A 57671-nucleotide genomic window follows, 5' to 3' on the forward strand; every position below is an offset into this window, starting at 1 on the left:
AGTTGACCAAGTCGGTCCCCAATCTATCGACTCATCGTCACCGGCTATCGTAGTGCGTATGGATGCCATAAGCCTGGAAATTCATAACACCGCATCGATAGAATTAATCGAGAATACTCTGAGGGCACTCCATCATGCTCGGTGATCTCTCTAAGGCCGATAAAATCTACATCGCCTGCGGGTATACCGACATGCGTAAGTCTATCGACGGACTGACAGCCTTGGTTCAGCAAAACTTCCAGCTCAACCCGTTCCAGAACAGTTTGTTTCTCTTTTGCGGCCGTCGGCATGATCGACTGAAGGTACTCTATTGGGAAGGGGATGGCTTTGTTCTTCTGTATAAGCGACTGGAAAAGAGTAAATTCCAATGGCCGAAGAGTGCTGAAGCGGTCCGCGGAATTACCCGCCAGGAATTCCGCTGGCTTATGGAAGGGCTGTCAATCGATCAACCCAAGGCCGTAAAAAAGTGGGATTCTACAGGCTGTTTTTCGGTGTGAAAAACGAGCGAAACCCGCATGGTTACTGGACTTTACAGCGTTTCTATGCTATACTGAATGTAGTAAAAAACGCAAAGGATTTAGGGCTGATGAGTGAAGTGCAATCGATAAAAACACTTGAACATCGCATCACCGAACTGGAGAAGGAAAACAACCTTCTTCATGAAACCATTCATCATCTGACCCGTAAACTCTTTGGTCGAAGCTCTGAGAAGACATCCGTCCTTTCCTTGGGACAGATGTCTCTTTTTGATGAAGTAGAAACACAAGCAAACTCCAAGGCTGTAGAACCGGACCTCAAGCAAGTCGAGGGCTACCAGCGAAAGAAATTCAACGGTCAACGTAAGGAACTTTTGAAAGACCTTCCCCATGAGAAACGGCTCTGTACTCTATTAGAAGATGACCGGTTCTGCGAAGAATGTCAGACGACGCTGGTCTCAGTGGGAGAAGAGTTCGTGCGCACCGAAATTGAGTTCATCCCTGCAAAAGTCAGGGTAATCGATCTTTACCGCGAAACCTTCGAGTGCCGCAGCTGTCGTAAGAATGACTTGCCCTATATGGAGAAAGCGCCCGTACCTTCGCCGGTCATTCAGCACTCTATGGCATCTCCCTCCACAGTAGCCTGGGTGATGCATCAGAAGTTTGTCAACGCCCTCCCTCTTTACCGTCAGGAAAAGGAGTGGAAGATGCTGGGCGTTGAATTAAGTCGTGCCACAATGGCCAATTGGATTATGGCCGCAGCCCGGGATTGGTTGACCCCGCTTTTGCAGCGGATGCATCAGAAGCTCTTGTCGGAGAACTATCTGCACGCTGACGAGACGCCAGTACAAGTCCTCAACGAAGAGGGACGAAAGAATACTACAGATTCCTATATGTGGGTCTACAGTACGGGCAAACACGGTGAGCATCCCATCAGGATCTTTGAATACCAACCGGGCCGGGGTGGTAAATACCCTCAGAAATTCCTGAAAGGGTTTAAGGGGTACCTCCACACGGATGCCTACCTAGGTTACCAAAAGGTAGAGGGAATCACGCGATGCCTGTGTTGGGCCCATGTTCGAAGGAACTTCGTCGATGCCCTGCCGAAGGATATCCACAGCCCGGAAGCCACCTTGGCAAGCGATGGGATTCGATTCTGCAATGAACTCTTTGAGAAGGAGAAAGCTCTCGAAGGGTGTTCTAAAGAAACCCGGCAAACCGAGCGTCTGAAGCAGGAGCAACCTGTTTTGGAGGCCTTTTGGGCATGGGTGGATTTCCACAAAAACAAGGTTCTCCCTAAATCTAAACTGGGGGAAGCTCTGAAATACGCGGTAAACCATAGGCAGGAATTGACGAATTATCTGAAGGATGGAAACTGCTCCCTCTCCAATAACTTGGCGGAAAACAGTATCCGCCCCTTCACGATCGGACGCAATTATGTGCCGAGTTTGGTTATGTGCTGAATCAGGTTTAAGGAGTCTTTTCTGGTAGGTTTTGTTCAGATATTCGGCACATAACATCTATCATCCTTTTTTGCTACTATATAAAGCAAAAAGGAGTAGATATTATGTGCCGCAAAAAGTATGACACATCAAGTTTGTCAGACTTTGAGAATCACCTGATGACAAACAATTATACCAAACGGGTTGTTGAAGTCTATACAAGTCGGGTATCCTGCTTTCTTAACTCCTTCAACTTAACACACCTTCTTTCCGATGAAGAGCAACTCAGAAAGTTAATTGTAGGATATACGGCGGGCTTACCTCTAACTTCAACTTTTGGGACAATACAAGCTGCACTTCATGCATACTATCACTTTACAACTGGAAAGCACTTCAACAAACGCATAATACCCAGGATTTATGAAGCCAATGAACTTATTGAGGCCGAACTCACGAGATTCCATACATATCTTAAAGAAGTGGCCTCTTTAAGCGAAACAACCCTAATTAGTCACTACAATACGGTCCGCCAATTTTTATGTTTTTGCTCAATAGAGAATGCAATTGCGAATGGGAATAAAATCTCACCGGATCAAGTCAGAAATTTTCTTATGAAAGAGCTAAGGCACTTAAGTCCGGCAAGTCGTAAGACAATATTGGTAAGGATCAGAAACTACCTCCGGTTTCTCGAATTCGAGGACGGATTCAATGCTGATGAAATATTGAAATTACCCATGACGCCGCCAGTGTGGAAAAGAATGCAAGTTCCAAAGTATTTGTCCGCGGAAGATAAGGAAACATTTCTATCGACATACAACCTAAATTCAGAGATTGGCCTACGCGATTACGCAATTGCACGATGTTTTTCCGATCTCGGTTTAAGATGTGTGGAGGTTGCCAACCTTAGCCTAGATGATTTCGACTGGCAGAATGGTACAGTATGTGTGCACAAAACAAAAAATCACTCAGAAAGAAAGCTCCCACTAAGTCTGAAAGCTGGCCAGTCAATAGTAAACTATCTGCTTAAAGCAAGACCAAATACTAAAGAACGTACTCTATTTGTGAGATTTAAGAAATCAGCTGGATTCCCAATGGGTACTTCACAGGTTCGGGATACGATGCGGCGCGCGGCTGTTCGGGCTGGATTACGGCATTTTACCGGGACTCATATGTTTCGGCATACTGTTGCCAAAGACATGATTTCATCGGGTACCGATATCAAGACAATTGCAGATATCCTTGGACATGAAACAATTGAAACAACCATGATTTATACGAAGATAAATTTTCCCGAGCTTTCTTTTGTGGCAGGAAAATGGCCGGAGGTGATTGTATGAGCAACCTCATCTCCGCGCAAGTCGAAGACTATATCAACTACAAGCAAGCTCTTGGCTATAAAATCAAGATTGAATCCGAAGAACTGCGGCGATTTGCAGCATATACGGTAGCAATAGGGCACAACGGATCTTTAACAGCAGACGTTGCCTTCAAATGGGTTACGCTAAAACCGAATTACACCCTGTGGTATATGTCAAGGCGCTTGGAAACCGTGCGCACCTTTGCCAAGTACATCAGCATATTTGATCCTAATGCACAAGTCCCACCGAAAGGGCTTTTGAAAAAGTGTCACGGACGAATTAATCCTTATATATTCACTGAAGAAGAAATCTCGATCATTATGGATGAGTCTGCACGCCTCCATTCCCCTGACGGGTTGAGACGCCTTACAATCCCGACCGCAATCGGTCTGATGTGGGCTACGGGAATAAGACCCTCAGAAGCCTGTAATCTTTTAGATTCAGATGTTGATCTTGATCTTGGCTTAATTCATGTTCGGGAAACCAAGTTTTACAAGCACCGATGTCTTCCGATTCACGATACGGTGATAGCTAAATTGCGCGATTACCAGAATAAGCGCGATGCTTTGCGAAACAACTATACCAATAGCCACTTTTTTATTATGACAAGTGGCAAACCCCTTGTCCTTAGGAACTTTGAATACTCATTACAGCTAACAAGGAATAGTCTCTTGCCTGAACATGGGCATTGGAACCGCAGACCACCCAGATTATACGATATTCGCCATTCGTTTGTTTGTCAGACGCTGCATCGATGGTACAAGGAAGGCGTTAATGTTAATAATCGGTTAGCGTACCTATCCACTTATATGGGTCATGTCAAAATCGCAGATACCTACTGGTATCTGACCGGCACGCCAGAACTGCTGCAATATGCCTCTAATGCTTTTGAAGAATTCTTTAATGAGCTAGGAGGCGCTGCAGATGAAACACTGTGAAGACTTTCAGGTGTTGCTACAGAAGTATTTTCTTGTTCGATTAATGGGGCAGCAAAAGGTATCCCCCAATACCGTTCAGGCCTATAAAGACACGTTCAGACTGTATCTACGTTATTTGAACGATGACATTAGCATCTCCCCCAATTCTGTGAACATGTCGCATTTTACAACCGATACTATAATAGGATTTATGAAGTACCTTGAAACCAAAAGAAATAACACTGCAAAAACCATTAACAATCGGCTGGCTGCCATAAAGTCTTTCCTTGAATTCGTTTCTTATGAGAGTCCTGAATATCTTGGCAACATAAGAAAAATCAAGGCAATACCGTTCCGGAAAACCGATAAAAAAGAAGTTGCCTACTTGACTAAAAATGAAATAGATGCGCTTCTTGGTGCCTGCGATCAATCGGATGTAGAGGGGCGGAGAGATCACATGATGCTTCTTCTGTTGTATAATACTGGCATGCGTGTCTCGGAATTGGTATCCCTAAAAGGGAAAGATATCTTTAGTTTGGATAACCTCAAAGGGTACATAAGGATTTATGGAAAAGGACGAAAAGAACGTTCTGTGCCGCTTTGGAAATCAACAGCCGAGTATTTAAGAAACTACATGAAAGCTCATGGAATTTCCTGTGACGACTATTTATTGTCTGGCAGGAATGTCCCACATCTGACACGGTCAGGAATCAGATACCGTATTGAATGTATCGTGTTAAGAGCATCCGACAATTGTTCTTCGCTGAGAACTAAAAAAGTTACCGCCCATGTATTCCGGCATTCAACTGCCATGAGTATGCTTCAATCCGGGGTAGATATTTCAACAATCGCTATCTGGCTTGGGCACGAGAGCATAGAAACGACGCACAAATATATGATTGCTGATTTAAAACTTAAAGAACACGCTCTGAGCAAAGTACAAGAACCCAATATGGATCGAGAATCGCATAGGTATTTGATAGATAATGATATCTTGCAGTTTTTGGCGTCGCTGTAAATCTCTTTGTTATGTGCTGAAGCCAGGAAGCTCCGCCATAAAAGTAGTTAATTAAACCTGATTCAGCACATAACCAAACTCGGCACATAATTGCGTTTATGCTCTTAAACACATAAACGCAAGAACTGGTTATTCAGCGGAAGCCCGAAAGGAGCAACCGCCAGTGCCGCCGTTTACAGCATGATTGAAAGTGCTAAGGCCAATGGCCTGAATCCCTATAAATATCTTTGTTTCATCTTCAAAGAGTTGCCCGGTGTGCAGTTCGGTCAGCATCCAGAATTTCTTGAAGATTATCTGCCGTGGAGTCCAGAAGTCCAGGCTGTCTGCAAATAGGGCAAGAACTTAGTTTACACTGGTTCTTGCTCTTTTTCTATACACCGACTTATTTGACGCTTACGGTCAACATGCTCGTAAGTGCTTAATCTTCAGGTGCATAGTCAACCCAATTCATTCATGAGACAATATCCCCATAAAAACCTTACATGGAGGTATTGTTGTAGTGGATAAGAGTGAAAAAAAGCACTGGTTGCCGAATGCCGTGCTAGTGGTATTACGGCAAAGGAATGGTGTGAAGCCAAGGGAATTAAGTATCGTAGCTACATTGACTGGGCATCCAAAATTAATAAGAAAAAACGCCAAAGTCCAGCAGGGGTTTTGCAGTGGGCTGATGTAACGATGGCAAAAGAGGAACGCTTCATAAGCGAAATCATGTCGGGCTCGGCTCTCTTCCAGTCTAAAGACAGGCTACCGAACGTTGTGCACCTCATTTTCGTGTTACTAGCCGCAAGTGCTCGGGTCGGAAAAGGCCTCCGAAGTCAGAAGGTTTTTTCGAGCCGCTATTATCCACCGTTTAAGTAGTTTAGCAGCATTAGTCGTAGTATAATATTTAAAAGGGATAGGTAATACTCATTGGAGGCAGGGATCAGCGGGTATAATACGATATTATCATGAAGGCCACTGCGGAGATGTTTAGGAACAAGATCCTTGGGGCATTCGAGCTTAGGACGGCTAAAATTGTGGACATCATGCCCACGGTCTTGCCTGTAGTCGAAGCCAAAGAGAAGAGAGTCGATTTTGTCTTCCTCCTAGAAGACGATACCCTACTCCACTTGGAATTCCAGACCACAGTTGCTAAAGACTTCGAGTGCTCGGGTCGAAAAAGTACTCCGAAGTTAGTTTTCGGGTACTTCCCGGATATTGTCAATCTATAGGCTTCAAAAAGACAATAAAAGGTCTTCCTTTCTCACGTGATAAAGTAAACCCAATAGCAAAAGTATAAGCTAAAAAAGGATTGATTTCTGGAGAGAAATAATATATAAATAGAAGGTGACCGAACGGTCAGTTTTTGCTTACCAAAGCCTCCTAATAGACTATAGATTGTTATTGTCCGTGGGTTATTATGAATTATTAAAAATCTAGGGGGAGAAATTATGAAAAAACTTTGGTCCTCGGTTCTCGTAAGCCTCATGATTATTTCTTCAGTTCCAGTTAACGCAATGGCTGATACAAGTGATGTTAATATAAACAGACTTAGTTACATAAATATTGAAGAGAAAATTGAGGCTTTTAACCCGACCGTAAGAGCTAATAATAAGAAACTGTCAGATGCACGGGATATTAACGACAGCTTAAAACTAATCGAGGGAACAGAATCGAAATTAAAGGCAACAATAGGGGAGTTAAGTGGCTATTTCACAGATGAAGAATTGTTAAAAGGTGTTTCCAAACCGATTAATCCAGTTCTATCAAATCCACAGGATCTGTCAGATACGCTTAAGTATGTTAACTACAATCTATATATGCTTTATCAAGCTCAACTTGGTAATCTTACGGCCCAAAAGGCTTCTTTGAGCGCCCGGAAGGACGATATGTGGAAATCTTATCTCCAAATTAGTATGGGTAATAAACAGGTCGTATGGGGAACCCAGCAAATGTTCTTGAGTTATCAGGAGCTGGGGCTTCAAACGGAAGCGCTGAGAGCTAATAGGGCTAACGTTGAAAACCAAGTCAAAATCATGAAGCTTCAGGAAGAATTAGGGATAATAACTCCGACAGATTACAAGGACGTTGAACTCCAATTACGTGAACTTGATGTAACGATAAAATCGTTAAAAGATACACAGGATACCTTGAAGGGATCCCTCAACTTGTTTTTTGGCCAAGAGTTTGACACGAATTTAATTATCGAGGAAGTTCCGGCGCCCGATTTTGAACTAATTAATAAAATGGACTACGATGAAGACATAGAGACTGCGATAGCTAATAGCTATATGGTACGGGTACAAGAAGAAGCGGAAGATAGAGATTCGCAAACCCGCCAGGTGAAAATGGACTTTGATTTAGCGTTTAAAGATGTTAAGACAAAGCAAGAATCCCTTGAAAGAGAGAAAATAAAGTTCAAAACAGAAAGAGTAAAATGGGACCATCAGCAACTGAGGTATAACCTAGGGATGATACCGCTTGTAGCGTTCAATGTTAGTAAAACTAACTATGATGCCCTAGTAAGGAAGGTAATAACCGCAGAAACTGATCTAGTGAAATCTTTGACCGCCTATGACTGGTTACTGGAGGGAATCTCCGTTATAACGAACACTTCCAAAAAGAATAGTTAATACCGCTTATACAAATTTGGGCGGAACATTGATTTGCACAATCAGGACCTCCGGAAGCGGGGGTCCTTTATTATTTAAGGAGAGTTCAGGAGAATCCCTTAAAGCACCCATCCCTAAAGCAGAACTTTACAAGTTAATGAATTTGAATAGGAGTTACCTAGAATTGTCGCCAAGAATTTTTTAATTTCTGGCAAGGCTTCGGGGGTAAAAGCTATAAGTGTTAGTAAAAGTGATTTAGTATCTGCACCCACCAGTATACCGATCAATCGGAATAAATTACCCGAAACAGGTTATATGCAGTTTCTCAAGATGGTATTATGAAGTATGTACGAAACTTTGCCAAAGATAATAACGAACGGGGGATTTATACAGGGTACTAATCTTACCTAATCTACGGGTTTAACTGGAAGTATCTAAGTTCTAAAAGGAGATTTAACAAGAATTCTCGTACATAATCGAATGTTCTTGTAAAGGGTGCTCTTTGCGTAGGAAATCGATTCGGCTTGACATTAAGAAAGTTTAGTGCTAATTTTATTTTGTAAGTCATAAGGTCCTTGAACCATTGACTTGCGCAATTGGGATCTCCGGACGCGGAGGTCCTTTTATATATGTCTCAAATTAGAAGTGACAAGGTAAAGTAAGTATAAGATAAGTAGAAGATAAGCAAGAGATAAGCAAGAGATAAACCGAAAAATTGCATACAACGACTATCCATGCATGGATAAGTATGGTACAATATATAATTGGTGCCGTAAGCGTCTTTCCTTCGTTGGCGAAACTCACGCGCTATCGCGGATGTTCTGTTTCGGCGGTTATTTATAAATTAAGATTTTTTTAGCGCAGTTATAGATAGGGACGCATTTGGAAAACTTAAAGAGTATAACAAATAAAAAGGAGAATGAAAGCATTGGCGACATTTACAGACCTAGGATTAAGCGAACCAATTATTCGATCGATTATTAACATGGGGTTTGAAGAAACAACCCCTATCCAAGAGAAAACGATCCCTGTAGCTTTACTGGGCAAGGATCTGATCGGGCAGGCCCAAACTGGAACCGGAAAAACGGCTGCCTATGGAATTCCTTTAATTGAGAGGATTATGGAGCAGAGCGAACTTATTCAAGGTATAATATTGGCTCCAACACGGGAGTTAGCAGTTCAGGTTGCAGAGGAATTGAATAAGATCGGACAGTATAAACGCATACATTCCTTGCCTATTTACGGTGGACAAGGGATCGACTGGCAGATCAGGGCTCTAAAGAAGAAACCTCACATCATTGTGGCAACTCCCGGACGCTTAATGGATCATATGAGAAGGAGGACCATCCGCCTTAGTGATATTAAAATTGTTATTCTGGACGAAGCTGATGAGATGTTGAATATGGGCTTTTTAGAAGACATTGAGACAATCTTGAAGGAGGTTCCAGAGGAGCGTCAGACCCTACTCTTTTCAGCTACCATGCCTCGTCAGATACAAAATATTGCCCAGCGCTTTATGAAAGAACCTGAGCTGATTAGTATTAAGGCGACAGGGGTAACAGTTGCTGATGTAGAGCAACATTATGTAGAAGTAACCGAACGACTTAAATTCGATGTCTTATCAAGGATTTTAGATATTCAATCTCCAGATTTGTCGATTGTCTTCGCCCGAACTAAGCGACGAGTCGATGAACTTTCGGAGGCTTTAGGGAAGCGGGGATACTCTGCGGAGGGAATTCACGGTGACTTGACTCAGAGCAAGAGAGATAGTGTCTTGAGGCAGTTTAAAGACGGAACCATCGAAGTATTGGTCGCGACAGATGTTGCAGCTCGGGGGCTTGATATTAGCGGAGTGACTCACGTCTTTAACTTTGATATTCCACAAGATCCGGAAAGTTATGTTCATCGAGTTGGGCGTACTGGAAGAGCAGGGAAATCAGGGTTAGCGATTTCGTTAGTCACTCCTCGAGAGATCGGAATGCTGAGACTGATTGAGCAGGTTATTAAACGCAGGATTGTTCGTAAACCGATACCGACCATTGTTGAGGCGGTACAAGGTCAGCAGCGCTTAACGATGACCGAGATCCTCAGAGTGATTGCTGAAGAAGATATCGAGAAATATAAAGGGGTAGCTGAAGAGCTGCTTGCCGAGAACGACTCAGTGACTCTTTTATGCGCAGCATTGAAAATCATTACTAAGGAACCTGAAGCTGTCGAAGTTCGTCTGACGGAAGCAGCCCCTATGAGGGGAAGAAGCATGGGAAATGCCAGACCTCAGGGGAATTTCAACCGTGATGGCTACGGACAAAAGACGGATACTTGGTCAAGGAGAAAAGGTAACGATGTTCGTGGTGGCGCTGCCGGAGCTCAAAGGGGTAGGGATAATAAGAGAAACGGATAAACTCTTTGTATTTAGGAAAAGGTCGTTGGTGGCCTTTTCCTTTTTTATCGACGTCCCACTTCTATAAGTGGGTGTTCCTTAGTATACTTTGGTGGAGGTAGAGTCCTCCTTCGCCGCGAAGTATTCCTTTTGGGATATGCGGCTCGGCGAAACCATCCACTGGAAGCTTTCGTCACCGAAGTCTCGATGTTCAGCATTAGCTAAACGAGTTCACTGTTTATTTATCTTGCTGGGGCTGCTCTGGGATGGTATAATTTTGCAAGAAAGGTGTTGAGACGATGGAGAAAGAGATCAAAGAGATGCTCGGGCACATACTCAATAAACTCGATGGGTTAGAGTCAAAGATGGAATCAAGAATGGATAGCTTAGAGTCGAGACAAGATGAGATATATTTGGTTGTTAAGGCTATAGAACATAACAACCAAGTGCATAGGGCAGAGATCGATAATCTAAAGTATACGGTAAGCTATGTGGAAGGTACGATAAATGCTATAGGAGACGTAATCACAACACAGAAGGCGATATAAATGAAGCATTCTTTGAATATAACGATTCATTATATAAAAATGCCCTCTTTAGTCGAGATAACTATAGAGGGTATTTTTATTGGCTTAGAAAGAACTTTAAACATGGCCGAAGGTAAATCCAGTAATGCGTCGAATCTATAATTCGTAGGGTTTGAAATCCTGGAGGGGAGATTATACAAAAGATGCTTGCAAGATTTTTACGGACAAAAGTAGTCGGCCACATTTTTTTAAACGTTATGCTCGTCCTGATCCTAATACTAAATAATTCAGCGCTGGTTTTGGCCTCTGACGTTGGAGTTTTGAAAGAAATCCGCTTGCTACTTAAAGATCAATATGTGGATCCGGTGTCAGCCTACGTCTTGAATGCTCCGACCATAGATGAGACGCTGAAACGACTAGGAGATCCACACACGATGTATTTAACGCCGGAGGAGTACCAGAGTTTTATAGAAAGCATCGATATGCGCTTTTCTGGAATTGGAGTTCAAGTTGAAATGGTTTCTGAAGGAGTCAAGGTATTATCTGTTATTCCTGGTTCACCGGCAGAAGAGGCTGGATTAAAGTCGGGAAGTATCATGATACGTGCAGATGGACAATCCTTGGTGGGGCTATCTTTCGAAAAGGCTGTGAGCCTACTTCGTGGACTAGAAGGAACTACCGTTATTATTCAGGTGATTCAGGGAGAGGAAACTAGGGAGTTAACCGTTATACGCCGAGTTATTATTAGCCCTACCGTGACAGGAGAAGTCTTAAGTGGGCATATAGGCTATCTAGATCTAAATTCCTTCGGTAGTGATACGACTAAAGAATTTGAAAGGATCGTCAATCAGTTAAGAAGTGAAAAGGTCAACGGATGGATTGTGGATTTAAGAGATAATGGGGGAGGATACTTAAGTTCAGCCCTTGACCTTGCGGGCTATTTTATAGGCTCAGAAGTCTCAGTGCAAATTAAAGACCGAACAGGGGAATTTTCTCAGTTTAAGGTATCAGATCCTGGTTTGCGGTTTACTCAACCCGTCATTTTCCTGACAAATGAGAACAGTGCCAGCGCCTCCGAAATCCTCGCTGCTGCGGTCAAAGACCATCAAAAGGCGTCACTCGTAGGGACAACGACCTATGGGAAAGGGACGGTTCAGAGCATGTTCCATCTTGAGAGTGGTGGAGTGCTTAAAATGACCGTCGATCGCTTTTTCTCGCCTCTGGGACATGATATCAACATCGTAGGAGTTAGCCCCGATGTAGAGATCCAGCAGGCAGATTCACTTAAGGTAGCAGAATTAATGTTAAACGATACGGCTGTTGCTCTTGAATTGGGTAGAACGGACGATTATTGGGAAGCTTGGCAAGAACTAATGGGAGTTGCTTCACCGAGTGCCTTACCATCGGGTTTTAATTATCCATATTATTATCCAAGTTACCGCATGGTCAGCGAATTATGGGAGATTCCGCTCGACAAGAAGTTTACAGTACACTTTTCTGGGTTGGTCGATTGGCAGAGCGTGGACAATACAAGCATAGAACTGATTAACAGCAAGACAGGTGAGAGGACACTTTCAACGTTGGAACCCTTGGGTCCTTCCGATGTGAAAGTCGTTCCAAAAGGTGCATTAAACCCGGATACGACCTATTGGCTAATCATTCATCCCACTATTTTGGGTGTGACAGGCCAAGCACTGCAAGCGGGAGCCTTGGCAGTTGCGCATACAATTCAAGAGGAACCTGCAAAGGGTGCAGCGAAGATTCAGTCGCTTAGGACTAAAAACCGGGTAAGTGAAGGGTACTTGACGAGTCCTCGTGATCCGGACTATGGTATAGCAATAAAGGATTTAGGGAAAAGGCGATAGGCATCAGAGTGGGGGATTTGATTTGTGATTTATGAAGTGTGTGCCCTTGTTGCTACCATCATTTTAGGGGTAATCGGTATCGAAGTGATGCTTTGGGTTCGCTCTGCCCGGAAACTCACGGATGAGGCAAAGCAAACTGTGAAGGATATAAATACTCATTTGCCGTATTTGCTTGCTGATGTGCAAGCCGTTACCAGCCTTGTCAGACAAACAAGTGAGCAAGTAGGTGGAACGGTGAATGAGGTTGCCGTCAGTCTAGAAGAACTGAGGAAGAATCCACTGCGTTTTGTTACGGTCTTATTGTTGGCAGCAAAACAAGTGATCGAGCTATGGAATGACATTCGTAGTCGAAAAAAGGAAGCCCCGGACAGCTAAATATGCAGTCCGGGGTTTCCGTTTTCTTAGCAACAAATTCGTTAGGGTTTGGGGGCTTATAGAGCAACTAAAGTTGACTTTCTCCATTGAGTCGGGCTCTTTATTTTTTTGTATAATGTATAAGCAAAAGGATTGATTTCCAGTAAAATATCATATATAACTAATAGGTGACCGAACGGTCGGTTTTGGGCTGTCTAGAAGTAAGAGATAAAGTGGAGGAGAATACGTTGGAAATGAAAATTGGGAAAACAGGAAAAAGAATTCTAATTTTATCCGGGGTACTCTTAGTGCTGGTTTTTGTGGGCAGTAGGTTCATGAGTAAGCCTACTGCAGAGGTTGTGGTAGAAGAAAAATACATACCGGTCCAAGTAGAAGTTGTAGGAAAGAAAACCCTTACTAATACTGCAATATTGAGTGGAAAAGTCACGTCTGATACAGAAGTTTCTGTAATTCCGAAGGTGCCGGGTAAAGTGGAGTCTGTCTTAGTGAAAGTGGGGGACCCCGTCAAGAAGGGAGACGTTCTATTCACCTTGGATGCTACGGATTTGAGGCATGCATTTCAGCTAGCGGATGCCAGATATCAAAATAGCAAAGAACTCTGGAGTGCTGCTAGAGCATCTCTTGAACGTACGAAGACGCTTGCTTCGGCCAAGATCGCCGATGCTCATCAGAACTTAGTGAAAACGAAGGCCCTTTTTGAGGCTGGAGCAGTCTCGAAGGTGCAATTAGATCAGACCGAGCTAGGGGTCAAGGAATTAGAAGCCCTCTATGCCAGTCAGATCGAACAGCTGCAAGTGCAAGCTTCGGACAGCAGCCTCCAATTAGCTATAGTTCAACTCGCCCAAGCACGCGAGGCTTTGGACAATGCCACCGTGACTGCACCCGTGGATGGAACCGTTTCCCAGGTTAGTGTTCAGGTGGGAAATATAGCTACGAGTGCCCAAGCGGCGGTAGGTCTCACGAATACGAGTAGTGTCTACAGCACTTTCAGTGTTGCGGAGAATATAGTGAACCGTCTCATAAAGGAGAAAGCGGTCAAGGTCATGGTTCCTTCAGTGTCTGAAAATAGTCTCGTCGGAAAAATCGAGTATATTAGCCCTTCGTCCGATCTCAGAACTCAACTCTATCCTGTTAAAATTACCTTTGAGAATCCCGATGGATTATCAATAATACCCGGCATGTTTGTTAAAGTCGAACTGACGACCGACGAGAAGGCAGATGTTATGGCGGTTAAAAGTGAGGGCGTCGTCCTGAAGAATGAAAAGACAATCGTATATGTCGTTGAAGAGGGTAAAGCCGTTGCTAAAGAGGTGGTCGCGGGCCTGGATACAGGGATAGATATAGAAATCCTTAAAGGCGTAGACGAGGGCGATCAGGTGATCATTAAAGGACAAACGTTAGTTGATGTAGGCCACAAGGTGAAGATTGTGGGAGGGGAAAAGTCTTGAAGCTAGCGGAAGTTTCGGTTAAGCGCCCAGTCACAATCATCATGACGATGCTTATAATCATTCTTTTGGGTGGTATTTCTTTGACCCGACTCCCGATCGATCTTATGCCGAACATTGAAATTCCTGTTTCGATCGTAGTGACCCAGTATTCTGGGGTAGGTCCCCAAGAAATTGAGAAACTTATCACCAACCCCTTGGAAGGAGTCATTTCTACTGTAGGAAATATTGATACGGTTACTTCGACAACCTCCGAGGGGAGCTCAGTTGTCATTGCGCAGTTTAAGTCTGGGACGGACATGGACTTTGCGACCCTCCAAATGCGGGAGAAGGTTGATCAGATCAAGAGCCGTTTGCCATCTGAAGCTGGAGCTCCGATGGTCATGAAGCTGGACTTAGGGGCCATGCCTGTTGTTATATTGACTCTGAGTGGACATGACGCAGACCTCGCTAAACTGCAGTCTGTTGCAGAGGATAAGCTTAAACCTCAGCTTGAGCGCGTGTCTGGAGCGGCTTCTGTTACGGTTATCGGAGGGTATGAAGACCAGATTGAAATCAAAACCCATCTGGAGAAAATGAATGGGTATGGGCTGACTATAAATTCCTTAGCCCAACTGATACGTGCCGAAAATCTTAACGCCCCAGGGGGACAGGTTCAAAAGGGTACTCAGGAACTTACGATCCGGACAACCGGCGAGTTTGAATCCGTGGATGAAATCAAAGAACTAATGATTCCTTTACCTACTGGAGGGCAGATTAGATTAAAGGATATTGCTGAGGTAGGAATAGGGCATAAGGACGTCAACGCGATTACCAAAGCGGATGGAGAAAAAAGTGTAAGTATTGCTGTTCAAAAACAATCGGGGACGAATACAGTAAAAGTGGCAGATGGGGTCAAAGCATCCATCGAAGAATTTACAAAAGAATATCCAGAATTGCAAATTAAGACAGTAATGGATCAGTCTGATGCCATTAATCAATCTATAGAAACTGTCAAAAACGAAGCTATTATGGGTGGAATCTTAGCAGTCTTCGTGGTCTTCCTTTTCTTCCATAATATTCGTACAACCTTTATCACGGCGACGGCAATTCCGATTGCCATGATGGCGACCTTTGCAGTCCTTTATTTTGCAGGGATCACGATCAATATGATGACCCTTGGGGGACTGACTCTAGCGATGGGTCGCTTGGTGGATGATAATATCGTGGCCTTGGAAAACATTCATCGTCATCGCAAGGAAGGATACTCTAAAATTGATGCTGCTATCAAAGGAGTGTCCGAGGTCGGGATGGCAGTTTTCGCCTCCACGTTAACTACGGTTGCAGTTTTTCTCCCAATCGTCTTTGTTCAAGGAATTGTGGCTACAATTTTTAGAGAATTAGCGATGACGTTCGCCATTTCTCTCCTGGCCTCGCTGCTTGTTTCCCTAACCTTAGTTCCGACGCTTTCTGCCAAGCTTATGAAGACGGAAGTTATCCCAGAAGGTCGGACCGGGGTCAAAGGGCTTGTGGACCGCTTTAGTCGCGGGTTTGATAGAATCTTTGGGTGGGTTGAGGCGACTTATAAAAGGTTTTTACACTATGCATTGCATCATCGCAAGACCGTAATGGCGATTGCGACGGCGGTTTTTATTCTCTCCAGTGCATCCGCTTTCAGCTTAGGGGCAGAATTCATGCCCGCGTCAGATGTTGGTCAATTAACGATTAACACGACTCTGCCGGATGGGGCAAAACTTCAGGACACCGAAGCCACGGTTAATCAAATTGAGGAGAAGCTAGAGGCGATCCCAGAGATCGAAACGGTCTTCACCCAAATTGGGACCAATGGGGGATTTTCACTCGGAGGGGATACCGCTAATACCAGCTCAGTCAGTGTCCAACTCGTGGATTTGGCTGCCCGACAACGAAGTGTTGAAGAAGTGGGCGATGAGATTCGTTCTTTGACGAAAGATATTCCCGGCGCCGAAATTAAGGTTACAATTACGGATAATATGCAAATGGGTGGCTCACAAACTCCGATTGACATTGCTATCAAAGGAGAAGAGCTTGATGAACTTAAGAAGATCGGAATGGAGATCCAGAAGATTGTTGAGTCAGTGGATGGAACCCGTGAAGTCAAATCGAGCATGACAGAAGGGGTCCCCGAAGTCGTAGTGAAAGTCAATCGTCAGAATGCTTCCCAATATGGTTTATCAGCTGCACAGATTTCTCAGGCCGTCAAGGGTACCATTTCCGGAACAACCGCGACAACCTATCGATATGAAGGGTCAGAAATCGATGTCGTACTGAGTGGGGATGAGACGTTTAAAACGAGTCTTGAGAATTTAGGGCAGACTCCGGTTCCCACACTTTCTGGGATCACCGTTCCCCTTAGTCAAGTGGCCAAAATTGAAATGGGACGAGGTCCGGTGAAGATTGAGCGCACTGGACAGACCCGTGTAGTCCATGTCACGAGTCAGATCATCAACCGGGATTTACGGAGTATTACGACGGATATTGAAACTAAGATAAAAGACTATCAGATCCCTGATGGGTATACGTATGAAGTGTTAGGGGAGAATAAAGAACTGATGGAGTCGTTTGCGGATTTGGGTCTCGCCTTAATACTAGCGATTTTGCTCGTATACATGATTCTGGCAGCCCAATTCGAATCCTTGTTACACCCGTTTACGATTATTTTATCTTTACCGATGGGATTTTCGGGGGGAATGCTGGGCTTATTTATTACCCGAACAACCTTAAGCGTACCTTCGTTTATCGGCTTAATTCTCTTAGTAGGTATTGCCGTAAGTAATGCGATTGTCTTGGTAGATTATATTATTAAACGCAGAGAACGGGGAGAGGAACGGGAAGAGGCTATCGAAAATGCCGGGCCGATTCGTTTACGACCCATACTGATGACCACGCTGGCAACCATTCTTGGTCTTATGCCGATGGCCTTAGGAATTGGAGAAGGCTCAGAATCTATGGCACCGATGGCAGTGGTCGTTATTTTTGGACTTGCGCTCTCTACAATGTCAACCCTGTTGCTTGTACCTGTTATCTATACGATTTTTGAAGATATTCGAGATTCTAGGAAGCAAAAAAAGGAAAAGAAGTTAACTACACCGAGTATAACCCATTCAGTATAAAGGTGAGCTTTGAAGTTCGAACTTCGAGGTTTGAAAGAGCGTTGAATCCAACGCGCACAGTATAAGGAGATGATTTCGACTGGCGTCGCGAGAAGAAAAACAGACAGATATAATAAAAGCAGCAGTTCGGGTTTTTTCTGAATATGGCTTCGACGGCGCAAAAATGGAATATATCGCCAAAGAGGCGGGTATAGGTAAAGGCACAATTTACGAGTACTTTGAAAGTAAGGAACGTTTATTTGAAGAGATACTCAAATTCAGCATTCAAGAGTTTCGGATTGGGTTGAAGGAGAATATGGAACAGGGTGAAACCATCGAAGAAAGGCTTCAAAACTGCTCTCGTTATCATTACGAATTTCTGAACAGCCATATGGATATCGTGCAAATCGTTATGCAGGTTAATACCCTTTCCAAAGAAATCCGTGGTCAACTCTTTGCAGAACACATGGCCATCCTAAAGCAATACACAGAGATGGTTCAGGCAGCAAAATTAAACGGAGAGATTCGTGCGGATCTCGATGAAGAACTAGCTACCTACTGTATTGTTGGAGCCCTGGATTTGTTCTCCAAGAAAAGAGTTTTGATGGATCATCGACCTCAAGATGAATTTGACCATCATGCCATTGTGGATGTGGTGTTGAAGGGGCTCCAATAAGAAGGACCTTTTAAAGAATGTCACCCTTAATAGGTTAGGTTGAGCAAAAAGCAGTCGGTAAGATCCGGCTGCTTTTTGCATATTCTTGACAAGATATAGGTTTAATATGAAGATAGCAAATAGATGCTGTGGTAAATCGTGGTAAATCGTCGAACACTTTAGGTTCTAAAGCTTGTAGTTCATAGTATAATAATAAAGTATGGAATATTATGTAAATGTACAAATGTGAGAATGCCTAGTGGGGTTTTATGGTAAAAGGAAAGGGGACGGCTATGAACATGAGAATTTGCCCTGATTGTAGAGGGAGATCCTATTCCTCTTACAGTGGGAAAAACTGGGAGTGCCCATATTGCGGGGCAGACCTTGGTCACGTATCAAACGAGCGATGTGATGCTCCAAAGGATTCGCTGAAAGATAAAGCCCCTCCGAAAAAGCTATATTCAATTAAAGGTGGGAGGATATTATCATAGTGAATGCGGTTGGCTTTTTGCCAATAATAGTAAGTTCGGTTTTGTAATAACATTAATAGCTCCGTCAAAACTGACAGAGCTATTTTTAATTTTGACGTAGTATCTTTATCTGCAGTCTCGATGATCAGAATACTAAACGAGTGTACTAGGATTGATATGGATTTTGTGCTACTAATTGAGGAGTCATCGAATCAAATGAGGGCGTTTCGGTAGTAGGATTAGAAAGAGACCCATAAAACGCATGGTTTTGACGCCTGCTAGCCATAGAATAAGATAATGCTTTTACTGCAGATGGCAAATAGAATGGAGATTCTCCTTTAACACCAAGTAATAAGCGATAGCGTTTATTAAGAAGCCCATATTGTGTTTCAACTATTAGAAGTTCAAGCACGGCAATTTCGACGTATTCCGGTGCTGCGTAGTCAAAGCGGTTCCAAGCATGGTTTATTTTTTCTTTCGTTGCTTCGATTTCTGCAAGTAGGCGTTCTGCCTCGCTTAGCGGGGGTTCTTCGGGGGGGCAAAACGACAAGAATATGCTTCTACATAATTCTCTCATATTAATTAGCCTCACCTCACTTACTAGGCTTGACAAAGCAAAAGATGAGACTAATTTTATCTTTGCTTAGTCTGTACCATCATATGTGTTATTTAGTAGAATATGACAAAATAGGCTCAGCATGGACCTCTATTTTGCATTTAATGCCGTGTTGTTATAAAACTCACCTCAATTGGGAAAGACTAGAAATAGTCTAAAATTTAAGAGGTGATTTATATTTTATTACCACACCGGCGATGTCGGAAATCCACGGCGATATTCCTATGTGGGGTAATGTGCTTGTTTCTGTGGCAAGCCAGTATTTATCCTGTTTTGGGATTAGGAAGCGAAACAAATAACAGCTCAAGTAAGAGCGGACTCAATAGTAATTTAGTAATCACTAAAAAGATCGTAGTTCAGCGGGGAGATACCCTTTGGCATTTGGCCCAAAAGTATCAAACGACAGTCGACGAACTCGTAAAACTTAACCAAGTCAAAAGCCCCGATCAAATCGGTGAAGGACAACTTTTATGGGTTCCGAACCGAGAAACTGTAGACAAATCTAAAGATCCCGCGAGAATGGATGTCAAGGACTCTACGGAGAATGTCGTGGCAATTTTAGCAAAAGAAAGGATAGCGGAGAAAGTAATCAATACGCCGTGGTGGGTGACTGTTTTGCGGAATATTCCAACGGTTGCCACTGTGTATAAACAAGGTTACAAAACGGCTAGTTTGAGGGAATCTCCTTCAGTACTGATTGAGTCAGAAATTCAAACCTACGAAATAATTGTAAACCAAGACACAGAATCAATCGATGAGACCCAGAAGAGCACGCTCCATGATGTTGTGGATAACCGCACAAACTTTATGACCAATTCAGTTTCTAAGCTGGCGACCGATAATCAGATTCACTCTCGAGGCTTGGGACGCTTTGTCACTAAAGAGGAAGTTGAACTATTATCGCGTGTCATCTATGGGGAAGCTCGGGGAGAAGATTTTTTGGGACAAGTAGCAGTCGGGGCTGTTGTACTTAACCGCTTAAAAGATCCTCGCTTTCCAAAAACTATACCAAGTATTGTTTACCAGTCTGGGGCATTCACAGCAGTCGACGATCGGCAGATTCATTTAGACCCTGACGATCAGGCTTACAAAGCAGCAGAAGCGGCACTATCTGGACTGGATCCTACCAACGGGGCAATATTTTACTACAATCCACGCCTCGCCACAGATCAATGGATTAAGAACCGTACAGTTATCAAACGCATCGGCAACCATACGTTTAGTATTTAACTGGGGGACTTGAGGGACTTGAGGGACTTGTGTCACACAGCGCTCGGTACTTACGACGCAGAGCAAACTAACCGTTCAAGCTCCTACTCAGGGGAGCGGGGTTCATCCTTCGGCGATATGATATATGAAAGAACCCGCCTACGGCGATAATCTCCACTGGAGACTATCGTGCCAAACTCGCCATCCTGCAAGAAGGCCTAATTCGTGCGAAGACAGTGTCTTCGGGCTCGGTTGGCGGCAGTGCACATCCGCTGGCCAAGGATGGCCGAGTGTCCCTGTAGCCAGGGATGGCGAGAAGGGACCTTGTGCACTGCCCCGTATTTGGGGTCGGTCGCTTGAACGGAAGTTTGCTTTTCTGCTTACGTAAAGACGTCGCGCTCGTGTGACACTGCGTCCCTGGCTTGTGGGTCCGAGAACGAAGAGACGGAATTTACGTGCAAGTTGGGGACGGTTCCTGACTTGCATGGGTGATAACGGCTTAAGAGACGGCACATTTCATGTGCACCGTCTTGTATGTAGGTAAAAGGAAACGGAAAGGTCTAGCAACCAGATCAAAACTAATGGTTGAGGACCCTTTTTCATGCAAGTCGTGCAAGTCGGGGACAGTTCCTGACTTGCATGGGTGGTAACAGCTTGGGAGACGGTACATTCCACGTGCGCCGTCTTGGATATAGCAAACGGAAAAAGTCCCGCAACCAGATAACTGAAATGGTTGTAGGACTTTTTCCGTGAAAGACATCCTAGCTTTTCTGTTGTCTTGGCGGGGCGTCCCCTCGGTGTAAGGTGAAGAAGGTAATTTCAGGGGGGACGTTCAGGCGAATAGGAAGTAGGCTTTCACCAATCCCGGGGTTGATGTAAAGAGGAACGCCGTTAATGACATGGTATCCTTCGTAGAATCCGAGGTCACCTAGATAAGTATTGGTGATAAGAGGCTTGAATCCTGGTAAGCGGATTTGTCCTCCGTGGGTATGCCCGGTCAGAAAAAGTTCTGCTCCGTACTTTGCCACACCATCGAGGCAATCTGTGGAATGGGCTAAGACCAGGCGAAAGGGTGGGTTCGATTGGGTCATTGGGGAAGATAGTAACGTTTGATAGGCCAAATCTACATCGTCGTGAGCGGTAGCTGGATCGTCGACCCCTATAATCCATAGATTAAGGTTTGGCAAGTAAGAGGCTTCATTGAGCAAGGGAGTCCATTGCAGAGTTTTATATTGCTGTAGGTATCGCTTGAAAAGGGTTCGGGAAAGGTGGCTGTAATCGTTATTTCCCATGACCACAAATTTTCCAAAGGGAGCAGTAAGTCCGCTCAAATACGGATTAAGCTTATCTAAATCCGTGCGAGAAGAGATTATATCCCCGGTGATCACTATAAGATCGGGTTCCTGCGCCATTACACCCTCATGAAGGTGTTCGGGGGAAATCCGCAGGCTCTCTAGATGAAGATCACTGAGTTGGCAGATCGTTTTTCCCTCTAAGGTATCTGGCAGGTTGGGGTAAAACAGATCGAAGTATTGACGGGTTAAGGTTAGGGTATCGTGACCAGCCCAGCCGAGGACCCCCGCACCAGCCAAGGGTATTGATGTAAGTAACCAATGACTAGCAATAAAACCGCCGATTCTTTGAAAAAAGTTACGGCGTGTAATAGGTTCAGAGAGTGGGGCTGTGAGCTTTTTAGGCATTATGTCCCTCCTAATTAATCGTTTCCCAGGAGTTGTCTTCAGAACTCTTCTATTCTCAATATCATATCATGTTATTAAGTGACATTGAAAGTTGAAAAAGGAGGGGAGCATGGTGAAGTTCGGTGGAGATACACCTAATAATACTAATAATCCTAATAATCCTTATGATCCCATCGGACCGCAGGGGTTCCCTAGATCACCTAATGGTCAATTAGGTCCGGGTTACTCTCCCGGTTCGATCCGTAATACACTTGGTTCAGGCCTTAAAGCAAGTGGCTTTTTCCAAAAAGACGGACAAATCCAAAACTTAAGAGGGGGCTTTATAGGAGCAAAACAACCGAATTATCAAGGTACACAGTGGCAGGGTCCTCCGCCTGCACAGGGTATGGGCCTAGGTTTTTCCCAACAAAGTGGGGGATATCCTCAAGATCAAGGATATAAGCAAGGTATGGCAAATTATCAGGGGCAAACCCGTCAACTAGTATTGCAGGCGGCACAAGAGGGGATTAATGGCAACGGTGTAGCTACGATCTCTCAGGACAATAGCTTTCTGCTGATCGCTAATTTACCTTCCCCACAAATGTTTCTCAGGCAAGGGCAAACAGGGGTATATGCTGCCTATTTGGTGGATGACAAAGGGAAGACTGGGTTTTTGGTAGGGGGTTTGCGTCAGGTCGGAAATGGAGTTTATCGGGCGCATTTTCAGAGTCCAGTTCCGCTCCATCATTACAGTCGTGTCGTGGTTTCGTTGGAAAATCCAGCTCAGCTTGGGCAAGCTCCACAAGGTCCTATTCTTTTGAAGGTCAAGGAACCCATGGGAGTGATGAGTTTTCTCGGTCCAATGAAGACGACGGTCACCTCAGTTTGGGAGAAAGTTACTGGACTGTTCAGTGGTGGTAAAAAAGCACCATTAAGTCCGGAAGTAGCCCCACTCAGTCCGGAGTTTCTTCAATATTTGAACCAAGTGGGCCTTTCACCTGATACTGTTCCAGAGATCCCACCAGTCCCGCCAACAACTCCGCCGATGGGACAAAATTAGTGCAACAAGGATTTCAAGTATGTTCAGGGTTTAGTATTGATAGAATCATCAAATGGGCAGGTAATTCATGATGTATGAATTACCTGCCTACTTTTTCAAGCTAGTAGATACCAGTTTTTCTATGTTCTCAAAGTTATTTTATGGAGCTTAGCATCAGCTAAGCCTTTATATTTATAACAGAAAAAGAATAAGAACGATCAAAGCAATTAGCCCTAATGTACCTAAAGTAACGACTATGCCAAGGGTCACTGGGGTAACTAGTTCTAAGAGTCCATTTGAGAAAAAAATAATGAAGAAAAAAAAGGTAATTGCTAAAATGCCTGCTCCAGGGGCTGGGGACTGCCAAAAGGTTATGGCGCGTGCAAAGCCATAATCCCAAACCTCAGGATTCTTGGGATCCGGGGACGGATTGGGACAAGGGAAAGAACTGGAGGGGCATGCACCGGTTAGATTTGAGGAGTATCCTTGTAAAAACGGCGAAGGAGAGGGGAAATTATTTGATGAGATTTGGGTTGACACTCGAGAACCCTCCCTTCGAATCTGTTATTCTAAAGAAGACTGGAGTTTGGTGCAATCACTCCATTGGTACCTACTCCAGCACGTTCGACAAAGAACTGAGCGATGATGGCGCCAAGCGCTATAATTAGGTTACCAGGTACTCCCGGAACCTCAAGCAATGGGACGTTGAATGAAGTATCTGGACTACCGTCAAAAGGGGCAAAGGGAGCGGAGATAATCAGCGAAACACTTAAATTATCGGGGAATAGCGGTTCGTCAGCTCCAACGGGGCCTAAACCTTGTCCGGGAACGGATTGTAAAGGTGAAGGCAGGGGTACTTGACCCATGAGGGTGGCTTGCATAAGTTGGGTCAGTTGAGGCATGGTCAGAGTCACAGGGTAAACATCTGAGGGCGGACGGGAGAGGTTGGGAGGATGTGCTAAGGATCGTTTAAAGAGAAACGCCATTAGGACATCTAAGCCAGCAACAATCATGGCTGCAAAATGAAGGTTTGTTTTAGCCAAAGGAAATATGAGTGCACTGACGGGACTAAAGAGTAAATTACGTCGAATGGGAGTTGAGACTAAGATGGAAAAAGAGAAAGGAGTTGCCGGCAACGGGGGTGCACAGTCGTGTCGGTTGATCACGGCGGTCCTCCTTTCAGATCCACAAAACTAATTTCAAAAACGATTAAAACCATGTGCAAATAGTGACCCAGGCGCCTAATAAAATGACAATCAAGAACGCGATTAGGGTTACGGGATGCGTGATATCGTTTATAATATAGGGCCTATGGTAGCCTTGCGGTGGCACTCTGTATCACACTTCCTTTTAAGATTTGAAGCCTGGAGGGAGTTTAATTCCTTGTAACATTTCAGGCGAGATTTGCATCTTTTCCAAAGGATTTCCACCACTGATTTTATCAAGGATTTGTTGTGCCATGCCTTTTAACTCTTCCGGAATGGGAAGGTCATTGGCGGACGGCATACCATGCATTGCAGTCGTTAACGTTAGATTTACCATTGCCATAAGCTTTTCATAATTTTGTTGTTGAACAAAATACGCTTTGATGAGAGGATATTTATTCATAAGACGGATCTTAAGATCAAGAAGCGCTAACGATTCTTTTTCAGGAACGACCTTGCTGATCATTTGTGTAGTTACAATTCCGCGTTCTTTTTCCTGGTACTGGCTAAAGGCCTCCCGGCTTTGAGTATCGGCCATAATCGACGCTTCGGCTGCTTTTAAAGCCTGAATCTCAGGCGTCTGTGACAGGGCCTCCCCTAATTCCCGAGCCTTGTTAATGTAATTCATAAGGCTACCTCCTTTTATCCTTATACAAAATATGCGTTGCAAGGCATACTGGTGTATAATGTCTAGCTTTTGACAAGTGAGAATAAGTTGTATTTTGGCATTTTGGTATGTTAGAAGGAAAGAGACGAATGATGTAGAATATTTTATGGAAGGAGGTAGGAGAATATATGCGGACGTATCGATTGGAAATACGCTTAATTCAAGTGGCGGTTGCGCTAGCTCTAATTGTATTGACCACAGGATATTTTGGATTTTGGGGTCCAAGCAGCAAAGTTCCTGTGGGAGAAACGGTAGCAGGGGGAACGGTAACTAATACTGTACCAACGCTGAGCAATTCAAAGATAGTTGCTTTAGGAGATTCATTTACCTTAGGATATCCCTTGGATCCAGCAAATTCCTGGACTCAACGTGTAGAGGAGGTCCTAAAGGTATCTGTGGTCAATAAGGGAAAAGCACGACAAACAGCGAAAGACTTACTTGATCGGTTTGACACTGACGTTGTGGCAGAGAAGCCCGGTAGGGTCATTATCTTCGCAGGAATTGGAGATGCCCTTCAGGAAGTGCCCCTCAAAGACGTCCAAAGGAATATAACTGGAATCGTCGAAAAGGCCAAATCAAATCATATCATCCCTGTACTGGCCCTTCCGATCGGGTATCCCGGGGTTCAAAAAAGTATTCAAGAAACAAGAGAATGGGAAATGACTTATGCACAGGAGCAAAAAATTCTGATGTTAGATTTTTCAACTGTGTTGTTTGACTCAGAGGGAAAATACTTAGATGGTTTAACCATTGATGGGAAGTATCCTAATGCCAAAGGCTACAAAGCCATGGGTGACTATGCAGCACGAATTCTAAAGTAAGAATTACCAATACTTGCATGAGAAAGCGCGCCCAAGTCGAGAGTGCAAGCCGAGAACCGTCCCCAACTTGCACAACTTGCATGCTCGCATACCGCCCCCTAAAGAGAAAGCTTATCGTTTTACCCCTCGTGGACCCAAGCCCAGAGGAAGTTTCTTGGCTTAGAGAGCACGATTAGTGGAATTGCGTCAATGAGCGCAGTCGATAAGGCGTTAAGAAACTCAACGGTTCACTTGCATAAAGCCCAGAGGTTTTGAGTTTTAGCCTGAGCGACAAGCGAATAGCAATGAAACGTTGTGCGAACGGGCCAAGACACTTCCTCCCACTTCCTCCCACTTCCTCCCTTATGTCGGCAGCAACACGCTAATCAACGCAAATAAAATAAATCCCACGGTCCCACCCAACAGTGCATAATGGGGGTGCCGTTCGCGGGAGAGGGGCAAGAGTTCAGAAAAAACAAGAAACAGCATCGCACCTGCAGCAAAGGAAAGAAAGAACGTGAGAGAGTTTTTCACACCAGCGAGGGCGAAGAGTCCGAGCAAGGCGCCGAGCGGGGTGAAAAAGGCAATCCCAATGTTGAGGAGGAGAATTTTCCACCAACGGATTCGGGCCATGATTAACGGTGCGGTCGTGGCCATTCCCTCCGGAAGATTGTGCAGCGTAATACCTATAGAGATGAGGAAGCCTAGGCCTGGTGCAGCTTCTTGGCTGACAGCAATAGCCATGCCTTCAGGGATATCGTGAAGCGCGATTCCCGTCGCGATAAGGAGACCGATCCTTTTCAACCGTTGACGTCGAGATAAAGGGAGCCTGTTATCTGAAGTATTGAGACGCTTGTCAGCAAGGTACATGAAGAGGATACCTAGTGAAATTCCGAAACCAACTTGAAGTGGGGGTCCGATCTTCCAAGCATTCGGTAGCAAATCGACGAACACCACCGCCAGCATTACCCCTCCAGCCCCGGCTAAGAGGGAGGCTAGGATGCGCTCTTTTGGCTTGCCAAAAACGAGAACAAGTAGACTTCCAAACGTGGTTGCCAGCCCAGCAATCATACTTATCCAGAGAATTTCAGACATCTCATGCATCAGGAGGAGCTCCTTTCTACAACATCACGATATCCATATTTATGGCTCACAGCCATGCAATATACAACGATAGGATTGTCTTCACTCAATATAATTTTATTAAGTAAATGAGGATGAAGCTGTTAAGGCATTTAGGCCCTAACGGCTTCTCTTTAGTTCACTGTAAGTAAGAACTTGTACTATATTTTCAAACAAAGCATAAGTTAATTTAAGGGAGTGATATTACTAAACTATCCTAATAATCCGTCTGGGGAAGGGGCAGGAAAAATGAGACTAAGGGTCCGTGATCGTTTACTGATTGGGGTTGTTTTCCTCAGCATAATTCTTGTGACAGGCTGTGGAACGCTAGAAAAGTTAGTCCAAAAGGAGGGAAACTCAAGTTCTATTGCAGATTGGATCGGTGTGAGTGGGGATAAAAACGCAAGCCTTCCTGCAACAACAATCCCTAGTGAGGGAAAAACGGTAGCGCTTTATTTTGCGGATTTGACTGGGAAATTTCTGGTAAAAGAAGAGCGAATGTTGCCTAAAACGGTAAGCTTAGCGAGAGAGACGGTTAATCAGTGGTTGAAAGGACCAACTGCGAAAGGGACAATTCAGAATTCTGTTTCTACAGCCACAACTCTTTTGGATATTGCGATCAAGGACAGTGTCGTAATTGTTGATTTAAGTAAAGAGTTTCTTATCTCAAATTCTAAAGTTTCCCCAGAAGTGGCACTATACGGACTTGTCAACACCTTGACCCAGTTTTCGACGATCAGCCAAGTCCAGATTCGTATCGAGGGAAAACCAATTACCAAGTATGGGATAATCGATGCGTCACAGTTAAAATACAAAGCGAGCCTAGTTAAAGGGGCTGTTTCTGATAACACGACTGTCCCCAGTTTAGGAACTGGCAACGCCCCTGGTTTAGGGGTAGTTGTACCAAGTAGCAGTAGCCTCAGTAACGGAGCACTTCCTGATTCCCCCAGTTCAATCAACCTCTTTAATTTCCCCCCTAGCTCCACCTAAAACCCAGCAGGGAGACGGTTCCTTTGCCTGATCTTCGGTCAGAAAGGAAAAACGTCTCCCTTTCTGCCCTATCTAGCCGTTTTTTCCCCTATGGTATATAATTGAGATGTACAAGCTGCTAATTTATGGTCAACTACCCCCACTTAACTCCTAGGGTCGTTTGAAGTGGGGGCTTGGGGAAACGTATAAGCTTATCTTACACGTCCTTAAGCCCGGTTGATTATGCCTCAGTGGTCGGGATCGGAAACGAGCGAATCACTACGTTCTACCGGAATATATAGGCGCACCCTTGTGCTTCCCAAGCATGGATGTGTGCGGTTGACTTCTAAACATGGCTTAAGGGTAGGCCAGGTGAAGCAACGTCAAAACCCGGTAGAACATTGGCGATGGGAACCGATGGTTCGTAAGGACCGCATTATCTCCGAAAGGGGTTCACTGATTATGGTGTATGTCTTAGACATATACAGAAATCCCTTAATGCCGACTGAGCGTCATGGTAAAGTGCGGCACATGATCAAGGATGGTAGAGCTAAAGTTATTAAGGTAAAGCCGTTTACCATCCAACTCACCTACGAGACAACCGACTATGTTCAACTTGGAGCGCTGGGTATTGATTCTGGCTATCTGAATATTGGTTTTTCCGTAGTTAATGATAAAAAAGAACTTGTATCTGGCGAGGTAAGTTTGCTCAAAGGCATGAAAGAACGGATCAAGGAACGAGCTATGTATCGTAGGCAGCGGCGAAGCCGATTGCGGTATCGTCGTAATAAGGGACTCGACAACCATAATCCGGAAGGTTGGTTAGCTCCTAGTATTCTGCATAAGCTAGATTCGCACGTTCGTTTAATCGGTCAGATAAGGAAACTCGTTCCTGTTGATAAAATTGTTATTGAAGTCGCCAACTTCGATATCCAGAAAATTACGAATCCTAATATATCGGGGAAGGGTTATCAAGAGGGCGAACAATCTGGTTTTTGGAATTTACGAGAATACATCCTTCACAGGGATGGGCACGCTTGCCAAAACCCTGACTGTAAGAACAAGTCCAATACGCCGGGGTTATTTAGCGCGTGAGCAGGAACTCGCAATTCATCCCCAGGCTTCGCCTTTCGAGGTTTGAGGGTGGGGGGAATTCTTGCTAATGTTAAAATGAATTAAATTAAATGGCTAATGGGGGGACATGAAAGATGGCACCTACCGAAGAATTGACAAAACAGTTAGAGGAAACCTTAAGACAGGCCAATACTATTTTGTTCAAGCGCGGTCGATCGATTCTAATGGACATGGAGATTTCTGCACTTCAGTTCAATGCACTCTTAACCATTCGAGAATTTGGGTCCTTAACGATGGGCGATTTGTGTAAGCACTTATTTGTAGCTTGCAGCACAGCGACTGACTTAGCAGACCGGATGGAACGGTCTGAACTTGTTGAACGGGTGCGGGATGACAAAGATCGAAGAGTGGTCAAGCTGCACTTATTGGCGAGAGGGAATCAAGTTCTTGAAGCAGTGATCGCAGAGCGTCAGAACTTTCTCGGGGAAGTGCTTAGGGATTATACAGATGAGGAATACGAAGAATTGTTACATGGTTTGCATCTCCTGACCCGGCGGATGGAGTTGAAATAGTCGTAAAATTGCCCTCGTTTAAGATAGCTTAAGCGAGGGTATTCTTCTTATATAATAGATTCTTGAAATCTCCATAAAATCTTGAGAACTTCCTTAACTACATTTGAAAGTTTACCGATATACTTGTTACAATGTACAAAATTACAACAGTAAGGAGAGAAGGCGATGACTACCCGCTGAAGACGATAGGGGGTATCCTCGCCGAACGCTTATGAAACTAGTTTTAGTGGATGATGAACCAGAAATATTAACCCTCGTTAAAGATTACCTTTCCCGGGAAGGATTTATAGTCTTAACGGCGGTCAACGGTCTTGATGGCATGCAGCTCATTGAACGGGAAAAACCAAATCTCGTGCTGTTGGATTGGATGCTTCCTGGAATGAGTGGACTGGAAATGTGCAAACGCTTGCGTGAGACAAGTACGATCCCGATCATAATGCTTACGGCAAAATCTGAAGAAATCGATCGCGTCTTGGGCTTAGAATTCGGTGCGGACGATTATATTGTCAAGCCTTTTAGCCTGCGAGAATTGGCGGCTAGGATCAAAACTGTGCTACGGCGTTCCTCGGGGTCTTCACAGGAAACAACCTCTTCCCTCTTAATCCGAGGCGAGCTGAGTCTGGATGTCTCAAGCCATAAAGTACAGAAAAAGGGGCAGGAGATATTTTTAACCCCTACGGAATTCAACATTCTCCATTTGCTTGCTTCACGTCCTGGTACGGTTTATAGCCGTTTGCAACTCTTACGTCAGGCGATGGGGGAGGAATATCTCTATTATGAGCGCTCGATTGATACGCATGTCTCGAATTTGCGCAAGAAAATAGAAGATAATCCAAGCGACCCCAAATATGTGGAAACAGTGTTTGGGGTAGGGTATCGGTTTGGTGAAGGCCTGTGACCCTGCGGCGCAAGTTTATTATTGCCCTTATAAGTATGGTTTTCTTCATGGCGATTGTTTTTACTACAATTGCCTTACTGTCGACCCAAGCTTTACTCGGGCATGCTGAAACCTATGTACAGCAAGCCTATGGAGAGAGCTGGAATCGGCTTTTGGGTGGTTATTATGAGGCTCATGGTGGCTGGGATGGAGTTCAGGGCTACGTCACGAAGATCATTGAGGAGCCAGAACGGAGATTTGGGCCTATTATGGAGCCAAATCCCGCGGTACGAATTTTGACAGAGCCGGATCTAAATTTTAGTCGACCTCACCGCGATGGCCCACGCTTCTGGGTATTCGATCTAGAACATAAAGTCGTGAGCGACTCACTCAATAAAGATCTTGGGAAACATCTTTCTCAATTTCCCTTAGACAATAAAATCACAAAACAATGGGATGAGATCAAAGTCAAAAACCAGACGGTGGGATATTACTGGCAAGATAACCGCCTAATCACTAGTAATACTAAACTTGCCAAGACCATTGGAACCTCGATCGTTCATGCAATGATCATCGGGTTGGTCATCACGTCTCTAGTGGCACTTCTTTTGGGTATGCTACTGACCCGGCATTTTACAAAGCCATTAAACCATTTGATGGAAGCCGTCCGGAACGTAGGAAAAGGAGATCTTTCCTCACGGGTTAACGTGAAGGGGAACGGAGATATAGCAATCTTGGCCCGGGACTTCAACCGGATGACGGAACAATTGACCCGCAATGAGGAAGTAAGGCGCAACATGGTGGCAGATATTGCTCATGAATTGCGAACTCCTCTGGCGGTTATCCTCGGGAAATTAGAATCGATTCAGGAAGGGGTTCTCCCCTCGACACCAGAAACTATTCTTCCCATTCAGGATGAGACTCTGAGACTGATTCGCTTGGTTCGGGATCTTCAGCAGTTAAGCCTAGCGGAAGCGGGTAAACTACCGATGGCTTTTAAAACAGTCGATCTTAGACTACTATTAGAACGAATAACTGAACAATTTGCCATTGAATTCGAAGAGCGGCAGTTGACCGTTAAAATCTTGGGGTATGCGCCAGAAATTATTGGCGACCCAGATCGTTTAACCCAGGTCTTGGTAAACTTAATTGGGAATGCTCTTTTGCATACGCCACCCGGTGGATCTCTCCGTTTGTTACTGGAGGAGGCTGAAAGACCCGCAGAAGACGGAACACTCATCACTGAGAACAAGCATCGTTTGCGGGATGTTTTCCGACGAACGGATCAGGATAAACTAAGTCGCCAAAGATATTCTCACGGAGAAATTTGCACAGATGATTTCAGTTCCAGTGGTTGGGTACAAGTCATCGTTGAAGATTCCGGAGCAGGTATTCCGGATGAAGAACTCGAGTATATCTTTAACCGTTTTTACCGTGTGGATAAAGCTCGAGAGCGGGAAAGCGGAGGAACAGGCCTGGGACTTGCAATCGCCAAGGAGTTTATTCAAGCACACGGTGGCTTAATTCAAGTTGAAAGCAAATCAGGTGTCGGAAGTCGTTTTAAGATTTTATTGCCTGTAAAACCAAGGGCGCTACAGGAGTGAACCTCTTAACAACATCTTAAGATGTTCTTCGTTGTTTGACCATTATACTGTGTTATTCTTAGCAAGAATTATCCAATGGCATGGCTAACCTTCACTAAGACTACTATTCTTAAGTGAGATAAAGTGGCCTTACGCCCCAAGCGTGAAGATCGTATGATTGTTTCATTTAAGAGCAAGTTGGGAGAAAAGGGGAAAGAGTATGAATAAAAAATGGGTGACTATTGGGGTTATAGGTGTCTTGGTCATGGGAGGCGGATATTGGGGTTATACAAAGTTTACTGCTAAACCTGCCGTTTCTTCAAACATTACGGCAAAAGCAAAAATGGGAAATGTGAGCAAAGTGATTACTGCAACTGGAACGGTTAGCTTTCCCCACTCGATTCCCTTAACGTTTCCAAATACAGGACGGATCGTGGAACTCAATGTCCAGCCTGGTGATTCTGTAAAAGCTGGGCAAGTTCTTGCGAAGATGGATGATACGAAGCTTCAGACGGCCGTGTTGCAACAAGAGGCAAACTTAACAGCCGCTCAATCTAAACTTCAAATCCTACAAGATGGGTTCAATGCCCAAACGAAAGCCCAAGCCGAGGCAGCTCTAGCCAAAGCACAACAAAGTTTAACCACCGCTCAGCAAAATGCGGATCCTAGTTATTTAGCGAACCAGGTCTTACTGGCCAATCAGAACGTTAAACTGACTAGTGATGCTTTGGCCAAGGCGCAGCAGAGTGGAAATACGTCATCCCTACAATCTGCTCAAAGCTCCTTGAACCAAGCATTAGCTGCTTTAACCACTGCTCAAAATGCGCAAAATGGAGGAGCTGCTCTCGCCTTAGCCTCTGCTCAGGCGGAAGTAACGGCGGCTCAATATCAAGTAGATAAACAAGCGGATGGCCCAAAATCGGGAGATCTTCAATCTGCACAAGCCAGTATCGCCATAGCACAGGCCCAGCTTGCCAGTGCGCAAACAGATTTAAAAAATGCCACAATAATAGCACCAACGGACGCCATAGTTGTCAGTTCACCACTTCAACTGTACGAATATACCAACGCTAACTCAATCATTACGCTTACTCCTACCGGGAGCAATTTCCAGGTGGAAGCGATGATTGATCAGGCAGATATTGCGCAGGTCGAAGTAGGTCAGAAGGTGGATATTACCCTTGACGCGTACCCAGATGAACATAGCAGTGGGAGTGTGAGCTTAGTGGCGCTTCAAGGGACAACTGCTTCCAATGTTACAACGTTTAAAGTCACAGTATCAGTAGAACAGGCCAGCGATAAACTTCGTTCAGGGATGAATGCTAATCTTGACATTGTCGTGGCAGAAGCCAAGGATGTTCTGACTGTTCCTAGTGAAGCGATCAAAACCAGAGGGACTAAGAAAGGCGTCATGGTTCCCGCGACTTCTACTCAACCGAGTACAAATTCCAAGAGCGCGACAAACCCCGGTAGTGGACAGAGCGGAGCAAATCTACAATTTATACCGGTGGAATGTGGCTTGGATGATGGAACAAATGTAGAAATCAAAAGCGGTATAAAAGAGGGGCAAGAAGTCGTCACCGCGGTTAGTTCGTCGGCAACAGCTAAAGCTTCAACAGGAGGATTTAGTTTAGGTGGCGGAAATAAAACTATGGGTGGTCCTCCCAGAAATTAAGTAGGGAATAGGAGGAGTGTTATTTGATAAATCTCAAAGGAATCAGGAAAATCTACGCCAACGGTGATATTCAAGTTGCGGCTTTAGGTGGGGTGGACCTTCACGTAGGAGCCGGTGAGTTTGTAGCCATTATGGGACCCTCCGGTTCGGGCAAGTCGACGATGATGAATATTTTAGGATGCTTGGATACACCGACAGAAGGAGAGTATTATCTCGACGGAACCGATGTCGCGAAGGCCAGTGGAGATGAATTATCTGTAATTCGTAACCGCAAGATTGGGTTTGTCTTTCAAGGATTTAATCTACTTCCTCGGACGATGGCTGTAGAAAATGTAGAACTTCCCATGCTCTATGCAGGGATGGGAGGTAAAGAAAGACGATCTCGTGCCATTGCTGCGTTAGAATCCGTGGGCCTTGGCGATCGGATTCATCACCGTCCCAAAGAACTATCTGGTGGGCAGCAACAAAGGGTAGCCATTGCACGTGCGCTCGTTACCAACCCTTCGATCATATTGGCAGATGAGCCCACCGGGAACTTGGACAGTCGGTCTAGTGAAGAGGTAATGGCGATCTTTCAGCGATTGCACGCCTCGGGAAATACGATTATCATTGTGACGCACGAACCAGATATTGCAGAATTTACCGAGCGGATTGTTCGCTTCCGTGACGGTCATATTGAAGGGGACGAAAAAGTAAAAAACCCACGTAAGGCCCAAGCGCAGGTCCTCGAGGAAGGAGTGGCAGAGTGAACTTTTTAGAAAGTATCCGGGTCTCTCTCAGGGCTTTGCGAGCGAATAAACTACGGTCAGCGTTGACCATGCTTGGGATTATTATCGGAGTGGCGGCTGTCATTGCTATGGTTGGAATTGGGAATGGAGCAACCGCTTCGATCACTTCGCAGATTCAGGGCATGGGCTCCAACCTTCTTACTATTAGCCCCGGCCAGTCAAATTCTGGAGGGGTAAACGGGGGGGCAGGTAGCTCAACCAGCCTAAGTATAACTGATGTTTCCAAGATCGAAATTGGAACAGCTGTTAAAGCAGTTGCTCCAATTTCGAGTACCAATGCGCAGGTGGTCTTAGGTTCCGGAAATACCTCCACGAGCATTAATGGAACCACAGAGGGTTATGAAATCATTAAGAATGTCAGTATGGCGCGTGGCCGCTATATTACGAAAGAGGACGTGAATAGCAGTGCTAGAGTCGCTGTACTCGGCCCGACCGTTGTGGAAAACCTTATGGGGGACGCGAATGCTTCCATCATCGGGAAAATCATTAAAATAAACAACGTTCCTTTTCAAGTCATTGGTGTGACAACTGCTACAGGGTCAACCGGATTTCAGAGTAGTGACGATATGATTACCGCACCTATCACCACCGTTCAAGCACGTTTAATCGGGAGAAAGAATTTACGGAGTATCCTAGTATCGGCTTCTTCAGAGGACCTTATGCAAACGGCACAAGATGAGATTACGGCTGCTTTACGAAAAGCTCATAAAATCCAGGACGGCAAAGATAACGACTTCAGAGTACAGAATCAGGCCGATATGTTGGCAACCATGCAAAGTGTAACTCAAACTCTGACCATGCTTCTGGGCGGAATTGCGGGCATTTCCCTGTTGGTCGGGGGAATTGGAATCATGAATATCATGCTCGTTTCGGTCACTGAACGAACCCGGGAGATCGGGATCCGGAAAGCGATCGGGGCAAAAGGTATGGATATTCTAATGCAGTTCCTCATCGAGGCGGTCGTGCTCAGTATTTTGGGTGGAGGAATTGGTATCGCACTTGGTTATGGAGGATCTAACCTGGCAGGGAAGGCCTTAACACTGAACACCAGTATCTCTCTGACCTCAGTGTTGATGGCTTTCGGCTTCTCTGCCGCAATCGGCATTATTTTCGGGGTCTTCCCAGCGCGCAAGGCCGCTGCCATGGATCCTATTGATGCTTTAAGGTATGAGTAATCTGTTAATTGAATAGGGGTGTCGGAACTATTTAGTAAAGGGATTCTTATTCCTATGAAGTTAGAGATAAAGGTAACATGAAACAAACCTACAAGATGATTTTGTAATATCGTAAAGAAGAGGGGAGAAGTATACGTGGGGAAAAAGACACTGACGCAAATGGTTGTGGCTGTGCTAATGACGGTTTTTTTGTTAATCGGGATGATCCCGGGGGTGGCGTCGGCTGCTGATTCGTTGGATTTAGGATGGCTCGAATTTAAGTCCAGTACAGACTCAACATTGATTACAGGGGAAACTAGTACCATTAATTTTAAACTTTTTCAGTCGTATAAGAATCCTTTTACTGGATCCGTGAATGCTACCATTACAGACCCACAGGGGAATGAGACGTATTATTCCGTGTCTGGGTCTCAAGGAAATTACAGCATTTCTAATGTTACGATAGATACTGCCGGAGATTATACACTTATAATCATTCCAGTCTCTCCTTATACAGGCTCAGCTGGGGGAACCATTAAAGTGGTCAACGCTGTGACAACTGTCACGGGTTCTCTTATTGTTAATACGAATAATACGATGAGTGTTAAGGTCACGGATACCGATGGAAATCCATTAGCACGCAAAACGGTCACTGTAGACGGAACGAAAGTAGGAACAACTTCTCAATCTGCTACGACGCTTAGCGACGGAACGTTCACGTTTCTAATGTCACCCGCTACATTAGGAACAGTCAACATTATCCTTGCTGGACATGTGATAGGTTCGATCCCAGTGGTTCCAGCGTATACTCAAAATCCCCGAATTGGTGGAACTTCAGTGGATAATATTTCCCTATCCATTGCCATTGCAAGAAGTGGATGGGCACAAGGAACTCGTACTGTGATCTTGGCACGAGATGATCAATTTTCCGATGCCATGGCTGCGGTTCCACTTTCTAAAAAGTTCAATGCCCCGATACTTATGACTAATTCTTCAACATTAGATGAGAGGACCTTAGCAGAGATGCGTAATTTGGGCGTTTCAAGCGTATACATTGTCGGAGGAACTGTAGCTATTTCTCAAGGCATTCAAGATAGTTTAAAGGAGTTTGCAGTTACACGGATCGCTGGGCAGCAAGGATTTGACACGGCGGCTTTGATCTCTTCCTATGTGGGGATTGATGCAAGCCGCACAGTATTTCTAGCTAATGGTCATGCCATACCAGATGCTATCGCTGCTAGTGCTTTTGCGGCTGAGCAAGGTAGTTCAATTTTGCTTACGGACAGAGAGCAATTGCCTCAAGCTACAAGAAAGGCATTGGACGATCTGAATGCGAGTAACGTAGTTTTGCTAGGAGGGACAGCCGTTATTAGCGCTCAACTGGAACAGGAATTGCGCACTAAATATGCAGTGAAACGCTGGGGTGGTTACGATCGCTATGACACTCAAACGATTATCTTCCAAAATCTCCTTAACACACAAACTCCCCAGTCCCCACTCTATTTTACTTCTGGACTGTCTCGACAAGATGATGTTAGTTTGGGAAAACCCTATGCAGATGCTCTTTTAACAGCTGCTTTGGCCGCTAAAAACGGGGGCTTTGTTGCAATGCTACCGCCGAATACCTTGCCATCAAGTTTGAATTATTACTTGCTTTTCAATAAAGGGTATATTTCAAAGTCAGCAGTAGTTGGCAATAACAGTGGGGTCTCGTATGATCTTGAGCAGCAACTCCAACAAAAATTGAATCACTAAAACGCTTAAGCTTACTAAGCGGGGAATTCCCCGCTTTTCCAAAGTTACAGTAACAGTCGAGGATAGGAACAGGGACGGTTCTTCTGTCAAATTTAGTAGACAGAAGAACCGTCCCTGCTTCTATGATCTTGGCATATAGATAAAGATGATCTCGCTGCTATCAAAGAAAGAACTTCCGCTTGCGTTCTCAGAATATTTATTGATAGGACCGACCCAAAGAAGGAATACCTAAAAGGACGGAGAAATATAATAATTATTGGACTAATTAACCAGACCAAGAAAGGATTGCGCCAAATATAATAGAATTGACTAAAACTATGCATAAATTTTCATAACAAGAATTACAGGATAAGAGAAGAGGGATTTTGATGGATTTGGATCGAAAGAGCGGGGTACCTTATTACATCCAGCTTAAGGAGCAGATCCGACGGCGAATTACTCAAGGGATTTGGACAGCAGGGATGAAACTTCCACCAGAACGGGAGTTGGCAGAAAGCTTAGCTGTCAGCCGAAATACTGTCAGCCAAGCTTATAAGGAACTGGAGAGTGAAGGGATCTTAAGTTCCGCAAGGGGTAAAGGGACCTTTGTTGAGGATACTTCGCAAATCTTGCAGCAGGAGGGTCGGAAGGAGAAGGTCCTTCGGATCGTTGATTTGGCCATGGAAGAGGCAGTTGGACTTGGGTTTTCGATCGATGACTTTGTGTCGTTTGTACATGTGCGGGGAATGCAAAAGAAAGAGCTTCTTTCACGGCTAAAAGTGGCTTTCCTCGTTACGAACCCTGAGCAACTTGCCGAAGTCAATTGGAATCTCGGTCCAGGAGTAAGCCTTCTGCCGATCCTGCTTTCTGAACTCCAAGAGTCTCCGCTGGCTCAGGACCGTTTATCCGGAATGGACATGGCGATTACGGGAGTGACCCACCTGGCGGAAGTTAAAATTCTCCTAGGTAAACTGCGGATTCCCATTTTGGGAATTTCTTTGCAACCTAAGCTGGATACGATTGTGCGCATTGCCAAGTTATCAATGGGGCGTGGATTAGCTTTGGTTTGTGAAAGTCATCAATTTGCTGAAAAGGTTAAAGGTGCGCTTAGGCAAGCCGGTTTGTACCCAGTGCTGAAAACTCTGATTCAACCAGATGAGGCGAGCTTGAATGAGGTTTTGCCGGAATGTGGAGCGGTAATCCTAGCTCCGAGGCTTCGATTTCGGGTTGAAAAAGTGCTCCCTCAAAATATGGAGTGTATCGAGTTTCGCTTTGAACCGGATGCGGGGAGTCTTAATCTCATAAGAGGACTTTTGCTGGAATTAAAGGGGGAGAAGTTTTGAAAAAGCAACGTGTAATCGGAATGTTCGACTCGGGAGTGGGTGGTCTTACCGTGATGAAAGAGATTCTGGAGCGATTACTCGATGTCCGAATCGTTTATTATGGAGATACTGCGCGTGTACCTTATGGAAACCGCTCTCGAGAGGAATTAATTCGTTTCGGAGAAGAAATTGTCACGTTTCTGATCGGACAAGGGGCAGAGGTGGTTGTCGTAGCCTGTAATACTAGCTCGGCAACCGCGCTTCCTATTCTACGAGATCGATTTGATATCCCAATGGTTGGTATGGTTGAACCAGGAGCACGCTTGGCAGTGGAAAAAACCATTGCTGGAAGAATAGGGCTGATTGCTACGGAAACGACCGTGCGCAGCAAAGCCTATTCGTCGGGGGTGAGTCGAGCCTTAGCTAAAGGAAGCTTACCTGATGACTTAGAACTTAGAGACGCTTGGCAGCAAGGAGAACAGGCTATCGCCTTAGTTAAGGCTCAGGGTTGCCCTCTCTTTGTACCTTTAATTGAAGCTGGTTTGGCGAATTCTTCAGAAGCACGTGGCATCGCCAAAACTTATTTAGCTCCGTTAAAAGCGGCGGGTGTCGATACTCTTATTTTGGGATGTACTCATTATCCTTTTCTTGAATCCGTCATCAAGGAGACCTTGGGAGAAGATGTGTTGATTGTGGACCCAGCTTTGGCGGTGGTCAAAGAGCTTGAGATTTTACTTCAGCATCTAGACGATTGGGAACGATCGGGATTGATTGAGTCACCTACTTCATCGGTCTTAGGGAAAAAACATTGGCGGGCTCGTTATTTTGTGAGCGGTGATCCAGGACTTTTTCGGCAAGTGGGTAATACACTCCTCCAAGAACAAATCGATCACGTAGAACAAGTCATTTTAGGTGAGTGAGGTTTTTGGGGGTTGTAATTAAGAAAGAAAGCGACCAGGAGGAATGGATTTTGGAACAAAAAACCTTGGTCTTAGGGGTCATTGGAGCGGATGTTCATGCTGTGGGAAATCGAATCTTGGATTATGCCTTTACACAAGCGGGGTTTAAAGTGATCAATATAGGAGTACTCGCTACTCAGGAAGAGTTCATCCATGCGGCCATCGAAACGAATGCCGATGTTTTGCTGGTTTCATCTTTGTATGGACACGGGGAAATGGATTGCCGAGGTTTGCGTGAGAAATGTCAGGAGACAGGTATAGGTCAGATTCGTATGTATGTCGGAGGTAACTTGGTTTGTGGGAAACAGGACTTTGAGTCTGTCAAAGAACGGTTTTTAGCGATGGGTTTTGACCGGGTTTATCCACCTGGAACGATGCCAGAGACACCGATTGAAGATTTGCGTAAAGATTTAGGTATTTAGGAGTGGATTAAAGGGGGGGAACGGACCTTGCAAGCAGTCCTTCTCATAGATTTTGGCAGTACATTTACGAAAGTGACTATTGTAGACCTTGATTCGGAGGAGATCGTGGGGACGGCCAGAGCGGGTACAACCATTGAAACTAATATTATGGAGGGCTTGAGGGCGGCCTTAGCTCAGATCCCTGAGCCTGCAGGCGGTTGGAATTTTGCTCGCAAGCTCGCTTGCAGTAGTGCGGCCGGTGGTTTAAAAATGATTGCCAGTGGTTTGGTTAAAGAACTTACAGCAGAAGCGGCCAGACGAGCAGCCCTCGGAGCGGGTGCTCGAGTGCTTCAAGTTTTTAGCTACGAACTGACGCCAGCTGATCTGGCTAGAATTATTAGTTATAAACCAGATATCCTCTTGTTAGCGGGAGGAACGGATGGGGGTAATAAGGAAGTCCTCTTAAAAAATGCAGAAATGCTGGGCAAGCTTCCCCAAAGCCTTCCTGTTGTGGTTGCGGGAAATAAGGTAGCGGCTGCCCAGGCTGCAGAAATCCTGCGCAAACGGCATAGTCCTGTGGTTGTAGCAGACAATGTGATGCCAGAGCTCGGCGTCTTGTCAGTAGAATCCGCCCGTTTAGCAATTAGAGATGTGTTCTTAAATCACATCATTCAGGCCAAGGGATTAGACACGGCCGAGGAATTTCTGGAACGGATTATGATGCCGACACCAGCGGCGGTACTTTCAGCAGCCGAACTTCTGGCTGAGGGACATGGTTCTGAACAAGGAATGGGCGAACTCATGATTGTGGATGTCGGGGGGGCTACGACGGATGTGCATTCGATTGCCAGGGGGGATCCGAGTAAACCCAGCGTTATGCTAAAAGGGTTACCAGAACCTTATGCCAAACGAACAGTTGAGGGCGACTTGGGGATGCGCTACAGTTCAGAGGCGTTAGTAGAGGCTGCTGGTCGACGCTTGAGCGACTACCTGGGTTGGGCAGAGGATCAAATTGAATGCCAATTAGGTTTATGTAAAGAAGATCCTTGGCGAATTCCTCAATCAGAGGAAGAAATTAAGTTCGATGTGGCTATGGGCCGAGTGGCTGTAGGGTTGGCTGTAGACCGTCATGTAGGAACGATTGAGGTGGTTTATACCCCATTCGGTGCGACTTATGTGCAGCATGGCAAGGATTTAACGCCACTACCTGTAGTGATCGGAACGGGAGGGGTCCTCCTTCATCACCCCGATGCTTTGGGTATCTTGCGAGGAGCAGTTTTTAACATAGAGGAACCTACGCTTCTCAAACCTCAAAACGCGGTCTTTTACTTAGATAAAGAGTACATTTTAGCAGCGATGGGTTTGCTTCGTGAAGTAGCACCCCTCGCCGCGCTCAGGATCATGAAGAAATATATCGTCAAACTTTAGTAGGAGGGGTTTTAGAAATGGAATTAACGGTTAAACAAATGGACGCAGAAGAGTTTCAGCGCCAGCGGCAGGAAGTTTTGGGGCAATGGGAAACGGGTAAGGACGTTAACTTTGAGGAAGCAGTAGCCTATCAAAAATCATTACCTAAAAGCAAAATCTTTGCTGAGAAACTAGCCGAGGGAAAAGCTCAAGGGATCACATTTGCTCAACCTCGTGCCGGTGTAGCTCTGCTTAATGAGCATATTGAATTGTTGCGTTTCCTGCAAGATGAAGGTGGCGCAGATTTTCTGCCGTCCACGATCGATTCCTATACCCGGCAAAACCGTTACACCGAAGCACAAGCGGGTATGGAAGAAAGTGCGGCTATCGGACGCTCAATGCTGAATGGATTTCCAGCAGTAAACCATGGGGTAGCGTCTTGTCGGCGCGTGGTCGAAAGTGTTCAAGTACCGATCCAAGTCCGGCATGGAACTCCGGATGCACGGCTACTTGCCGAGGTGACGATTGCCGGTGGCTTTACGGATTACGAAGGGGGCGGAATTTCTTATAACATTCCGTATTCTAAAGACGTTTCTATAGAAAGTACGATCAAATACTGGCAGTATGTCGACCGCCTGATCGGTCTCTACGAGGAGCAAGGCGTTAAAATTAACCGTGAGCCCTTTGGACCGTTAACCGGAACGCTTGTTCCACCTGCCATATCCCATGCAGTGGCAGTTCTAGAAGGAATACTGGCAGTTGCTCAGGGAGTTCGCAGCTTGACGCTTGGTTACGGGCAATGCGGTAATCTCATCCAAGACGTCGCTGCTCTGCATACGCTGCCCGTTCTGGCGGAAGAGTACTTAGCAAAACTAGGCTATCCAAAGGTAATGATCACTACGGTCTTTCATCAATGGATGGGTGGTTTTCCACAAGATGAGGCTAAAGCCTTTGGAGTTATTTCGTGGGGAGCAGTGACCGCGGCCTTAGCCAAGGTTTCTAAGGTAATTGTGAAAACTCCACACGAAGCACTGGGTATTCCTACTAAAGAGGCTAATGCAGCAGGCCTTCGTGCCACGAAGCAAGTCTTAAACATGTTAAGAGACCAAACTCTGCCCATGACCGGTGAGTTAGCTTTGGAAGAGACTATGATTTTGATGGAGACAAGGGCTATTCTCGATCGGGTCCTCGAACTAGGCGAGGGAGATGCTGCGGTCGGGACGGTCCGAGCGTTTCAAGCAGGTGTGATTGATGTCCCGTTTGCACCGAGCCGATATAATTCGGGTAAGATTCTCCCAGCCCGGGATACCACGGGAGCTGTGAGGCTCCTAGATTTCGGGAATATCCCCTTTGATGAGACGATCAAGGAGTTTCATCGAGAGCGAATTGCCCAGCGTGGGCGAGATGAGGATCGAGATCCGTCCTTCCAGATGGTGATCGATGACATATATGCGATTGGGAAAGGGATGCTCGTTGGGCGGCCAAGGGGTTAGCATGCCGTTCTTTGGGGTCGCTGGGGATGGACGTTGCTTGAGACACGTTCACGACCGCCGCTCGCAGGCCAAACTAGTCACTCAAGCTCGCCTCCAAACAGGGCGGAACACATGTGTTCCGGCCAAAGCGACCGCAGCGCGCTATGCCATCCCTGGCGCACCCTGCACTAGGCACGTCCTGTGCCGTCGTCCCTGTCGCATGGCCGGCTTCGCACATCCTTGTGCTCAGCCCTTTTTTCCGGGTCGCTTTCGTGAAGTTTGGCGGGCTGCTCGCTTTAGTCGTTCTCTTTGTCTCAAGCAACGTCTATCCTGAGAGGGGGTCATGGTATTCCCGGAAGATGGGGGTTGTTTAGGATGCTAAGCCCCTTGGGGTATTTTAGGCTTGGTTGTGGGCCCGAAACAGGGGGACAGGTCCCTTGTTTCGCCGAAAAGGCAAAACAGTGGACCTGCCCCCTGTTTTAAGGGAGACCTGGGAACCGTTCCCTAGTCTCAAAGGTATATATTAGAAGAGATAACTCATTTGAGGAGGGCTACATATTATGAAGATCGTGGATGTCATTGCTTCGCCAGGGCTTACGGGGTTTTATTTTGATGACCAACTAGCGATTAAATCTGGTGCTACTCATGATGGGTTTACTTACGATGGGGAGCCGCAAACGCCTGGCTTTAAGGCGGTTCGTCAACGGGGTGAGTCAATTTCTGTCATGTTAATCCTGGAGGACGGGCAAGTGGCTTCGGGGGATTGCGCAGCTGTCCAATATTCTGGTGCGGGTGGTCGGGATCCGCTTTTTTTGGCAAAGGATTTTATACCCATTATTCTTGATGAGATTGCGCCTATGCTTATTGGTCAGCAATTGGATTCTTTCCAAAACTTGGTGGGTCAGATTGAGAGTTCGAAACGACCGAATGGGGAACGTTATCATACGGCTATTCGTTATGGGGTAAGTCAAGCAATTCTAGATGGTGTGGCTAAAGCAAAGAAAAAGACGATGACAGAAGTCATACTCGAGGAATATGAACTACCGATGATTCTGGAGCCTGTACCAATTTTTACGCAAACCGGAGATGATCGTTATGATAATGCGGATAAGGCGATTATTAAACGTGCCGGGGTGTTACCCCATGCCCTGATTAACCATGTTGAGACGAAGTTGGGCAAGAATGGAGAGCTGCTTTTAGAGTATGTGGAGTGGCTTAGAAACCGAATTTTGTCGCTTGGAAGCAATGAATATCGTCCAGTTTTGCACATTGACGTTTATGGTACTATCGGAATTGCCTTTGAAGATAATGTGGATCGAATGGTAGACTACTTCGCTAAGTTAGAAAAAGCAGCTACTCCCTTGCATCTAAGGATCGAAGGACCGATGGATGCCGGCAGTTTAAAGAGTCAGATTGAACAACTCAAAGCTTTGCGCGACGCTTTAAGGGTTCGAGGAGTTCGGGTGGAAATCGTGGCGGATGAATGGTGTAATACCTATGAAGATATCGTCAAGTTTGTGGATGCGCAAGCTGCTGACATGGTTCAAATTAAAACTCCGGACTTGGGTGGGATTCAAAACACGATTGAAGCAGTAATTTATGCCAAGAAGTACGGTGTAGGTGCCTACGTCGGTGGATCCTGTAATGAAACAGATTCAGGAGCTCGAACTGCTGTGCATGTATCCCTTGCCACCCGCCCGGATCAAATGTTGGCCAAACCTGGTATGGGCGTGGATGAAGGCTATATGATCGTGCACAACGAGATGAATAGGACGCTTGCTTTGTTAAAAAGGGTTCGTAGGAACAATTAGATACACAATTGTAATCCGTGCACTGATTTATTTGATACGGTGGAAACCTCAGCACTTAATGATTTATTCTTGTGCAGGCACACTTCGAGTGTGCCTGTCTTGTTATGATATAATACTTTAGGGGCGACACCTTGTCTTGCAGGATATTAAAAGGGCCCCTAAAGTCTATGGCCTACCCAGGTGCGAAACCTCAGGAGAATTTTATAAATAAAAGTATAACTCTTGGGGCAATAGTATTCATACAACAGGCGAAAGAAAACAGCATGCACTATATAGTGAGGATGTACTTTCATGGATTGAAGACCCAATAAAGAGGATGAAGCGGAGTTGAGGATTCGGTCAAATATCATGGAACAAGGAGTAGACAACAATTATGAGTAAAATAGGGTTAACAACGACGGTACCAGTTGAAGTAATTTTTGCAGCGGGGGATACACCTATTGATTTAAACAATATTTTTATTACGAGTTCAGAAGCCATGCGTCGAGTGGAAGAGGCTGAGCTGGCTGGTTACCCACGAAATGTCTGCGGTTGGATCAAGGGATTATATACGACGGCCTTGCATAATCCAGACATTCAGAGCATAGTTGCGGTGACTCAAGGAGATTGCAGTAATACGCATGCCCTGATGGAGACCTGGGAAGTGGAGGGGATTGGAATTATCCCGTTTGCTTTTCCATATGATCGAGATCCTGACATGCTCCGTCTGCAAATTAATAAGTTTATGGAAGCCTTGGGTACAACGTGGGAAGCTGTGAATCTGCAAAAGAAACGTCTTGACCAGGTCCGAGCCTTGGCTTGGGAAATTGATCGAATGACTTGGCAAGAAAACCGTGTAAGTGGTTTTGAAAACCACCTCTACCTTGTTTCTTGTTCGGATTTTAACGGCGACCCTGATAGCTTTGCCCGGGAGATGGAGGAGTTTATCCAGACAGCGCGCGAACGGGAACCGTTTTCAGGGCGGGTTAGATTAGGATCACGGGGGAAGGGTCGTGAACTTCGCCTTGGTTTTATCGGGGTTCCACCGATTTTCCCCGAACTGTATGATTTCTTGGAAGAACACGGAGCTCGTGTAGTATTTAATGAAGTCCAGAGACAGTTTGCGATGCCCTTTGAGACGGATGACGTGGTGGAACAGTACCGCTTATACACCTATCCTTATAAAGTCTTTCAACGAATTGAGGATATTGCAAAGGAGGCAGAGCGCCGCCAACTAGACGGAATCATTCACTATACGCAAAGCTTTTGTTATCGACAGATCGAGGATTTGATTATACGAAAAAAACTGGATTATCCTATTTTAACGTTAGAGGGGGAAAATCCAACAGGGTTGGATGCACGTAGTAAAATGAGGTTAGAGTCTTTTTTGTCTATGATTGGAGGGTCGTGAGACACTTGTTCAGCCATGCGTTCGTCGTTGCAAACTAGGGCTTTAAACCCTGATGCAAGAGGGCAGGATTCCCGGCCAAAGCGACGTCCGCTGGCCATGAATGGCCGAGTGTCCCTGTAGCCATGGACGACCCTCTTAAGGGGGCACATTGAAAATTGTTTAGAATATTACAAGGGGGGAATCCCATGTCTGAACAAGAAATTATCTGTGGAATTGATTTAGGGAGTCGGAGTGTGAAGATCGCCCTCATGGTGCATCCGAAGAAAGAGGAGTCTTTAGAAATCCTCCGTTTGGAAAGCTTGGATACGATCCGTTTTTACCGGGAGTATGGGCGAAAGCAGGGAGAAAAGCTGGTTGTGGACTTTGAGGCTTTGGGACTGCCTGTGGTTAAACGCTTAATTTCCACTGGATATGGGCGTAATACTTTGGAACTTGCTGGTGGAGAGGCTATTCCAGAGCTTAAAGCGCATGTGTTGGGAGCGATTCATCAGACCGGGCTCACGGATTTTACGTTGGTAGATCTTGGTGGCCAAGACAGTAAAATCATCCAAGTCCGAAAGGGGAAAATGATCGATTTTATGACGAATGATAAGTGTGCGGCCTCTTCTGGGCGCTACTTAGAAAATATGGCGGGCATTCTTGATGTGTCACTTGAAGAACTAGGGCAATATGTAGATGCTCCGGTGGAGTTGAACTCGACGTGTGCGGTGTTTGGTGAAAGCGAATTGATCGGTAAGATTGTGGAAGGTTTCCCCTTAACTGAACTAGCGGCTGGGGTTAACGCTACAATTGTTAAGCGTATTTTGCCGCTCCTGCGTTCATTCACTAGTGATGTATTGGTCTTTACCGGTGGCGTCGCGCATAACCACGCTGTAGGTAAGCTTTTAGAAGAGGGGTCGGGCAAGAAGGTTGTCGTGCCGAAGGAACCTCAGTTTAACGGGGCAATTGGGTGTTGTATGGAGGGTCGCGATTGAGCAACGTTCTGAAACTTATCACTAGCATGATGAACTATTTCCACGATAAAGTAGTCCTATTGAGTCGTCATTTGGGTCTGAACTTCAACGATAAACAGCTGCATTTCTTAGTCATTGGAATTTTGGGAATAGTTCTCTTTATACTTGTAAATAGGTTGTTCAAGTACCTTGTTCGGTACAGCCTGACGGCAATTTCCTTTATCTACACGTTTACTGTCCTTGTTGTGCTTGTTTTCGCCATAGAGATTGGACAAAAAGTAACGGGTCGAGGCAATATGGAATTCCAAGATATTGCGGAAGGTCTGTGGGGTTTCTTGGTTGCGTTTGTACTTTACATGGGAATTGTAATCATTGCCCGGTGGTTAAAAAGGTTTTTTGGGCAGCCAAGTGTATCCCGTAAGCCTAACAGAAAAAAATAGTTTGAGAATTTAAGTACTAAAGATTAAAACTATAGGTTACATATAGGTCATTCATAGCCCTGATAAGCAGAGTAAGAACTGTTCAGAATAGTTTATCTGAGTTAGAAAATGTTGCTTTCGTAGGAAGGATTATGCAGATAGGAACAAGAATTAAGTAATAAGCTAGATGCGTTTAATAAACTCTTTTAACTAAAGTTAAACATCGAGAGTTTGGTGGGGGAGTCACGATCGGATGAAAATGAATGGAGGAACGGTGCGACCACATTTTAAAAAGTACGGCATGCATCTGTTAGATTGCTAGAACGAGGGAGATCATGAGATACTCTTAAAATATTGGAGGAAAGTTGATGAAAAAATGTAATCTTAAATTAATGACCATAGTTCTTTGCTTATTATTCTCAGCATTAATATTTCCCAAAACCACTTTAGCGTTAAGTACTCCATCGGCACCGATAGATCTAAGAGCTACAGCTGAAAGCTCCAGCGAAATATACCTGGACTGGGAATCTGTAAGTGGTGCTACATCCTATTATGTTTATAGAGCAACCTCGTCTTCGGGTACTTATTCCAAAATTGTAACGACTTCAACCTCAAATCATACGGATACTGACTTGGAAGAAGATACTACCTATTATTACAAAGTTAAGGCAGTCAACAGTTCTGGCACAAGCTCGTATTCGCCTATAGTTTATGCAAGAACTCATTTGGCTGACTACTAAATGTTAAATTGGAACTTGTGCCTCATATTGTCTCTTGCTTTTGCTTTGCTTAGGAGTACAATAAGAGACGGGGATTGGAAATATTCAGAAATGTAGCATTAACCTCGAAATCGTTATGACATAAAAGACTTTTGAGGAGGGGGTAGAGAAGATGAAGGAAATACTCGTGGAAGAGATCATAGCAGCGGTTGAAAGGCTTTGTATTGAGGCAAATTATGACCTTAGTGCGGATATAATGACTGGATTTCATCAGGCATTAAAAGTTGAACGCTCGACCTTAGGCCGTGAGGTTTTAGAACGTCTTATTGAGAACGCAGAAATAGCACACGATGAGAGAGTCCCAATGTGCCAAGACACGGGGATGGCGGTTCTTTTTGTAGAAATCGGCCAAGATTTGCACGTGGTTGGTGGTGGTCTTACCGAAGCCATTAACGAAGGGGTACGCCGAGGGTATGACAAAGGGTATCTACGCAAATCTGTCGTCAAAGATCCCTTCGAGCGAGTCAATACGGGGGATAATACTCCGGCAGTGATCCATTACGATATCGTCCCTGGTGATGCTTTGCATTTAGTGGTGGCACCTAAAGGGTTCGGCAGCGAAAACATGGGGGGCTTGAAAATGTGCAAGCCTTCTGAAGGTCTCGAGGGTGCGATGCAATTTGTGGTGGACACGGTCGATCGAGCGGGTGGAAATCCCTGCCCGCCGATTATTGTCGGAGTGGGCGTGGGAGGGACGATGGAAAAAGCCACTTACCTTGCTAAAAAGTGCTTACTTCGCGAAGTAGGGAAACACAATCCGGAAGAACGCCTAGCGAAAATCGAGGAAGAATTATTGGATCGTGTCAATCGTTTAGGCATAGGGCCCCAAGGTTTTGGAGGAGTAACAACCGCTCTAGCTGTTAACCTAGAAGTGTATCCCACGCATATTGCAGGAATGCCAGTTGCAGTAAACATTGGTTGCCATGCAACTCGTCATAAGGAAATTACCTTGCAAGGGAGGGAAAACTAATGGGTGAAGCTATTCACATTGAAACACCCCTTACCCAGGAAAAGCTTAGGGGCCTGAAGGCTGGAGATAATGTCTTACTAAATGGGATTATTTACACTGGGCGCGATGCAGCCCATAAAAAAATGGTCGAGGCTCTTGAGCAAGGCCAAGATTTGCCCTTTGAGATGAACGATCAAATCATCTATTTTGTCGGACCGACACCGGCTAAAGAAGGGCAAGTGATCGGTTCGGCAGGGCCAACGACGAGCGGACGGATGGACGCTTATTCACCAAAGCTCATCCCAAAAGGCTTGACGGGAATGATCGGTAAAGGGCTTCGTTCACCAGAAGTGATTGAAGCGATGAAGAAACACGGTGCTGTCTATTTTGGAGCGATCGGGGGAGCAGGCGCCCTCATTGCTAAGCGCATTGTTTCGGCTGAGGTCATTGCCTATCCCGAACTGGGGCCGGAAGCAGTCCGGCGCTTAGTCGTGAAGGATTTTCCAGTCATGGTGATTATCGATCATGAGGGAAATAATCTATATGAATCTGGGAAAGCGCTGTACAAAAGGCATAAAGAATAACTCACTTCAGGTGAGGTTTTGAGAGGCTTTTGCGCTAAATGGCACAAAAGCCTCTCATTTAGTATAAACCTGAATAAATTGACTAATCTGATCTGAATAAAGAAAAATCTTTTCTAAGAGAAAGAACACAAAAGTTTCACAAATTCTTAAGGAAGACTCCTTGTTTTTACTGTATAATAAAAATAATGTTGGATCTCTGATAGGAGTTGGCTAAATCATGAATTGCCCATTATGTAAAGCGCGTGAGGTCGGCCGTATTGGCCGTGAACGTTATTATTGCAGAGAATGTTGTCATGAGTGGACAAAGGGAGACGGAGTGGTAAACATATATGAAGTCTTGTCGGATGGGTCGGTGGAACGATTAGAAACATCAGCCGAGCCTCGATCAGTTTCGTCACCTCAGCGGGTTGCCCGTCGACGCGCCGGGTAAGTATGGATTGACAGAATATTCAATAGTTTAGCTATATGGATAAGCACTAAAGAGAGCAGAATAATGGCTCTCTTTAGTGCTTATATGAGTTTAATATCAGATATTCGATAGTTTTGCAGGATTCCCACGATATATAGAGAAATATCATATTAAGAAAGTTTTCAAATAGTGGGGGGAGAAGTATCATGACTGAACTTCAGCGAGATCTTAACTTTCAATGGACGGGTGAAGCTGTAGAATGTGAGAGCGGGATCCATTGGGGCATTGCAGAACAAGCCAATGGAATGGTAGCAATAATCGTAAACTCTCCTGGCGGAATTTTGACGGGTAAACAGGTGAGTGTTCTTGCTCAGATTATTGGCGAGGATGGGGTCCTGAAGAACACTCGTCGCATGACATCTCTACTGCTTATCCCTAAAGAGAAAGTCGAGGCCGCCTTGGATCAACTTCAAACGGTTGGACTCCGTGTGGCAAATTTACACAAAAGTGTTCGAAATATCGCAGCCTGCCCAGGGAAGGGATTTTCCCCCAACTCTCGTGGAGATACTTTAGAACTGGCCAAAATAATCGATGAAGCTTTTTACGCTACAATACTGCCGTGGGATTTTAAAATCGGAATTTCAGGTTGTCCACGCAATTGTACGGGTGTACAGTGCCATGATCTTGGACTAATGGCAGAACCACGTGGTAAATATTCCCTTTGGATAGGTGGGACAGAGTCGGGAATGAATCCAAAACATGGAGTATTAGTGCGTAAGGGGATCCCCAGAGATCTAGTAGTTCCCGTTGTGAAGCGGATTCTGGAAACCTATGTGGCAAGTGCGGCGGAATTAGGAGAAGACCTTGGCGCGAGGGCCCGACTTTATCATGTCATAGAAAAAACAGGATTTGAGCGTTTCAAGCAGGCTGTAGAGGAACTCTTGGACAATACTTCCGCTAAGTAGAAAGAGAAGTTTATTCGATAGATAAATAGAACCTATATTAAAAACCGTTAGAAAGAGGTAGAGAAATGGCAGCACAAGGATTCAGTAAACTTAGTGCCTATAAGGCATTCTCAAAAATGGATAAAGCTTGTGCACAGGGGTGTAAATGTTCTGCCCTGTGTCAATTGTTCATGGCCAAGGAATTTCTCAGTTTGTCTGCGCAGACGGGCGAGAAATTTACAGATAAAATTCCGGAGGATATTCTCGATATGTTCCGGAGTGTACCGCTTATGACAGAACGATATAAAAGCATGGAACTTCAAGAGGCATACTTCGAGGTACAAAGCATTTGTGATAATTGTGCAACGGATGAGCACGATTCCTATTGTACAGTCAACGTAGTGCTGACAGCTCTAGGGATACTGCTGGAGGGCAAAGACTATGTCTCAGATAAAGATCAGGAACTTGCAAATTAGGATAGTTGTTTATTGTTAGATTTGCTGAGAGAGGATGAGTTATTTGACTCGATTACATCAGTTTAGCTTAGACGAGTCTGTTCGATTGCTGAGGATGGATACGGAGCAATTGGCCGTACTTAAAGAGATTAAATTTATTATTGAGCGCGATTCGGATGAAATAATCCGGAACTTCTATGCCCATGTGACGACTTTCCCAGATCTTAAGGCTATTATTGACCGATTTTCCTCAGTGGAGAAGTTGAAAATTACCATGAAGAAATATTTACTGTCACTCTTCCCAGATAAGATCAATGAGGAATTCATGCAGTGGCGCATTACCATCGGAGAGGTGCATAATCGGATTAATCTACCGCCGTTTTATTATTTGAGTGCCAATCAGTTTCTTAATGATGAGATTGTGCCAAGAATTTTCAAGCACTATCGTAAAAAAGTCGACCTAGCTATCTATGCCAGTTCAGCTATTCAGAAAATCTTGAATTTCGATCAGCAAGTTGTTATGGCAAGCTATATCCAGTCCTATATGATTGAAATAGACAAGAAGGTCGAATTAGAGAACGCCCTAAGCGAAATCGATAGTTTGCAACGAAGTGTCAGCGAAGCTAGTCAAGCGCTAGCAGCAACTTCTGAGGAAACGGCAGCTTCTGCGGCGGAGATGAATGAGGCAACTGCACGGATTTCAGGTAATGCCTCTGAAGCAGCTGAATTCTCTCGGCAAGTGGATACCTTGGCGCAAGAAGGTGTTCGGAAGATTCAAATGATATCAGATACAATTTTGCGTTTAGCAACCATGACGTCTGAGATGCAGGGCAAAATGACCGAACTAGATAAAAGCTCTGCACGCATTGCCTCTGTCACCGATGTGATCAAGGAAATCGCTTCTCAAACCAATCTCTTAGCGCTAAATGCTGCTATTGAAGCGGCACGAGCTGGAGACAGCGGTCGAGGCTTTGGAGTTGTCGCGGAGGAAGTCAAGAAGCTCGCCAACCATTCCGAACAGTCCGTCAAGGAGATCAGCGCTTTGATTACAATTACAAAACAGAATACTGTCGCGGTGAACCAATCGATTGCTCAAACTACGGAGGCCATGCACGGCGCTGCAGCGGAGGCCGGGGAAGTGGTTAGCCGCTTTGGAGAAATCATGTCCGCGATTGATGCGAGTATCAAGCAGGTTCAAGGAATCGCCCAACAGATCGATGCCTTATCCTTGACCGCAAGTCAGATCGGAGCGGCTTCTGAGGATGTAGCCAACTCAGCAACCTCTTTAGCGCAAATGGGGTTGCGAAATTAAGAGGGACTTGTATGACACAGCGCTCGGTACTTACGACGCAGAGCAAACTAACCGTTCAAGCTCCTACTATGAAGAGCGGGGTCCCCGCCAAACTCGCCATCCTGCAAGAAGGCCTAATTCGTGCGAAGACAGTGTCTTCGGGCTCGGTTGGCGGCAGTGCACATCCTTGTGCACTGCCCCGTGTCTGGGGTCGGTCGCTTGAACGGAAGTTTGCTAGTCTGCTTACGTAAAGACGTCGCGCTCGTGTCATACTGCGTCCCGGGCTTGGGGTCGAGGAACGGAAGGACGAAGAACGAAGAACGAAAGGTTTGGGAGACGGCACATTTTATATGTGTACCGTCTATGGAAGACAGAATTCGTGCAAGTTGGGGACGGTTCTTGACTTGCATTTTGTGCACTGCCCCGTGTCTGGGATCGGTTCGCTTGTGCGGAAGTTTGCTATTCTACTATAAAGACGTCGCGCTCGTTTCGCACTGAAGTCCTAGGCTTGGGTAGCGGAACGGATGGACGAAGAACGAGGGAATACGAACGAAAGACGAAGGGTTTGGGCTGACGACACAAAACTTGGAACAAAAAGAGCATAAGTGATTTAAGGAGTATCTAAAATTAAAGGAGCGTATTATGACTGAAGATGCCTTTTACATCCGTCGGATGTGGAGCTTCTCCCGTGCGCTTGATCTCGGTTTGGTGGACGAAGAAATCGAAAGCGGTTTACAGGTTGCCTTAGGGCGACGGCACGGAGAACGTGTTGCCTATATTGCGATGCGCTTGGGCAGAAGCCTTAAACTTAGTAAAAAAGCATTGGTCCAGGTTATAGTGGCTGGGTTAGTACACGATATTGGCGCACTCGGTTGCTTCCGAGACTATAATGGGGATTCTCGTATCTTACAAGAACATTGCCTTATGGGAGCGGCTATGGTAGAGCGCTTTCCATCGGGAGAGATTCTTGCCCTAGCGATTAAATACCACCATGAGACTCCAAATCCGGAGTTCGGTGCCTTGCGTATATCACCCGAAGAAGTCCCGTTGATGGCTCGTATTTTGTCTTTAGCGGATCAGATTGATCTTCGATTAAAGCGGAGACTATCTAAGCATCGAGAGCGGGATAAAATCCTAGAATGGGTCGCCATGGAAACTGGGTCGTTATTTTATCCCGAGGTTGCCGCTGCATTTGAAGAGGTTGCTCGGAAAGAAGCCTTTTGGTTAGATATTGAACAAGCGGATTTGCTCCAGATTTCTTTAGGCCTCCTATTCGGACAGTGGCAACTTCCGGCGACGCGTGAATTAGAACTTAGTTTTACTGACCACTTGGCAGACACGTTTGCTGATCTGATCGACCAGAAAAGTAAGTTTACGGCTAATCATTCTCGATCAGTGGCCAAAATTGTAAGGCAATTAGCTAAGGGGCTTGGTTGGGAAAAGGAACGGCTTCATGAAATCTATGTGGCTGGCTTGCTTCATGACTTAGGAAAGCTCGCTATTCCAAAGATAATTCTCGATAAACCGGGGGCGCTTGATTCTTCTGAGATTGAAGTTATTCGGACTCATACGTACTATACACATCGTTTATTAACAGAGGCAGGCTTTCCAACACGAATAGTAGAATGGGCGGCGCATCACCATGAGCGACTGGATGGCAAAGGGTATCCCTTCGCCCTTGCTGAGAAAGATATTGATGTGGGGGCCCGGCTGATGTCGATTGCTGATATCTATGCAGCCTTAACGGAAAATCGACCCTATCGGCCAGCGATGAGTTCAAGTGATGCTCTTAATTTGATTCAGCGTGGGGCAGGCACGATGGTGGATGGGTCTTTAGTGGAGTTAGCAAGAAGGGTCCTTGTGTGACACAGCGCTCGGTGCTTACGACGCAGAGCAAACTAACCGTTCAAGCTCCTACTATGGGGAGCGGGGTTCATCCTTCGGCGATAGTATTATATAAAAGAACCCGCCTACGGCGATAATAATCCTACGCCGGTAGGTATTGTTTGGAGATTAGCGGCTTCGGCGATACTCTCCACTGGAGACTATCGTCACTGGAGACTATCGTGCCAAACTCGCCATCCGCCGTCCATGGATGGACAAGTGTCCCTGTAGCCAAGACTCGAACAGGACGTTCGAGATTAGAGCGCCGCCATGGATGGCAAGGCGCCGTGACGGCGAGAAGGGACCTTGTGCACTGCCCCGTGTCTGGGGTCGGTCGCTTGAACGGAAGTTTGCTATTCTGCTTTCGTAAAGACGTCGCGCTCGTGTCACACTGCGTCCCCGGGCTTGGGTCGGAGAACGGAAGGACGAAGAACGGAAGGACGGAAGAACGAAGAACGAAGAACGGAAGGACGGAAGGACGGGAGAACGGGAGAACGGGAGAACGGGAGGTTTGGGAGACGGCACATTTCATGTGCACCGTCTATGCTAGTCGTGTAAGTCGTGTAAGTCGTGTAAGTCGTGTAAGTCGTGTAAGTCGGGGACGGTTCCTGACTTGCATTTGGATTACGACGGATGGCATATCGACAAACAATAGTATCTGCTCCTCGGACATAATATCAGAAAAAGTATGCTTCTTTCTGTGGTTTGTTTGGTTTGGCGATTAAGCAATACCACTGAAAGTGCATACTTTTGTTTTGTGTGCGTTCTAAAATCATTTGTGGTAAAGTGGAAGAAAATAAGCAGCTGATTCAATCAATCGAGCAGAAAGGGAGATTACGTTGTTTTACCCTTTTGAAATGGAACGATATCTGGAAACCTTATTGGGTGAACGGGAGCCATTACTGCAGGAGATGGAAGAGCAGGCCCTAAAGGAAACGATCCCGGTGGTGACGCCGACAGTTGGAAATTTCCTCAATTTATTAGTACATATGACTAAGGCCCAGTCAATCTTGGAAATAGGGACAGCGATTGGATATTCTACGATTTGGTTGGCGCGAGCCGCAGAAAGGACTGGCGGGCAGGTCACTACAATCGATCTGAACAAGGATCGTCTGGGACGCTCAATTAAATACTTTGAACGGGCTGGACTCCGAGAGCGTATTACAACTTTAGAGGGAGATGCTCGAAAAATACTGCCGACCTTGAATTCTAAATTTGATTTTGTCTTTATCGACGCTGCTAAAGGAGAGTATTTGGAGTATTTGAGTCATATTTACCCTTTAATTGCTCCAGAGGGCTTGCTTGTCGTAGATAACGTGCTATTTCGGGGTTGGGTAGTGCCGGGTAGTGATTTTGCGCCCAAATATGACCGAATGGTAGGTGGTTTGCGTCAGTTTCTTCAGGATCTTTGCCAGAATTCGGATTTCTCCACCACGGTTTTGCCGTTTGGTGATGGGGTATCAGTAAGTCGGCGAGTTAGCACAAGTGAACTCGTTTAACTAAAGTTGAACAAGTAAGAAGAATGAGGCGGAAAGATCGGAAAATGGAAATGGAGATGGATTGGATTGAAATCAAATGAGAGAATTTCTGACCAGCGTCATGGGGAGATCGAATTTCTTAGGGCGCTAGCGATTGTGCTGATGGTCTTATTTCATCTTGTGTATGACTTGAAGGAGTTTGCCGGGATCAATCTTAATTATCAGGACCCATTTTGGTTTTGGATCGGAAAAACCTCCGCTCTGCTCTTTATCTTTATAGCAGGGCTTGCGAGTGGGTTTAGCAGATCCCCTGTCAAGCGTGGCTTCAAGGTTTTGTTGTATGGAATGGGAATCACAATGGTGACCTATTTGGTCATGAAAGATCAGTATGTCCGCTTCGGTATTTTACACTTTTTAGGGGTGGCGATGATCTTATCCCCCTTCTTATCTAAGTTGTCATCGCCGATACTCTTGGTTCTCTCGGCCTTTTCCGCCCTACTCGGCTTTTGGTTTAAGGGACAGCTATTAGAGACGAGTCTCTTTCTTCCCTTCGGCCTTATGAATAAAGGGTTCGGATCCATGGATTATTATCCTCTTTTTCCGTACATAGGGATGACACTCTTGGGTATTTTGGCTTACCGGCATTTTTATGAACATAGATCAGTCCCGAGATTTTCGTTCAAGCTAAAATCTGAACGCATTCGCTGGTTGAGCCGAAATTCCTTGGGTATCTATTTAGTCCATCAACCCCTAATTCTTCTCTCAATTTTCACCATCCTTTTCGTCATAAAACGCTTCGGATAATATGAAGTTTGGGTATTATTGTAAGCGATCCTGTGAGATAATAGATTTAAGCCAAAAGCCAGTGAAGTCAACAACCACTACCCTAAAGGGATAGTGGCTTGTAGGTAACTATAAGCCACATGTTGACTAGACTAAGCATTAACTTGCTACGTTATATAAGCCATCATACCCGTGGACGTTTGTCCTAATCTACGGCTCTATGGTCTATCATTAAACAGTTCTGTGTGGTACGGAACAGTGTGCTAGGCATGACAAACTTATATAACATTGTCTAAGGATTTTTAACTCTGAAAGGAGATAGGTTTTATGTTAACCTATGTTTTAAATCAAAATGGGAAACCGTTAATGCCTTGCAAGTCGTCTAAAGCAAGAAGACTATTAAAACAGAGCAAGGCAAAAGTTGTTAAGTTAGAACCATTTACGATACAGTTGTTGCATGGTTCAAGTGGATACAAGCAAGAAATTACCCTTGGCGTTGATGCAGGAAGTAAAATGATTGGGTTGTCTGCAACGACAGAAAATAACGAACTCTACTCAGTAGATATTCAATTAAGAAATGATGTCGTTG

Annotated in this window: 56 protein-coding genes and 2 pseudogenes (1 of these 58 running past the window's edge); 52 read left to right on the forward strand and 6 right to left on the reverse strand. The window is 45.2% G+C overall.

From position 1 onward, the window contains the following. Positions 1-134 precede the first annotated feature (134 nt). The 16 genes and pseudogenes from tnpB (at position 135) to ACYQ3Q_RS22010 (ending at position 18180) form a co-directional block, all read left to right on the forward strand. On the forward strand, positions 135-497 hold the full coding sequence (tnpB, locus tag ACYQ3Q_RS21935) for an IS66 family insertion sequence element accessory protein TnpB (RefSeq protein ID WP_459930616.1): 363 nt from the start codon (positions 135-137) through the stop codon (positions 495-497). Between the two features lie 89 nt (positions 498-586). Next, positions 587-1909: pseudogene (gene tnpC / locus ACYQ3Q_RS21940) on the forward strand (IS66 family transposase); the annotation flags it as partial. A 134-nt stretch (positions 1910-2043) separates the two neighbouring features. Next, positions 2044-3255, forward strand: coding sequence for a tyrosine-type recombinase/integrase (locus ACYQ3Q_RS21945; protein WP_459930617.1), 1212 nt, complete (start codon positions 2044-2046; stop codon positions 3253-3255). Continuing rightward, the gene (locus tag ACYQ3Q_RS21950; protein WP_459930618.1) at positions 3252-4214 is read left to right on the forward strand and encodes a tyrosine-type recombinase/integrase; all 963 of its coding nucleotides are present in this window, start codon (positions 3252-3254) and stop codon (positions 4212-4214) included. Before ACYQ3Q_RS21945 ends, ACYQ3Q_RS21950 begins: the two co-directional genes overlap by 4 nt. Then, positions 4201-5211, forward strand: coding sequence for a tyrosine-type recombinase/integrase (locus tag ACYQ3Q_RS21955; RefSeq protein ID WP_459930619.1), 1011 nt, complete (start codon positions 4201-4203; stop codon positions 5209-5211). The genes ACYQ3Q_RS21950 and ACYQ3Q_RS21955 overlap by 14 nt, the downstream gene beginning before the upstream one ends. A gap of 117 nt (positions 5212-5328) precedes the next feature. Then, a pseudogene (locus ACYQ3Q_RS21960) lies at positions 5329-5544 on the forward strand (transposase domain-containing protein); the annotation flags it as partial. Between the two features lie 216 nt (positions 5545-5760). Continuing rightward, on the forward strand, positions 5761-6069 hold the full coding sequence (locus ACYQ3Q_RS21965) for a hypothetical protein (protein WP_459930748.1): 309 nt from the start codon (positions 5761-5763) through the stop codon (positions 6067-6069). 107 nt (positions 6070-6176) lie between these two features. Further along, complete coding sequence (locus tag ACYQ3Q_RS21970) at positions 6177-6422, forward strand: hypothetical protein (protein WP_459930620.1); 246 nt, start codon at positions 6177-6179, stop codon at positions 6420-6422. 219 nt (positions 6423-6641) lie between these two features. Continuing rightward, the gene (locus ACYQ3Q_RS21975) at positions 6642-7823 is read left to right on the forward strand and encodes a TolC family protein (RefSeq protein ID WP_034140900.1); all 1182 of its coding nucleotides are present in this window, start codon (positions 6642-6644) and stop codon (positions 7821-7823) included. 907 nt (positions 7824-8730) lie between these two features. Further along, a complete protein-coding gene (gene cshA / locus ACYQ3Q_RS21980; RefSeq protein WP_459930621.1) occupies positions 8731-10203 on the forward strand; it encodes a degradosome RNA helicase CshA in 1473 nt (490 codons plus the stop codon). A gap of 278 nt (positions 10204-10481) precedes the next feature. Continuing rightward, positions 10482-10730, forward strand: a complete 249-nt coding sequence (locus tag ACYQ3Q_RS21985) for a M domain protein (RefSeq protein ID WP_459930622.1) — start codon at positions 10482-10484, stop codon at positions 10728-10730. Between the two features lie 182 nt (positions 10731-10912). Then, positions 10913-12574 (forward strand): S41 family peptidase, encoded by a 1662-nt coding sequence (locus ACYQ3Q_RS21990; protein ID WP_459930623.1) that lies wholly within the window; start codon positions 10913-10915, stop codon positions 12572-12574. 24 nt (positions 12575-12598) lie between these two features. After that, entirely contained in the window at positions 12599-12949 is a 351-nt protein-coding gene (locus ACYQ3Q_RS21995) for a hypothetical protein (RefSeq protein WP_459930624.1), read from the forward strand. 167 nt (positions 12950-13116) lie between these two features. Beyond that, on the forward strand, positions 13117-14397 hold the full coding sequence (locus ACYQ3Q_RS22000) for an efflux RND transporter periplasmic adaptor subunit (protein WP_459930625.1): 1281 nt from the start codon (positions 13117-13119) through the stop codon (positions 14395-14397). Then, entirely contained in the window at positions 14394-17525 is a 3132-nt protein-coding gene (locus ACYQ3Q_RS22005; protein ID WP_459930626.1) for an efflux RND transporter permease subunit, read from the forward strand. Before ACYQ3Q_RS22000 ends, ACYQ3Q_RS22005 begins: the two co-directional genes overlap by 4 nt. Positions 17526-17637: 112 nt before the next feature. Next, on the forward strand, positions 17638-18180 hold the full coding sequence (locus ACYQ3Q_RS22010; protein ID WP_459930749.1) for a TetR/AcrR family transcriptional regulator: 543 nt from the start codon (positions 17638-17640) through the stop codon (positions 18178-18180). A gap of 615 nt (positions 18181-18795) precedes the next feature. Here ACYQ3Q_RS22010 and ACYQ3Q_RS22015 read toward each other — a convergent pair. Further along, a complete protein-coding gene (locus ACYQ3Q_RS22015; protein WP_459930627.1) occupies positions 18796-19206 on the reverse strand; it encodes a hypothetical protein in 411 nt (136 codons plus the stop codon). A gap of 273 nt (positions 19207-19479) precedes the next feature. Here ACYQ3Q_RS22015 and ACYQ3Q_RS22020 point away from each other — a divergent pair, with 273 nt between their 5' ends. Both ACYQ3Q_RS22020 and ACYQ3Q_RS22025 read left to right on the forward strand, forming a co-directional pair. Then, positions 19480-20475: a cell wall hydrolase gene (locus tag ACYQ3Q_RS22020; protein ID WP_459930628.1), complete on the forward strand. Its 996-nt coding sequence runs from the start codon at positions 19480-19482 to the stop codon at positions 20473-20475. A 124-nt stretch (positions 20476-20599) separates the two neighbouring features. After that, entirely contained in the window at positions 20600-20842 is a 243-nt protein-coding gene (locus tag ACYQ3Q_RS22025; protein ID WP_459930629.1) for a hypothetical protein, read from the forward strand. A 373-nt stretch (positions 20843-21215) separates the two neighbouring features. Here ACYQ3Q_RS22025 and ACYQ3Q_RS22030 read toward each other — a convergent pair whose 3' ends face one another. Beyond that, positions 21216-22154 (reverse strand): metallophosphoesterase, encoded by a 939-nt coding sequence (locus ACYQ3Q_RS22030; protein WP_459930630.1) that lies wholly within the window; start codon positions 22152-22154, stop codon positions 21216-21218. A 109-nt stretch (positions 22155-22263) separates the two neighbouring features. Between ACYQ3Q_RS22030 and ACYQ3Q_RS22035 the strand changes: the two genes are divergently transcribed. Further along, positions 22264-23193, forward strand: a complete 930-nt coding sequence (locus tag ACYQ3Q_RS22035) for a hypothetical protein (protein ID WP_459930631.1) — start codon at positions 22264-22266, stop codon at positions 23191-23193. Between the two features lie 171 nt (positions 23194-23364). Here the strand turns inward: ACYQ3Q_RS22035 and ACYQ3Q_RS22040 are convergent, their stop codons facing one another. The 3 genes from ACYQ3Q_RS22040 to ACYQ3Q_RS22050 all read right to left on the reverse strand — a co-directional run bounded on the left by ACYQ3Q_RS22040 (position 23365) and on the right by ACYQ3Q_RS22050 (position 25005). Continuing rightward, the gene (locus ACYQ3Q_RS22040) at positions 23365-23712 is read right to left on the reverse strand and encodes a hypothetical protein (protein ID WP_459930632.1); all 348 of its coding nucleotides are present in this window, start codon (positions 23710-23712) and stop codon (positions 23365-23367) included. A gap of 29 nt (positions 23713-23741) precedes the next feature. Beyond that, the gene (locus ACYQ3Q_RS22045; RefSeq protein ID WP_459930633.1) at positions 23742-24338 is read right to left on the reverse strand and encodes a hypothetical protein; all 597 of its coding nucleotides are present in this window, start codon (positions 24336-24338) and stop codon (positions 23742-23744) included. A gap of 184 nt (positions 24339-24522) precedes the next feature. Next, positions 24523-25005 carry a YlbF/YmcA family competence regulator gene (locus ACYQ3Q_RS22050; protein ID WP_459930634.1) on the reverse strand — a complete coding sequence of 161 codons (483 nt, stop codon included), beginning with the start codon at positions 25003-25005 and terminating at the stop codon, positions 24523-24525. 167 nt (positions 25006-25172) lie between these two features. On the opposite strand from ACYQ3Q_RS22050, the gene ACYQ3Q_RS22055 reads away from it, so the two are divergent. Continuing rightward, positions 25173-25865 carry a GDSL-type esterase/lipase family protein gene (locus ACYQ3Q_RS22055; protein ID WP_459930635.1) on the forward strand — a complete coding sequence of 231 codons (693 nt, stop codon included), beginning with the start codon at positions 25173-25175 and terminating at the stop codon, positions 25863-25865. A gap of 342 nt (positions 25866-26207) precedes the next feature. Here ACYQ3Q_RS22055 and ACYQ3Q_RS22060 read toward each other — a convergent pair whose 3' ends face one another. Then, positions 26208-26948: a ZIP family metal transporter gene (locus ACYQ3Q_RS22060; protein ID WP_459930636.1), complete on the reverse strand. Its 741-nt coding sequence runs from the start codon at positions 26946-26948 to the stop codon at positions 26208-26210. A 267-nt stretch (positions 26949-27215) separates the two neighbouring features. On the opposite strand from ACYQ3Q_RS22060, the gene ACYQ3Q_RS22065 reads away from it, so the two are divergent. The 32 genes from ACYQ3Q_RS22065 to iscB (ACYQ3Q_RS22220) all read left to right on the forward strand — a co-directional run. After that, complete coding sequence (locus tag ACYQ3Q_RS22065) at positions 27216-27956, forward strand: GerMN domain-containing protein (RefSeq protein ID WP_459930637.1); 741 nt, start codon at positions 27216-27218, stop codon at positions 27954-27956. A gap of 318 nt (positions 27957-28274) precedes the next feature. Then, positions 28275-29030: an RNA-guided endonuclease IscB gene (iscB, locus tag ACYQ3Q_RS22070; protein ID WP_459930638.1), complete on the forward strand. Its 756-nt coding sequence runs from the start codon at positions 28275-28277 to the stop codon at positions 29028-29030. A 113-nt stretch (positions 29031-29143) separates the two neighbouring features. Next, positions 29144-29581 (forward strand): MarR family winged helix-turn-helix transcriptional regulator, encoded by a 438-nt coding sequence (locus tag ACYQ3Q_RS22075; RefSeq protein WP_459930639.1) that lies wholly within the window; start codon positions 29144-29146, stop codon positions 29579-29581. Between the two features lie 211 nt (positions 29582-29792). Beyond that, a complete protein-coding gene (locus ACYQ3Q_RS22080) occupies positions 29793-30479 on the forward strand; it encodes a response regulator (RefSeq protein ID WP_459930640.1) in 687 nt (228 codons plus the stop codon). Beyond that, the gene (locus tag ACYQ3Q_RS22085) at positions 30476-32062 is read left to right on the forward strand and encodes a sensor histidine kinase (protein ID WP_459930641.1); all 1587 of its coding nucleotides are present in this window, start codon (positions 30476-30478) and stop codon (positions 32060-32062) included. The genes ACYQ3Q_RS22080 and ACYQ3Q_RS22085 overlap by 4 nt, the downstream gene beginning before the upstream one ends. A gap of 199 nt (positions 32063-32261) precedes the next feature. Continuing rightward, complete coding sequence (locus ACYQ3Q_RS22090; protein WP_459930642.1) at positions 32262-33716, forward strand: efflux RND transporter periplasmic adaptor subunit; 1455 nt, start codon at positions 32262-32264, stop codon at positions 33714-33716. Positions 33717-33739: 23 nt separating this feature from the next. Continuing rightward, positions 33740-34465: an ABC transporter ATP-binding protein gene (locus ACYQ3Q_RS22095; protein WP_459930643.1), complete on the forward strand. Its 726-nt coding sequence runs from the start codon at positions 33740-33742 to the stop codon at positions 34463-34465. After that, entirely contained in the window at positions 34462-35679 is a 1218-nt protein-coding gene (locus ACYQ3Q_RS22100) for an ABC transporter permease (protein WP_459930644.1), read from the forward strand. The genes ACYQ3Q_RS22095 and ACYQ3Q_RS22100 overlap by 4 nt, the downstream gene beginning before the upstream one ends. Positions 35680-35814: 135 nt before the next feature. Then, entirely contained in the window at positions 35815-37413 is a 1599-nt protein-coding gene (locus tag ACYQ3Q_RS22105) for a cell wall-binding repeat-containing protein (RefSeq protein ID WP_459930645.1), read from the forward strand. Positions 37414-37781: 368 nt separating this feature from the next. Beyond that, on the forward strand, positions 37782-38735 hold the full coding sequence (locus ACYQ3Q_RS22110; protein ID WP_459930646.1) for a GntR family transcriptional regulator: 954 nt from the start codon (positions 37782-37784) through the stop codon (positions 38733-38735). Next, complete coding sequence (murI, locus tag ACYQ3Q_RS22115) at positions 38732-39634, forward strand: glutamate racemase (RefSeq protein WP_459930647.1); 903 nt, start codon at positions 38732-38734, stop codon at positions 39632-39634. The genes ACYQ3Q_RS22110 and murI overlap by 4 nt, the downstream gene beginning before the upstream one ends. 50 nt (positions 39635-39684) lie before the next feature. Then, the gene (gene glmS, locus ACYQ3Q_RS22120; RefSeq protein WP_459930648.1) at positions 39685-40095 is read left to right on the forward strand and encodes a methylaspartate mutase subunit S; all 411 of its coding nucleotides are present in this window, start codon (positions 39685-39687) and stop codon (positions 40093-40095) included. Positions 40096-40122: 27 nt separating this feature from the next. Next, complete coding sequence (gene glmL, locus ACYQ3Q_RS22125) at positions 40123-41502, forward strand: methylaspartate mutase accessory protein GlmL (protein WP_459930649.1); 1380 nt, start codon at positions 40123-40125, stop codon at positions 41500-41502. 17 nt (positions 41503-41519) lie between these two features. Continuing rightward, positions 41520-42974: a methylaspartate mutase subunit E gene (locus ACYQ3Q_RS22130; RefSeq protein ID WP_459930650.1), complete on the forward strand. Its 1455-nt coding sequence runs from the start codon at positions 41520-41522 to the stop codon at positions 42972-42974. A 1-nt stretch (position 42975) separates the two neighbouring features. Beyond that, positions 42976-43287 carry a hypothetical protein gene (locus tag ACYQ3Q_RS22135; protein ID WP_459930651.1) on the forward strand — a complete coding sequence of 104 codons (312 nt, stop codon included), beginning with the start codon at positions 42976-42978 and terminating at the stop codon, positions 43285-43287. A gap of 226 nt (positions 43288-43513) precedes the next feature. Continuing rightward, entirely contained in the window at positions 43514-44764 is a 1251-nt protein-coding gene (locus ACYQ3Q_RS22140; protein ID WP_459930652.1) for a methylaspartate ammonia-lyase, read from the forward strand. 373 nt (positions 44765-45137) lie between these two features. Next, positions 45138-46154, forward strand: coding sequence for a 2-hydroxyacyl-CoA dehydratase family protein (locus ACYQ3Q_RS22145; protein ID WP_459930653.1), 1017 nt, complete (start codon positions 45138-45140; stop codon positions 46152-46154). A gap of 185 nt (positions 46155-46339) precedes the next feature. Then, positions 46340-47128: an acyl-CoA dehydratase activase gene (locus ACYQ3Q_RS22150; protein ID WP_459930654.1), complete on the forward strand. Its 789-nt coding sequence runs from the start codon at positions 46340-46342 to the stop codon at positions 47126-47128. Next, positions 47125-47547, forward strand: a complete 423-nt coding sequence (locus tag ACYQ3Q_RS22155) for a hypothetical protein (protein WP_459930655.1) — start codon at positions 47125-47127, stop codon at positions 47545-47547. The genes ACYQ3Q_RS22150 and ACYQ3Q_RS22155 overlap by 4 nt, the downstream gene beginning before the upstream one ends. Before the next feature lie 347 nt (positions 47548-47894). Then, positions 47895-48266: a fibronectin type III domain-containing protein gene (locus ACYQ3Q_RS22160; RefSeq protein WP_459930656.1), complete on the forward strand. Its 372-nt coding sequence runs from the start codon at positions 47895-47897 to the stop codon at positions 48264-48266. Between the two features lie 151 nt (positions 48267-48417). After that, entirely contained in the window at positions 48418-49275 is an 858-nt protein-coding gene (locus ACYQ3Q_RS22165) for a fumarate hydratase (protein WP_459930657.1), read from the forward strand. Next, positions 49275-49838: a Fe-S-containing hydro-lyase gene (locus ACYQ3Q_RS22170; protein ID WP_459930658.1), complete on the forward strand. Its 564-nt coding sequence runs from the start codon at positions 49275-49277 to the stop codon at positions 49836-49838. Before ACYQ3Q_RS22165 ends, ACYQ3Q_RS22170 begins: the two co-directional genes overlap by 1 nt. A gap of 217 nt (positions 49839-50055) precedes the next feature. Beyond that, the gene (locus tag ACYQ3Q_RS22175) at positions 50056-50268 is read left to right on the forward strand and encodes a hypothetical protein (RefSeq protein WP_291299971.1); all 213 of its coding nucleotides are present in this window, start codon (positions 50056-50058) and stop codon (positions 50266-50268) included. A 185-nt stretch (positions 50269-50453) separates the two neighbouring features. After that, positions 50454-51212 (forward strand): nitrite reductase, encoded by a 759-nt coding sequence (locus ACYQ3Q_RS22180; protein WP_459930659.1) that lies wholly within the window; start codon positions 50454-50456, stop codon positions 51210-51212. A 65-nt stretch (positions 51213-51277) separates the two neighbouring features. Next, complete coding sequence (locus ACYQ3Q_RS22185; RefSeq protein WP_459930660.1) at positions 51278-51667, forward strand: nitrite reductase; 390 nt, start codon at positions 51278-51280, stop codon at positions 51665-51667. 43 nt (positions 51668-51710) lie between these two features. Next, complete coding sequence (locus tag ACYQ3Q_RS22190) at positions 51711-52958, forward strand: methyl-accepting chemotaxis protein (protein WP_459930661.1); 1248 nt, start codon at positions 51711-51713, stop codon at positions 52956-52958. Positions 52959-52969: 11 nt separating this feature from the next. Further along, entirely contained in the window at positions 52970-53188 is a 219-nt protein-coding gene (locus ACYQ3Q_RS22195; RefSeq protein WP_459930662.1) for a hypothetical protein, read from the forward strand. Positions 53189-53579: 391 nt separating this feature from the next. Then, positions 53580-54803 (forward strand): HD domain-containing phosphohydrolase, encoded by a 1224-nt coding sequence (locus ACYQ3Q_RS22200; protein WP_459930663.1) that lies wholly within the window; start codon positions 53580-53582, stop codon positions 54801-54803. A gap of 200 nt (positions 54804-55003) precedes the next feature. Beyond that, a complete protein-coding gene (locus ACYQ3Q_RS22205) occupies positions 55004-55546 on the forward strand; it encodes a hypothetical protein (RefSeq protein WP_459930664.1) in 543 nt (180 codons plus the stop codon). A 114-nt stretch (positions 55547-55660) separates the two neighbouring features. Further along, positions 55661-56320 carry an O-methyltransferase gene (locus ACYQ3Q_RS22210; protein ID WP_459930665.1) on the forward strand — a complete coding sequence of 220 codons (660 nt, stop codon included), beginning with the start codon at positions 55661-55663 and terminating at the stop codon, positions 56318-56320. Positions 56321-56386: 66 nt separating this feature from the next. Beyond that, a complete protein-coding gene (locus tag ACYQ3Q_RS22215) occupies positions 56387-57103 on the forward strand; it encodes a heparan-alpha-glucosaminide N-acetyltransferase (protein ID WP_459930666.1) in 717 nt (238 codons plus the stop codon). A gap of 306 nt (positions 57104-57409) precedes the next feature. Further along, positions 57410-57671, forward strand: the 5' end (the start) of a protein-coding gene (iscB, locus tag ACYQ3Q_RS22220) for an RNA-guided endonuclease IscB (RefSeq protein ID WP_459930667.1). It continues 974 nt past the right edge of the window; only the first 262 of its 1236 coding nucleotides appear in the window; its start codon is at positions 57410-57412; its stop codon lies beyond the right edge, outside the window.

The organism is Desulfosporosinus burensis (assembly GCF_054657535.1).

What these genes read in the sequence shown, in the direction of transcription:
- ACYQ3Q_RS22200 (WP_459930663.1), top strand. Translation starts at nt 53,580, where the DNA reads ATGACTGAAGATGCCTTTTACATCCGTCGGATGTGGAGCTTCTCCCGT.
- ACYQ3Q_RS22030 (WP_459930630.1), bottom strand. Translation starts at nt 22,154, where the DNA reads ATGCCTAAAAAGCTCACAGCCCCACTCTCTGAACCTATTACACGCCGT.
- ACYQ3Q_RS22140 (WP_459930652.1), top strand. Translation starts at nt 43,514, where the DNA reads ATGAAGATCGTGGATGTCATTGCTTCGCCAGGGCTTACGGGGTTTTAT.
- ACYQ3Q_RS22180 (WP_459930659.1), top strand. Translation starts at nt 50,454, where the DNA reads ATGACTGAACTTCAGCGAGATCTTAACTTTCAATGGACGGGTGAAGCT.
- ACYQ3Q_RS22145 (WP_459930653.1), top strand. Translation starts at nt 45,138, where the DNA reads ATGAGTAAAATAGGGTTAACAACGACGGTACCAGTTGAAGTAATTTTT.
- ACYQ3Q_RS22130 (WP_459930650.1), top strand. Translation starts at nt 41,520, where the DNA reads ATGGAATTAACGGTTAAACAAATGGACGCAGAAGAGTTTCAGCGCCAG.
- ACYQ3Q_RS21970 (WP_459930620.1), top strand. Translation starts at nt 6,177, where the DNA reads ATGTTTAGGAACAAGATCCTTGGGGCATTCGAGCTTAGGACGGCTAAA.
- ACYQ3Q_RS22075 (WP_459930639.1), top strand. Translation starts at nt 29,144, where the DNA reads ATGGCACCTACCGAAGAATTGACAAAACAGTTAGAGGAAACCTTAAGA.
- ACYQ3Q_RS22185 (WP_459930660.1), top strand. Translation starts at nt 51,278, where the DNA reads ATGGCAGCACAAGGATTCAGTAAACTTAGTGCCTATAAGGCATTCTCA.
- ACYQ3Q_RS21985 (WP_459930622.1), top strand. Translation starts at nt 10,482, where the DNA reads ATGGAGAAAGAGATCAAAGAGATGCTCGGGCACATACTCAATAAACTC.
- ACYQ3Q_RS22090 (WP_459930642.1), top strand. Translation starts at nt 32,262, where the DNA reads ATGAATAAAAAATGGGTGACTATTGGGGTTATAGGTGTCTTGGTCATG.
- ACYQ3Q_RS22195 (WP_459930662.1), top strand. Translation starts at nt 52,970, where the DNA reads ATGACACAGCGCTCGGTACTTACGACGCAGAGCAAACTAACCGTTCAA.
- ACYQ3Q_RS21990 (WP_459930623.1), top strand. Translation starts at nt 10,913, where the DNA reads ATGCTTGCAAGATTTTTACGGACAAAAGTAGTCGGCCACATTTTTTTA.
- ACYQ3Q_RS22055 (WP_459930635.1), top strand. Translation starts at nt 25,173, where the DNA reads ATGCGGACGTATCGATTGGAAATACGCTTAATTCAAGTGGCGGTTGCG.
- ACYQ3Q_RS22150 (WP_459930654.1), top strand. Translation starts at nt 46,340, where the DNA reads ATGTCTGAACAAGAAATTATCTGTGGAATTGATTTAGGGAGTCGGAGT.
- ACYQ3Q_RS21955 (WP_459930619.1), top strand. Translation starts at nt 4,201, where the DNA reads ATGAAACACTGTGAAGACTTTCAGGTGTTGCTACAGAAGTATTTTCTT.
- ACYQ3Q_RS21950 (WP_459930618.1), top strand. Translation starts at nt 3,252, where the DNA reads ATGAGCAACCTCATCTCCGCGCAAGTCGAAGACTATATCAACTACAAG.
- ACYQ3Q_RS22015 (WP_459930627.1), bottom strand. Translation starts at nt 19,206, where the DNA reads ATGAGAGAATTATGTAGAAGCATATTCTTGTCGTTTTGCCCCCCCGAA.
- ACYQ3Q_RS22050 (WP_459930634.1), bottom strand. Translation starts at nt 25,005, where the DNA reads ATGAATTACATTAACAAGGCTCGGGAATTAGGGGAGGCCCTGTCACAG.
- ACYQ3Q_RS22165 (WP_459930657.1), top strand. Translation starts at nt 48,418, where the DNA reads ATGAAGGAAATACTCGTGGAAGAGATCATAGCAGCGGTTGAAAGGCTT.
- ACYQ3Q_RS22025 (WP_459930629.1), top strand. Translation starts at nt 20,600, where the DNA reads ATGAAAGAACCCGCCTACGGCGATAATCTCCACTGGAGACTATCGTGC.
- tnpB (WP_459930616.1), top strand. Translation starts at nt 135, where the DNA reads ATGCTCGGTGATCTCTCTAAGGCCGATAAAATCTACATCGCCTGCGGG.
- ACYQ3Q_RS22110 (WP_459930646.1), top strand. Translation starts at nt 37,782, where the DNA reads ATGGATTTGGATCGAAAGAGCGGGGTACCTTATTACATCCAGCTTAAG.
- ACYQ3Q_RS22170 (WP_459930658.1), top strand. Translation starts at nt 49,275, where the DNA reads ATGGGTGAAGCTATTCACATTGAAACACCCCTTACCCAGGAAAAGCTT.
- ACYQ3Q_RS22035 (WP_459930631.1), top strand. Translation starts at nt 22,264, where the DNA reads ATGGTGAAGTTCGGTGGAGATACACCTAATAATACTAATAATCCTAAT.
- ACYQ3Q_RS21975 (WP_034140900.1), top strand. Translation starts at nt 6,642, where the DNA reads ATGAAAAAACTTTGGTCCTCGGTTCTCGTAAGCCTCATGATTATTTCT.
- ACYQ3Q_RS22060 (WP_459930636.1), bottom strand. Translation starts at nt 26,948, where the DNA reads ATGCATGAGATGTCTGAAATTCTCTGGATAAGTATGATTGCTGGGCTG.
- ACYQ3Q_RS22080 (WP_459930640.1), top strand. Translation starts at nt 29,793, where the DNA reads ATGAAACTAGTTTTAGTGGATGATGAACCAGAAATATTAACCCTCGTT.
- ACYQ3Q_RS22135 (WP_459930651.1), top strand. Translation starts at nt 42,976, where the DNA reads ATGCCGTTCTTTGGGGTCGCTGGGGATGGACGTTGCTTGAGACACGTT.
- ACYQ3Q_RS22065 (WP_459930637.1), top strand. Translation starts at nt 27,216, where the DNA reads ATGAGACTAAGGGTCCGTGATCGTTTACTGATTGGGGTTGTTTTCCTC.
- ACYQ3Q_RS22160 (WP_459930656.1), top strand. Translation starts at nt 47,895, where the DNA reads ATGAAAAAATGTAATCTTAAATTAATGACCATAGTTCTTTGCTTATTA.
- ACYQ3Q_RS22020 (WP_459930628.1), top strand. Translation starts at nt 19,480, where the DNA reads ATGTGCTTGTTTCTGTGGCAAGCCAGTATTTATCCTGTTTTGGGATTA.
- ACYQ3Q_RS21945 (WP_459930617.1), top strand. Translation starts at nt 2,044, where the DNA reads ATGTGCCGCAAAAAGTATGACACATCAAGTTTGTCAGACTTTGAGAAT.
- ACYQ3Q_RS22175 (WP_291299971.1), top strand. Translation starts at nt 50,056, where the DNA reads ATGAATTGCCCATTATGTAAAGCGCGTGAGGTCGGCCGTATTGGCCGT.